The sequence below is a fragment of the Lacrimispora sphenoides genome, assembly GCF_900105215.1.
GTDB lineage: Bacteria > Bacillota > Clostridia > Lachnospirales > Lachnospiraceae > Lacrimispora > Lacrimispora sphenoides_A.
Window position 1 is genome coordinate 230,686 of record NZ_FOIP01000001.1, and the last position, 57,671, is coordinate 288,356.

The window sequence follows — 57,671 nt, forward strand, 5'->3', positions numbered from 1 at the left end:
GGAAAATCCCGAAAATCGTAAAATCAATCAGTCCTGCCTGTACGCCCCCAACGCTGCAATGGAGCAAAGCGGCCGCCATATAGCCGATCCCTGTCATAATTACATGGAACAGGAAAAGCACCGGTGAGATAAACATAAAGGAAAATTCCAGCGGCTCTGTAACACCTGTAAGGATTGAAGCGGTAACACTTGCGGAGAGCAGTGCCTTGACTCTTTTTTTATTTTTATCATCTGCAGACCGGTACATTGCAAAGGCAGCAGCCGGTAGGCCGAAGATAACGATAAGGGAGTGCCCCTGGCCTACGTAGCGGGCGCCCATCTGGAATACATCATTTGGAACCTGACTGTTTGATGCAATGGCAGTATTAAAAATATTTAACGCGCCCATGACAGTCTGGCCATCTATGGTTGCTGTTCCGCCTACCGGTGTAAAGCGTACCACCTGGTTTAGAATATGATGAAGGCCGGTAGGGATCAAAAGCCTGTTGGCAGCACCGTATACAAAAGGTCCGAATACACCAATGGAGTTGATCCAGTTGCCAATCAGTCCGATGAATGTGTTAAAGAACGGCCAGATGAAGTAAGAAGCGATTCCTGCCAGTGGGATGGTGATAATGGTAATCAGCGGGACAAAGCGTTTTCCGCCGAAAAAATTAACGGCGCTTGGAAGTGTGATCGTGTAGAACCGGTTATGTAAAACGTTTACAAGAAGTCCTACCAAAATGCCTCCGAATACATTCATGCGGAGTGTGAAATATCCCAGCATGGTCTCATACTTAGCATTTACAATGGTTGCATCCACCTGTGACATCCCCTGCTCCATAAGCTTGCTGATGCTGGTGGATTCAGCGGTAATACCTTTCAGTCCCAGAATGTAATTTAACGTGTAATGGAATACAAGGAAGCCCAGGACAGCGGAAAATGCCGCGGTCGGTTTTTCATCCTTTGCCATGCCTATAGCGATAGACATACAGAAAAACAAAGGCAGATTTCCGAATACCAGTCCAGCCAGCTTACGGATAAAACCAATAAAATTCTGGACGTAAACAAGATTTGCAAAAGTTTCCCCTACAATTGCGCTGTTTTGCATTGCTGCCGCAAGACCGCTGAATATACCGGCGACTGCTATGGTAGAAATGGGCAGAAGCAGCGATTTTCCAAATTTTTGCCAAAACTCTTTCATTTAAGATCCTCCATCTCCTTAAAGTTATGATTTCAATACCGGTATGAAATTATAACTTTATAATAATGGATTAATTTTAATTTACAAGTGTTTGGAAGTATATTATTATTTATATACGAAAGGTATCAATAAACACAAAATGTGTAATATTTCACATCAAGAAAAGGACTCCGGAGGGTGAAAGATGAATTTTTTTGACCAGCTGTCAAACAGGGGAATAAAGCTGAATCCTACAGAAGAAAGAATTGTCAATTATTTACTGGAACATTACGGCATATTGCAAGATTTAAAGATCGCAAAGGTGGCGGAAGTGTTATATCTGTCGCCAAACTCTATTGTGAGACTTTGTAAAAAACTGGGCTATCACGGGTTCAGTGAGTTGAAATACCAGATCATACATGAACGGAGACAGTATGGAATAGAGGCCGCTGAGCAGCAGACCACTGTTATGGACAGCTTAAAACAGACACTGGCCATTAATTCACGACAGAATATTGAGAAAACGGCAAGGCTGATTTATGAAAGCCGTCAGGTGATATTTTTTGCACTGGGCCTTTCCAGGATCGTAGCTTTGGATCTGGCAAAAAAGCTTGAGCATCTGAATAAGATCATTATTGTCCCCGATGACCGTGATAACTGTATCTTGTATGCCAATAACCTGGCACCAGGACAGATCGCTTTTTTCATCAGTTATTCTGGTAGTACCGATATCATATGCAAGCTTTCTTACATTGCCCAGACCAGGGGAGTTCCTATCGTAACCCTTACAGGAATGAGTCAGAACCCGATTTCCGGCAGCAGTGTGGTTAGCCTGTATGCCTATTTTAGAAAAATGAACTACAGAGATGCCGATATTACATCAAGAATTGGTTTTTATCTGGTGACAGAATTGATTCTGGAAGAATATATGAAGCTTTTTCGTTTGGAACAGCAGTTAGAGGATGAAATTGATTAAGAAATCGAGCTTAAAACAGATATTCTCAATAAGGCTTAATTAAAATAAAAACTGCGGGCTTTAAAAAAGCCCGCATACAATCATATCCCTTCCAAATGCTTTAAAATCTCCCTCTTATATTCCAGAAATTCCTTTGAAATATTAAAATCCTTATCCCGCGGTTTTGGTTCCTTTATGATGATTTCCTTTGTAATCCTGCCGGGAGATCCGGTCAGCATACAGATGCGGTCTGATAAAAGAATGGCTTCGTCAATATCATGGGTGATAAAAAGAGTGGAAAGATGAATGTCATCCATTACCTTTAAATACCATTCATGCACCCCACGCTTGGTCATCATGTCAAGAGCGGAAAAAGGTTCATCAAGAAGAGCGATGCGGTTGGAGAACAGATACGTCCTTAAAAGAGCTGCCCTCTGCCTCATACCGCCGGATAACTGGGAAGGGTACTGTTTCTCCGTCCCTTCCAGCCCAAACTGTTTAAAATATTCTCCCGCCTTTTTCCTGGCCTCTGTTTTCTTCATGCCCTTAATTAAAAGGGGTAGGGCCACATTGTCCACGATGGTACGGTATGGCAGCAAAAGATCCTTTTGCAGCATATAACTGACAGACCCCGGCTTTCCGGTAATTTCTTCTCCATTCAGATAAACATGTCCCTCATCCGGCAGAGAAAGGCCTGCAATGATATGAAACAGTGTAGTCTTTCCTCCTCCGCTGACTCCAAGAAGAGATACCAGCTCTCCTTCCTTAAGCTCTAAGGATACGCCTTTTAAGACCGTCTTTTCATCAAAGGATTTTGTAATGCCTTCCACCTTTAAGTGTGTCATGGTTTCCTCCTTTATGGTTGCAGGCTTTCCTGCATCATGCGAATGATGCAAAGATCAAATCCTCTAAACTTACTGAGGCAGATAATCATTTGAAAACCCGGCATTTTCCGGAATCTCAGGATCGGAAAGGCCATTCTCATTCAGCCAGCCATAAAACCTGTTCCACCGTTCCGGATCTATAGATCCCCACGCTTTCCCATCTGCCTGATATTTATCCGCCAGGTATTTCTGACTTTCCATTACCAGCTTTTCATCAAGCTCCGGCGCCGCCTTAAGTAAGATACGGGCTGCCTCCTCCGGGTCTTTTCCTGCATCCTCATATCCTTTGCTCACAGCCCTTAAAAAGGCTCTGGCTGTCTCAGGCTCCTGCTTTAAGAAATCATTTCCCGCAATAATGACCGGCGTGTAATAATCAAACACTGGATTCAAATCTGCAAATGCAAAGTAATCCGTATCAAGACCTTCCACTTCCATTTTGACACCAGCCCATGCATAAAAGATCCAGATGGCATCCACTGATTTTGATTTTAATGCGGAAACCTCATCCGTAACAGTGCTGGGAATCAGCTGCACTTTGGAAAAGTCTCCTCCACCTTCTTCAACCACATCTTTTACCATGGCCTTTTCCACCGGAATATCCCAGGTGGCATATTTCTTTCCTTCCATTCCCTTTGGAGATGCCATCCCCTCGCCTTTTCTGGAAATAATACCGGAGGTGTTATGCTGGATGACCGCTGCCACTGCCGTTATCGGAAGGGCGTTTTCCCCTGCCAGAGCCGGTGCCATGGAGTCCTGAAAGGACATTCCAAACTGGGCTTTTCCGGAGGCTACCAGAACTGCCGCCCCATCCTCAGGAGGCTGAACGATTTCTACCTCAAGCCCTTCGGCTTTAAAATATCCCTTTTCCTCAGCCACATAAAGTCCGGTATGATTGGTATTGGGAGTCCAGTCCAGGACAAATGTTACTTTTTTTAAATCCGATGAATCCTTATTTGCTGCCTGTTTCCCGGTTCCCCCGCAGGCAGTGAGAATTGCGGCAGCCGCTGCCGCCATTAAGATTACCAAACCTGTTTTTTTCATATATTCCTCCAATTGTATCATATCACTGATTATCCCATGGCATGCATTTCTTAGAAAGCACGTCCACCCCTTTCATAAGAAGAAGGCTGATGGCCGATATGAGAAAAATGACCGCAAACATCTTATCAAAGGCAAAGGATTTTTTCACCCGGGTCATGTATACCCCCAGTCCGCCAAAGCCTCCCAGCCATTCGGAGATGACCGCTCCGACTACGGCATAGGAAACCGAGATCCGAAGACTTGCAAAAAACTGTCCCATAGCTCCGGGAAGCTTGATATAGCGAAATATTTTTACTCTTCCGGCTCCCATGGATTTTAAAAGATTCACCGCATCCGGATTCACTGATTTAAAACCGGTAAGCATGCCCACGGTAATGGGAAAGAAGGTAGTTAAGACAATGAGGATCACCTTAGGAGCCATTCCGTAGCCAAACCACAATACCAAAAGAGGGGCAATGGCTACCGTGGGAACGGTCTGTGTCAGAACGATAAGCGGATAAAAAGCCCGGTAAAGTCCTTCAAAATGATCCATGATCACAGCGATCACAAAACCGGTTGCTACCCCCAGGAAAAGCCCGGTAAACGCCTCGGCAAGGGTGATTCCCGCATTGACTGCCAGTACCGGGAATTCCGTGACGAATGCCCTTCCGACACTGACGGGCGAAGGGAGCAGAAAGCGGTCCACAAGACCGAAAGAACTGGTCCCCTGCCACAAAACCAGAAGCCCAATAACCGCAGAGCAGGACCAAAGCTTACTTGTGATGCTTTGTGACTTTCTTTTCAATGGTAAGAACCTCCCCTTCCGGCCGGTAGGTGACTTTGATATAAGCGGCAACAGAGGGAGCACCTGCCCTTATGGCAATGTGCTGGCATTCCTTAACAATGTCCATCAGTTCATCATAATCCCCTTCAATGGCTGTTTCAAAAGGCCCCACATAATAGTTCAGTCCTGTGCTCTTAATATAATCGATCACCTGGTCAACAATACGGATCAGTTCCTCATCATTCTTTGCCTCAGGCAATGTCTGGATCGCTACACTTGCATTCATGTTATCTCTCTCCTTTTATCATTAATAGAAATCAAAAACCCGCCCGGATATCCGGGCGGGTGAACAGGCTTAGCCTGAAAGCTTCCTACGCTGGCATTATCCAGATCAGGTTACAGGGTTTAAAGCAATGCTGCCTTATCTCAGCCGGACTTTCTCCAGCACCCCTTTTAATTTTCATTGCAAGTATACAACGGTACGGTCAGAAAGTCAAGTGAACCCAATGCTTTAATGCCAGGGCCCCGATCACCGGATCGTACATTACTCCCAAATTCTTTTCAATTTCTTTATAACAGTGCTCCAAAGAATAGGCACTCCGGTACCCCCTGTCTGAGGTCATGGTATCGATGGAATCGCAGATGGCTATGATCCTGGCTCCCAGAGGAATCTCCTCCCCTTTTAAGCCTTCCGGATATCCGTTTCCGTCAAAACGTTCATGATGGTACAGGACAATATCTTTCAGCTCCTTTAAATGACGGGATTTGCTTAAAATATCAGCTCCTATCCTTGGGTGCTTTTTCATACACTCCCACTCATCCTCGGAAAGCTTATCCGGTTTATTTAAAACAGAATCCGGAACTCCGATCTTTCCAATGTCATGAAGGTGGGCAGCTATATGTATTTTTTCTATCTCATCTTTATCAAGTTCCAATAACTCCGAAAGGGTCAGCGCCATATCGCTCACCCTTTGGGAATGCCCTGCGGTATAGGGATCTTTTGCATCCAATGCGCTCACTATGCACTCGATGATTTCATGATAATCAATGCCGCCTGTGCATAACTTTAATTCTGATCCTCTATTCATAGGTTTCTAAACCTGTTCCTTTAGTTGGTTATCGTCAACTTCATATCAGATATCAGATGCAGTCAGCGTTTTCACAATCACAGGGTCTGACAATGATGGAGGATATTTTCTGACCATCCAAGTATCCGCAGGCGGCAAGGCCGGCCTGAACCACTGAGTTCCAGTTCTTTGCAGAAAGCTGATAGGTGGTCTCATCGTCTAAAACTACAGTACATGCCTCCTCCATGGGGCAGGTTTCCGAATAAACCACCTTATACATGTTCTTTCGGCTGATGGCTCCGATCTCCTCCAGGATATTGACCATCCGGTAGACGGTCGCAGCGCCGATTGTCTCATCAACGCCTGATGCCTTATAATAAATTTCCTTGCAGCTGGAGCATTCATGCTCCAGTATGATATCTAACAGCGTACTGCGCTGCTTTGTGATTCTGCAGCCCTTTTCCTTCAGCTTTTCAATGATCAGCTCTTTCTGCATTCTGGTCCTGTGATAGCTTCTGGAATCAGGCGTTTTTCTTTTTTCATTGATGTTCGTTAATTTCTCCATTTGCGCGCCTCCGCTTAATTCTTCCAGCTGCCGCCTCTTTTAATGGCAATGGCCTCCGCAGTGTTTACAATCTCCGCCGCACTGAATGGATTTTCCGTTCTTTTTGTCATTGACCATGCTTCTTACTGCCAATGACACCAGTCCGGCAACAACAATAAAAACAACCAGTGTTCCCATAAAGTACCTCCTTATAGTTTGAGCCTGCAGACAAGGTGCAGGCTCTCATGGGGCAAGCCTATTTCGCTCCTGCCACTTTGTTTAAATGAATGTTTGATACCTTTTGTTCCTTTGACGGCCTTACCAGCAGGTAAATAAATCCTGCGATCAGGGCAAAGGCAACGATAGTAAAGATTCCAAAAGTTCCTGTGTAAATCAGGGACCCGATCTGGAAAACGCACAGGGATACAACATAAGCCAGAAGTGTCTGATATCCGACAGCAAACCAGAACCATCTGATATTGTTCATCTCTCTTTTGATGGCTCCCATAGCAGCAAAGCAAGGGGCACAAAGAAGATTGAATATCAGGAAGGAATATGCTGCCAAAGGAGTCATGCTGCTTGCAAGCGTTCCCCAGATTTCAGATCCGTCTTCTGCAACTTCCGCAAAACCGAACAGGATACCGAACGTACCTACTACGTTTTCTTTTGCAATCAGTCCGGTGATGGCTGCAACCGCAGATTTCCAGTCACCCCAGCCAAGAGGTGCGAAGATCCAGCTAATTGTTCCTCCAACTGCCGCAAGAATGCTGTGATCAAGTTCCAAAGCGTCTAACATCCTGAACTGGCCGTCAACCCAGCCAAAGAAGGAAGTAAACCAAACAAAGATGGTTGCTAAAAGAATGATGGTACCTGCTTTTTTAATAAAGGACCAGCCGCGTTCCCACATACTTCTTAAAATATTTCCAACGGTAGGCATATGGTAAGCCGGAAGTTCCATAACGAAAGGCGCCGGATCTCCTGCAAACATTTTTGTCTTCTTTAAAATAATTCCCGAGCAAACGATGGCTGCTATTCCTACAAAGTAAGCACTTGGAGCCACCCAGGCTGCTCCGCCAAACAATGCACCTGCAATCAAAGCGATGATGGGAAGCTTTGCTCCGCAGGGAATAAAGGTAGTTGTCATAATTGTCATCTTACGGTCACGGTCATTTTCAATGGTACGGGAAGCCATAATTCCAGGCACACCGCAGCCGCTTCCGATTAACATCGGGATAAAAGACTTGCCGGAAAGACCAAACCGCCGAAAAATACGGTCCATGATGAAAGCAACTCTCGCCATGTAGCCGCAGGCCTCCAAAAACGCCAGGAAGATGAAGAGCACCAGCATCTGAGGCACGAAACCAAGAACAGCGCCGACACCGGCTACAATTCCGTCAAGAATCAGTCCCTGCAGCCAATCTGCACAGCCTACAGCAGTTAAAACGCCTTCTACAACAACAGGCACACCAGGAACTTCCAGGCCAAAGAAACTAAAGCCCTCTCCGAATAAGCCGTCATTGGCCCAGTCAGTTGCCCAGGTTCCAACGGTTGTTACAGAAACATAATATACAAGAAACATAACCAGCGCAAAGATAGGCAGAGCCAGGAAGCGGTTCGTTACGATCCTGTCGATCTTATCAGAAACTGTCAGTTTTTCTACTTTATTGCGAGTAAAACACTCATGGATGATGGAGGAAATATAAACATAACGCTCATTGGTGATGATGCTCTCGGTGTCGTCATCCATTTCTTTTTCGATCCGGTTGATTTCTTCCGATACATCCGGCACATGCTTCATCTGGGTCTGGATCTTATTATCTTTTTCTAAAAGCTTGATGGCAAAGAAGCGCTTCTGCTCTTCCGGAATCTCATTCTCCAGCTTATCTTCAATAGAATCCAGAACAGATTCCACTTCCGGTGCGAATTTATGGACTGGAACCGTATTGTTTTTCAGATTAGCCAGGGCTACGGCCTTTTTTGCCGCTTCCTGGATTCCGGTTCCCTTTAATGCGGAAATCTCCACGACGTCACAGCCCAGCTTCTGGCTCAACTTTTGGATATGTATCTTGTCTCCGTTTTTCTCAACAATATCCATCATGTTGACTGCCATGATCACCGGAATCCCCAGTTCCATAAGCTGTGTGGACAAGTATAAGTTACGCTCAATATTGGTTCCGTCTACGATATTTAAAATCGCATCCGGCCGGTCAGTGATCAGATAATTTCTCGCTACCACCTCTTCCAGGGTATAGGGAGAAAGTGAATAAATGCCGGGAAGGTCCATGATGATCACATCCTTATGGCCTTTCAGCTTTCCTTCTTTCTTCTCTACTGTTACGCCCGGCCAGTTCCCCACAAACTGATTGGATCCCGTAAGCGCGTTAAACAGTGTTGTCTTTCCGCAGTTTGGATTACCTGCTAATGCAATCTTAATTGACATACTCTACCTCTTTCTGCCTGTCAGCATCTGATTTATCGGATATTAGTCTAAACTAACTTACTTGCAAAAATTACTCTACAAGAATCATTTCCGCATCCGCTTTCCGCAGGGATAATTCATATCCTCTTACCGTAACTTCAACCGGATCTCCAAGGGGAGCAACCTTTCTCACGTAAATGTCCACACCTTTTGTGATTCCCATGTCCATGATCCGTCTCTTGATTGGTCCTTCCCCGGTAAGCTTTGTTACCTTAACCGTTTTTCCGCATGGAATTTCCTTTAATGTCATTGTCTTCCTCCCTCTCTATTCCACCAGAATCTTATTGGCCATATCTTTGCCAATGGCCACTCTGGAATCCTTAACATTCACAATCATATTACCGCCCATTTCAGAAACAACCGTCACAACTCCTCCGGACACAAAGCCCAGATTCTCTAAAAAACGTCTTGTTTCTTCCTTGCCGCCTACTTTGCGGATCACATTCGGTTCGCCTGTTCTCACCATTGTCAGAGGCATCATCCATCATCTTCTTTCTTTTTCATATTGCCCTTGCATTTGGGACAGGGGCCAGCTCCGCATTGCGGGACGTAAAGGTATACCTATGAAATGTTTATTAATAATATTAATGAGAATCATTCCCATTACGCAATAGTTAGTATACACTAACGCAGGGCAGTTGTCAAGATTTTTGTGAAATCTTTTTGTCCATAACAGAAAAGCTCAGAAAGAAAAGCTGCGGCAAAATAACATAACAATTTTGCCGCAGCCACTCTTATCTTGTTTTACCAGATTTTCACCCGCTTTTGGGGTGCCACGTACATGGCATCTCCCTCCTTTATTTCCGGATAAGCCTTATAGAAAGCGTCGGTAGCGCTAAGCACTGCATTAACCCTCACCTTAGCCGGAGAATGAACATCTGTGTTTAGCCTCCTGATCATGCTTTCCGGTGTATATTTCGCCGCCCATATGGTTGCGAACTGCTCAAAAACCAGCTTCAGGCTCTCTGCATCATCTCCCACAATGGAGGTGATGCAGGCCATGGAACCGAGATCCGCGATATTTTCATTTAAAGTCTGTACTCCGTTTACGTGACGTCCTTTATAACCTTCCTGCCCGTCATAGTAGGCCACCACCTGGTCCGCCAGCTGTTTAAATTTAGCTCTGTCCTCACTGGTCCACCATACATGATAATTTCCATTTTCATCATAAAGAGAACCGGAGGAATCAAAGGCGTGGCTGACTTCATGAGCAATGACCGTTCCGATCCCTCCCAGATTTGATGCATAATCCTTGTCAGCATCATAGAAAGGTGCCTGCAAAATGGCGGCTGGAAATACGATTTCATTTCCAGTGGGATTATAATAGGCATTCACCGTCTGAGGCGTCATGCCCCATTCCGTTTTATCCACCGGTTTACGAACCTTTTCCCTGTTCACAGCATTTTGAGCCTTTGTGAGGGAAATGACATTGTTGATTAAGCTCCCTCCTTTTTCAACCGGTGTAATGGTGGCTTTTGCATAATCGTTGGGCCATTTATCCGGATATCCGATCTTAAGAGTCATGTTGTCCAGCTTTTTAATTGCGGCTGACTTTGTTTCTTCTCCCATCCAGTCCAGACCCAAAATCTGCTTTTTATAATTCTCAAGGATATGGCGGACCATCTCTTCAATGGCCGTCTTATCTTCTTTTGAAAAACGCTTTTCCACATATAGCCTGCCAAATTCAAACCCAAGCATATTCTGGGTCCTTTCACTGGCCAGCTTCTGGTCGGTCTTTCTTTCCTTAATACCGTTCTGGGTATTATTCCAGTCCTGATAATTATCTCTGATTTCAGGGGTAAGATATGGTGCAAAATTATCCACCAGGCAGAATATGGAATAGTTCTTTAAAACAGGGAGATGATCATTTGTCAGATACTTACCGATTTTTACCATCTGTGCCTTCTGGGTTACCACTAAGGTATCAACATCGGTCAGACCGGCCGACGAAAGATAAGAATCGGCAGCACCTTCCGGAAGCAAACCCTTTATATCCTTCATGGAATAGGGGTTGTATATGATATCAGGGTCATTTTGCTGGCTTAAAGGAAGGGCACTTGCAGCTAAATCCTTCTGGAGCGCCATAATATCAGCAGCAGCTTTCTCTGCCTCCTCTCGGCTCATGCCCGTATATTCCAGGGTACTTCTGATGTAATCCTGGTACTGGTCCATCAGCTTTGCCTGGGTCCTATCCTCCAGTGTTTCCTTTCCTGGACCCAGATCCGCCCCATCCACATACAGGGCGTACCGGCTGGAATCCTTCATATCTTCCATCCACTGTACCGTAAGAATGCTGTTTACTCCCAGATCCCCATAGATGTTTCCCACTGCTTTTAAATACCCATCGATGTCTGAGGCATTATTTAACTCATCCAGATAGGGCTTAAGCTGGCCAAATCCCGCTTTTTCCCGCCCTTTCATATCCAGAGCCGATAAATATAAGTCCGCAATTTTCTGCTCCAGGGAACCTGGCTTTGCCTGTTTCCGGTTTTTTACAGCCTCTTCCAATACCCCCTCAAGAACTTCATAGGAGTCCTTTTCCAGCTGATAAAAATAACTCCATCCGCTGGAATCCTTTGGTATTTCCACCTGGTCCAGGATTTGCCGGTCCACATGATCATAATAGTCATCCTCCAGCCGCACGACCGCTGACTCATCCGATGCAGCACTTCCCGCTTCTCCCTGAACGTTGACCGGCTGGGCTGCTGTCTGCTCCGGAGGTGTCTCTATCTTCTTCCTGCACCCGGTCAGGAGAAGAGACAGCATAAGAACGGCTGCCAGACAGAACTTAATCCTGTTTTTCATATTGTACCTCACTTCTTTCTACAGGTTTTTTTGCACTAAAAAGGAAGTGGATCTCTCCACTTCCTTATAGGTTCTATCTTCTATTATGCTTAAACTCCGTCAGAATATACTGCTCCGTCGTCTGCAGCCTCATCCTGTGACTGAAGTGCTTTAATACTTAAACTGATTTTCTTTTCGCCTTCGTTGAAATCAACCACTCTGGCTTCGATTTCCTGGCTGATTGCCAAAACATCAGAAGGTTTATCCACATGCTCCTTGGAGATCTGGGATACGTGAAGCAGTGCATCTACGCCTGGCTCCAGCTCAACAAATGCGCCGAAATCTGTCATACGTGCAACTCTTCCGCTTACTACGTTGCCTACTGCATATTTTGTAGAAGCATCTTTCCACGGATTTGTCTCCGGGAACTTTAAGCTGAGGGCGATCTTATCACCGTTGATATCCTTAACCAGGACTTTGATTTTCTCTCCTGCCTTGAAAGCTTTCTTCGGGCTCTCTACTCTGCCCCAGCTCATCTCGGAAATATGAAGCAGGCCGTCAGCACCGCCAAGATCAATGAATGCACCAAAATCGGTTACATTCTTGATGGTACCTTCTACCACATCACCTGTACGGATTCTATCAAATAATTCCTTCTGCAGCTCGGCTCTTCTTGCTACCATGATCTGCTTTCTGTCGCCGATGATTCTTCTTCTCTTAGGATTGAATTCTGTAATGACAAATTCAATCTCCTTATCTGCATACTTGGATAAATCCTTCTCATAGCTATCGGATACCAGGCTTGCAGGAATGAAGACTCTTGCTCCCTCTACAACCACACTTAAACCACCGTCAAGTACCTGCGCAACTTTTGCAATAAGTACCTCGTGGTTTTCAAATGCTTCTTCTAATCTCTTATTGCCTCTGTCTGCTGCCAATCTCTTGTAAGACAGGGCTACCTGACCTTCGCCATCGTTTACCTTGATGACTTTGGCTTCCATCTCTTCACCAACCTGTACAACAGTTGTAAGATCTAAATTCTGGTCATCCGTGTACTCGCTACGCGGAATGATGCCGTCGGACTTGTAACCTATATTCAAGACGATTTCATCTTCCTTTACGTCGATGACTTTACCAGTGACGATCTCTCCTGTACGTATAGTTTTCAATGATTCTTCTAACATTTGTTCAAAACTTAACTCTGACATTAGTATGAACCTCCTCGATAATATAATTCGGGGTTGAAGCCCCGGCTGTAATACCTACGCTGCGCACAGAATTTCCACAATCAGGATCTAAATCACCTAGTGTCTGGATATAGTAAGTGTTCTTACATTCCCTTCGGCATATGTCGTACAGCTTCTGGGTATTGGAACTACTTTTTCCGCCTATAACAATCATGGCATCCACTTCTGAAGCTATCCGCTTTGCTTCCACCTGTCTTTCCTGTGTTGCATTGCAAATCGTATTTAAAACAAGTATATCATACCGCGTTTCAGAAATTTTTTCAACTAAATCTTGAAATTTATTGTAATTAAATGTCGTCTGTGATACAATACACAGCTTTTCCCCTTCCGATAGAGGTAATATTTCCACTTGCTCGGGTGTTTCCACCACTAAAGTATTGTCATTTCCCCAGCCTTTAATACCTTCCACCTCCGGATGGGATTCATTCCCGATGATAAGAAGCCGCCTTCCCGCCTGATTTTGCTCCTCAGCGATCCTGTGGATCTTCTTCACATAGGGGCAGGTTGCGTCTACAATCTCGATCCCGTTTCGCTCCATGATCTCATAAATCCTCTTCCCTACTCCGTGGGACCTTATAACAACGACTGCGTCCCTGACCTTCTCAAGCTCCTCTTCCGAATGTATGACCTTTACTCCCTTTTCCTCTAAATCACGTACCACTTCCTCGTTATGGATGATGGGGCCATAGGTATAGATGGGTTTGTCATCTCTTTTCAGCTGTTCATAAACCTGTTCCACCGCCCGCTTTACTCCAAAGCAGAACCCGGCGGATTTGGCAACAATCACTTCCATAGGCTTCCTCCTTCTACTTGTCTTTCCTGAAAAAGTGCAAGAATCCGGTCCACTACCTGGGGAATGGTCATGTCGGAAGAATCTAAAAGGACTGCATCCTCTGCCTGCTTAAGGGGAGAATTCTCCCGGTTCATATCCCGGTAATCCCGTTCAATGATATCCTTTTCAATGTCATCAAGGCTGCATTCCTCTCCCTTTGCCTTAAGCTCCTCATACCGCCTTCTTGCCCGGACCAGGCTGCTGGCTGTTAAATAGATCTTTAAATCCGCCTCCGGAAGCACGCAGGTTCCGATATCCCGGCCATCCATGATAACATTTTCTTCTAAAGCCAGATTCTGCTGAAGCTCCACCAGTTTATTGCGCACCGGCATGTAAACGGAAACCGCAGAAGCCATGGCACTGACCTCCTCTGTGCGGATCAGTCCGGAAACATTTTCACCGTTTAAGATCACCTGCTGCATCCCGTTTTCATAGGAGATGGTGACGTTCACCTCTCCGGCCGACTTTGAAATCCTTTCCTCATCATCTGACGGGATCCCATTTCTTAAAAAATGCAGCGCCATAGCGCGGTACATGGCACCCGTATCCACATAAACAAAATGAAGTTTTTCTGCAACAGACCTTGCAATGGTGCTCTTTCCTGCCCCGGCCGGTCCGTCGATGGCTATATTATAAACTTTTTTCATCCTTTGAATTTCTCCTCTCCGGCAGCATTTCCGGCCGCCCACCCCGTAGACCAGGCGATTTGTAAATTAAAGCCTCCGGTCACTGCATCTAAATCCAGCACTTCTCCGGCAAAGTAAAGGCCGGGAAGGAGCTTGGATTCCAGTGTGGAAGGGTTAACCTCCTTAACAGAAACACCGCCCTGGGTGATGATGGCTTCATTGTAGCCCCGAAGTCCTGTAAGCGTCAGAAGAAAGCCTTTGGTTGCGCGGACAAGGCGCTGGCGCTCTTCCCTGGTGATTTCATTGACCTTCTTCTCCGGCGGTATTTTGCTTCTATCCACCATGACCGGCACCAGCTTGGAAGGATACAAATGATCCAGTGAATTCTTAAACTGCTTGTTAGCGGCCTCTTCAAAATCCCGCAGAATCCTGGTGTCAAGCTGTTCTTCGGAAAGAGCCGGCTTTAAGTCAATAGAAAGAGTCAAAGGCCCTTTCTTCAGTTCCTTTACCGCATAGCTGCTGGCGCTTAAAAGTACCGGACCGCTGACCCCGTAATGGGTAAACAGCATTTCCCCGAATTCCTTATAAACCACCTTTTTTCCGTTTAATATGGATGCCTCCACATTGCGAAGGGATAAGCCCTGCAGCTCCTTTACCACCGGCTCCTCTGCCACAAAGGGAACCAGGGCGGGAGAAAGAGTGGTAACCTTATGGCCGGCTTCTTTTGCCATCTCATAACCGTCTCCTGTGGAGCCGGTGGCCTGATAGGACAATCCGCCGCAGGCTACGATCACGGAATCTCCGTACACCTTTGCCTTTTTCCCGACCTCTTTTATCTCCAGCCCCAGAAGGGTGCCATTCTCTATCAAAAGATTCTCCACCTGGGTTCTGTAATGGATGGAGACTCCAAGATCTAAAAGCCTTTTTGTAAGAGCCTTTATTACATCTGAAGACTTATCAGAAGCCGGAAATACCCGGTTGCCCCGCTCTGTCTTTAAGGAACAGCCAAGATCTTCCAACAAGTCCATCATATCAAAATTGGTAAAGCCGTAAAAGCTGCTGTAAAGGAATTTGGCATTGGTCACTACGTTTCCGAACAGCTCCTCTGTATCACAAGCATTGGTCACATTGCAGCGTCCCTTGCCGGTGATATAGACCTTCTTTCCAAGTTTTTCATTTTTCTCAAAAATGTGGACGGTACCGCCCTTCATGGCTGCTGCTATTCCAGCCAGCATCCCTGCAGCGCCACCGCCCACGATTAAAACCGTATTCATGCCTATTCCTCTTTCTAACCCTGGAAGGGATTTCCTCTTTTCCGCCCATGTTATTTGGGCATTAAAGTAGACCCGCAGGATGTTTTCTCCTGCTTTCGTTTACTATTTTTCTACTTTACACGAAAAAGAGCGAAAAAACAAGCGGTCATGAATTTTTCTTACATTTTTTTATCTCTGACTCCATAGCTTCCACAACAGTTTTTAGCACCTTGATCCTGGCATAATACTTACAGTTCGCCTCCACGACCACCCAGGGAGCATAGGTGGTGGAAGTACGTACCAGCATCTCATTGACCGCGGATTCATACTGATCCCATTTTTCCCGGTTTCTCCAGTCTTCCTCCGTGATCTTCCACTGCTTGGACGGATTTTCCTGACGCTCCTTAAAGCGTTTTTCCTGTTCATCCTTATCGATATGAAGCCAGAATTTAATGACAACGGCTCCGGCATTTGCCATGTGGTTCTCCATCTCATTGATTTCCTGATAAGCCTGCTTCCACTCAGCCTCGCTGCAAAAGCCCTCGATCCGCTCCACCATGACCCGGCCGTACCAGGTCCGGTCAAAGATGGCGATATGGCCTGCTTTTGGCACATGATTCCAGAAACGCCACAGGTAATGGTGGACCCGTTCCATATCGTTGGGAGCCGAAGTGGGATATACCTTATAGCCTCTGGGGTCCAGATGGCTGGTCAGGCGCTTGATTGCCCCGCCCTTTCCTGCTGCATCCCAGCCCTCAAAGCCCAGCACTACAGGGATCCTTAACCGGTATATCTGGCTGTGAAGGGATTCCAGCTTTTCCTTTAGCTGTCTCATCTCCTTCTTATATTCTTCCTTTGTCATGGTCTTTGATAAGTCCACCCCGGTTAAGACTCCGCTCTGGTATTTCTCCGAACGCACCGGCACCTCTTTTTCTTTTCTCTCTCCCCTAAGCTTCCTCTGCCTTAGGGCATCCTCTAAGCAGTCCGCCACCTGTGTGATGATTTTTGCGGAGGCATAATCTCTGTCAGTACCTTCAATGATGGTCCATGGGGCGAAGTCCATATCCGTCCTTTGAAGCATTTCCTCGGAAATTTCCAGAAAACGTCCGTATTCCTTATTCCTGCGCCAGTCCTCTTCTGTCACACGCCAGCTGGTTTCCTTGGAAGTTTCCAGCCGGTTAAACCGCTTCTTTTGCTCCTCCTTAGAAATATAGAGGAACAGCTTTATGATAACCATACCGTCATCGGTCAGCTGACGTTCAAAGGACTGAATATCCTGAAAAGCCTCTGGCAGAGCCGTCTCCGGAATCTTGCCTACAAACCGTTCGATGGTCACCTGCCGGTACCAGCTTCTGTCAAAGAGGGCGATTCTGCCCTGGGCCGGAAGCTTGGTCCAAAAGCGCCATAAAAACGGGCGCATCCGTTCCTCTTCCGTTGATTTATCATTGGCATACACATCAAAACCTCTGGGATCCAGCGCCTGAATCAGGCGGTTGATCTGGGTGCCCTTTCCTGATGCTCCCATGCCCTCGAACACGATCATGACAGGAATTCCTGCCTCCTTGCACTCCCGCTGCAAAAGACCCAGCCTTTCGCCTTGCTTAGTTTTAGTGTCTTTATAGGTTTCTTTGTCTATTTTTTTCGATAAATCAAGTTTCTCCAGCATAAACCGTCCCTCCTTTGTTTAAACAGTTAAGCTTAAAGCTTTGCAAACACGTGAGCTACCTCCGGCATAACTTCACTGATCTTTATCATCTGCGGACATTCCTTTTCACAGTGATGACATGCTTTACAGCCTTCCGCCTTTACAAGCATAGCCTCGTATCCGGCCTTTGCCTCGCTTTCTTTATGGGCGGCAGTCATGTTGTAATAAGAAAAAATCTCTGGGATCTCCAGACCAAAGGGACAGGGGAGGCAATAACGGCATCCGGTGCAGCCTACTAGGGCCATGGAATCAAAGATTTCTTTTGCCTCTTTATAGACCTGTTTTTCTTCCGGATTTACCATTCTGATATGGCTGCGGTCTGCATAAACCAGGTTTTCCTCAAGCTGCTTTTCGTCGCTCATTCCGCTTAGAAGAAGGCTCACTTCCTGCTGGTCCCATAAAAAATCAAGGGCATATTCCACAGTAGATTTTCCCTCAGGGAATACCTTTTTTACATGATCCGCAGGATCAGCCAGCTTTCCTCCAAGAAGCGGTTCCATGACAACTACCGCAAGTCCCTTGTCTGCCGCAGCCTTCAGTCCCTTTACTCCGGCCTGATGCTCTAAATCCACGTAGTTATACTGAATCTGGCAGAAATCCCATCCATCATAATAATCTAGGATATCCTGAAATACATCATATGAATCATGGAAGGAAAATCCAAGATATTTTATTTTGCCTTCTTCCCTGGCTTTTTCCATGCGCGATACAAGATCGAATTTTTTGATTTTATCTTCAAAGCGGTCCCTGCTTAAAGCATGAAGCAAATAAAAATCAATGTGGTCGGTCTGAAGCTTTTTAAGCTGCTCATCTAAGACCTCATCAAAATCTTCGGGCTTTTCAAGCTTCCATACAGGACATTTGGTAGCCAGATATGTTTTCTCCCGGTAGCCATCTCTTAAAGCATTTCCTACGATCCTTTCGCTTTCTCCCAAATGGTAAGGATATGCCGTATCAATGTAGTTCACTCCTTCATCAATGGCATGGCGGATCATGGATACGGCTCGTTCTTCATCCACCTGTTCCTCCTGAAGAATCGGAAGTCTCATGGCTCCAAACCCCAGGGCCGATACCTTAATTCCTGTTTTTCCAAAATCACGATATTGCATAATCTTCCTCCGATTTATATGTATTACGGCTTTTTCTGCCCGCCGTTCTTACATTGATTGTACCATAATTCATTCCCGTACCAAAGACTTTTTTCTAAATCCGAAGAATATAACGTCAGGTAAAAAGGATCAGGCAAAAACGCCGCGGCAATACTGAATTTCAGTATACCGCGGCGCAATAAATACTCCCCTGTTATGCAATATCAGAGCCGGATCTGTTCTGATAATAATTTTATTTTAACTCTGGCCAGTAATCCTTGTTTGCCTCAATCATTTCATCCAGAATATGCTTTGCGGCCATTGCTGATGGTATGGTCTTATTTAATGTAAATGCTGCTAATGCTTTGTCATAACTTCCTTCTATTGCCGCCTCTACGATCAATTTTTCGCTGGCCTCCTGCTGCTCGATCATTCCTTTAAAGAAAGTCGGGATTTCCCCTACTCTGGTAGCTTCCGGTCCTTCGTTGGTAATATAGCAAGGAATTTCTACCATGGCGTCGTCTGGTAAATTTTTAACAGCACCATTGTTCATGACCATAACCAGATGACGTTTCTTTAAATTAAATGCCAGGCTCATCGCTACTTCCACGATAAATTCCCCATGAACACCGGTAAAGAATGGAGTCATATCAATTTCTCCGGTTGTTTCATACTGTTCTGCTGCCTGGAAAATCCGCTTTTCCCTTCCATCCATAACTTCATTGGCTCTTGTATAGTTCTTATCGGAATGTTTTACAATCTCATCCCCTAACAAATAGTACTGCATGTAGGTATTGGGCAGATAATCCGGGAACATTCTCATTAAATTCTTTGCATTGTCAAAGGTATGTTTCCAGGATGCATCATTATGCCGTACTTCACTTCTGTCATCCGGAGGCATATAGCCATGTTCTCTTACATAAGCCTTTAATTCTTCCGTCCGGTCTTCTTCCCCAACGCGGATTTTTGTAAACCAGCCAAAATGGTTCAGTCCAAAGTAATCCGGCACAATGTCTTTTCTGTCACAATCCAAAATGTTAGCCATGTTTCTCATGATCGCAACCGGCATATCACAGATATTTAAGATTCTGGCATTTGGCCGGAGTTTATGCATTGCTTTTGCGACAATGGCCGCCGGATTGGAATAATTTACGATCCAGTAGTCCTTGCTTGCATATTTTTCACAATAATCGATGACTTCTACCATCGGATAAATGGTTCTTAAACCATAGGCAAGGCCGCCTGGTCCGCAGGTTTCCTGGCCCACTACACCGTATTTTAAAGGGATCTTCTCATCAAGCTCTCTCATATGATACAATCCGACCCTCATCTGGGCAAATATAAAATCTGCATCCGTAAACGCTTCTTTTGGATCTGTTGTAAGAACCAATTTCACATCCGGATCAAACATCTCAATAACCTTTTTCACCAAAACTCCAACTTTGTCCTGGCGTTCTTTGAAATTATCATAAAGTCTTAATTCGGAAAGTTTAAATTGATCCTTCTGGTCCAGAAGGCTCTTGACTATTCCCGGCGTATAAGTACTTCCGCCGCCTACAATGACTAATTTAAACGTTCTGTTCATAGTGATTCCTCCTATTTCTGTGATTCCATCTTCTCTAACGCATCATCCACCAAGGTTCTCATTTTAGAGACGCTAAGGCCGTAAACTACCTGGACATCATTTCCCTTTTTCATAATACCGGCTGCTCCGGTGCCCTTTAATGCCTCTTCATCAATCCTTGAATTGTCTGCAACTTCTACTCTTAATCTGGAAAAGCAGTTTTCCAGACTTAAAATATTTTCTTTCCCGCCTAATGCTTCTACGATGATCCTGCCCTGGTTCAACCGGTCTTCCTCTGTCTCTCCGGTTTCGGACTGTTTTGCCTTTAATTCTTTTTTTACTGCTGCTGCATTGGCATTTAAATCCAAAGCCATATCCGTATCATCATCCTCGCGTCCCGGAGTCTTTAAGTTCAGCTTTTCAATCATAAACTTAAAGACAACGAAAATCACAACGATCTCAATAAGGCCGACCAGTACATACAAAGGCCATAAGGTTCTGCCGATTCCTGCCGGAAGATTTAATACAAGGAAATCCAGGATTCCATTGGTGGCACAGACACGGACGCCGATCAAATAAACTACCATCTGAAAAAAGCCATCCAGAACGGAATATACCAGCCATAATAATGGAGCTGCAAAAATAAAGGTAAATTCCAGGGGTTCCGTAATTCCGGCGATCACAGCAGTTAAAGTAGCCGGGATCATCTGAGCCTTTAAGTTCGCCTTTTTCGCTTTCCTGGCTGTTACATAGAAAGCCAGTGCCACACCGATGATACCAAATGTCTTCATCAGGCCATAGGTCAGGAAACGGCTGGTATCCGGCATCATTCCGGCTGCTGGATCACTTAACAGTGCCAGGAAGATCGGCTTTGCTCCAATTACGTTTTCTCCACCGATCACCGCCTGCCCGCCAACCGCCGAATAAAGGAACGGTGACCAGATTAAGTGATGCAGACCGGTAGGGATCAGGAACCGGTTTAAGAATCCGTATACAAATACACCTGCTGCTCCCGCAGTACTCATAAATCCGGTTAAAGCGGATATTCCATTTGCAACTCCCGGCCACACATAAGTCACGCCAATGCTTAATACTGCAATCACCGGGATCATGATCATGTAAACAAGCTTGCTGTTGCCATAAGGAGCGAATCCGCCCTTGAACTCGGTATCACAGTGTTTGTTGTGAACCAGGGCCACCAGAACACCGATGATCATACCAAGAAACACGCCCATATCTGTTACATGAAATCCTAACTGAATCGTTTGTCCTGTACCATATAAGGCACCGGCAGTTGCCCCTTCCACCATCTTTCCTGACAACTCCAGCCACTTGCTGTTGGCGCCTAAGAACATGATGTATGACATAAGCGCTACGAATGATGCATCTGCTTTTTTCTTTTTTGCCATACCATTTGCAATTCCCACACAAAATAAAATACTTAAATTCCCCATTATGGAATTCAGCATACTGTTAAAAAATTTGCCTACCGTCCACATCAGTCCACCTTCTGAAACAAATGCAGTATTGGTCATGATCGCTGTTAAAGCAATCATCATACCTACGACAGGCAAAAATAACACTGGTCCAATCATCGCTTTGGAAAAGCTTTGCATGGATTTTACTACTTTATCCCTCATCTCTTATTCCTCCATATATAGTTGTTTACACTGGTAATTACCTTGTGGTGGGATTTTATCATACTTGAATACAAATCAAAATATTTTAATCGTTATTCACAACATGTTGACCATATAGTGAACATATTTACTTATATTCATGATATATTTTGATGCCAGATCGAGTAAAAGGCATAAAAAAAGCGTTAATACTCAAATCCTTTTATGATATGAGTGTCAACGCTATCCTCTTTTATATCTATTATTCCCTGCAAATCACTTATAAAATCAAGGATTCCTTCTCCCAGCCTTCTTGTCTTTTATTTATGAGCATCCCATTTGCATTCGCTTATCTGGATATTGCGGAATGTTGCTCTGAATGAGGAATTTTCAGGACTGCATGCATAGAATCCAAATTGTATTTGTTTAGCTCCCTGAAACAAATGGAGGATTCTCATTTGCTTAAAACAATTGCCATCATAGCTGTATTCCAGACAATAATCCGATTCACGCCGGCTCAGACGATACCACATCGCCTTAATCGATGCATCAATATCAGTTGTCGCCCAGTCTGAATATCCGTGATTGGTTACTACACTGCCCAGCCTCTGATATTGCTCATTCTCATATTCAACAGAAGCTTTTATCCAGTTATCACTGTCTAAATAAACGGCGATGCCGCACTGATCAAATCTGCGTTTGCTTTCAAACTCTGCTTTCACAACTAATGAAAAATAGGGTTCCGTTGTTTTCATCAGAAATACAGGTGCATTATCCACCTGGAAACCATAATAGGTCCGCTGCCAGAGGTCTGTGTTTGGTTCGGTTGTCATGGTGAGAACATCATCAGAGAAATCCCAGAGCTTTGGCTTGCGGATCCAGAAAAAATCTTTTTCATTCATCTGGGTCATAATTACCGCCTTTCTTTTTCACACGTTTTCTGCATTCCATCATAGTTTCTATTAAATTTCCATCACAAGGAACTGCCAGCCCTTTAAATGAATCCTGGTCTCGTCAAAAGATACTTCCTCATAGTTATTGATCAAAACGGTCTTTGGCATCCGGGGAAGAGGTACTTCCTGTGCATCCTTTTGGAAATTTCCAATGATAAGAAGTGTTTCCGGCCCTTTCCGGTAGTAAGCCATAATATTCTTTTCATCTTCAAGCACAGGTTCCAGGGTTCCATAGATTATGGTTTCCTTCCACCTGGGTTGTTTCCTTAACTGGATCAGTTTTTTATAGAACATGAAAACTGAATGACCATCGGTCATCTGGTCAGCCACATTGATATCCCTATAATTAGGATTTACCTTCAGCCAGGGAGTTCCTTCCGAAAATCCTGAATTGGCCGATGCATCCCACTGCATGGGAGTTCTTGCATTATCCCTGCTATAGCGGCTTACAATGTTAAGCGCCTCTTCCGGTGAGTACCCTGCCTCCAGGGCGGTCTTGTACTGGTCAAGGGTGGCAATATCATCCACTTCATCAATGCTGGAAAAAACAGTATTTTCCATACCGATTTCCTGGCCCTGATAAATAAAAGGGATTCCTCGGAGCATAAAGTTTAAGCCGCCAAGCATCTTTTTGGCTTCCAGGCTGCATTCTCCTTCCGGAAGGTAATGGCTGACCCCTCTTGGCTCATCATGGTTTTCAATGATGTTGGATAAAAATCCGGTTGTACCCACATGCCTTTGGGCAGAAAAGCAGCAATGCTTATAATCTTCCGGAGTGATCGCTTTGGCATCATACCAGCCCTTTTCACTTCCTCCGAATATGGTTTCATTAAAATCAAATTTGCTGGAAAAGTAACCATTTTCACCGATAAAGGATTCTAATTCTTCCGGCTTTTCATCAAAGACCTCCCCAACGGTAAAGGCATCATGAGGTTTAAAGCAGCGGTCCCGCATTTCGCCTAAAAACTCACCGACTCCATTGGCGCGGGACAGCATCTCCTGGATGCTGCATAAACCATCCGCCCGGTCCGGTTCATAATCCTGTAAGGGAAGGGCCTTTTTTATATTAATGATTGCATCGATCCGGAAACCGCCCAATCCTTTATCCAGCCACCAATTGATATTTTTATAGACTTCCTCCCGGACTGCTACATTTTCCCAGTTTAAGTCCGGCTGTTTCTTATGGAACGAGTGGAGATACTGCTTAGTGGTACCGGGAATATCGCTCCATACAGAATTCCCAAAGTAGGAACGCCAGTTGGTCGGTGATTTACCATCTTTTTTCTCACGGATATAAAAGTAATTTCCATATTCGCCATCCGGATCGGCACATGCCTTTTTAAACCATTCATGCTCATCGGAGCAATGGTTTACGACCAGATCCATGACGATATACATCTCTCGTTCTTTCGCTTTTTCAATGAGCTCCTCCATATCCTCCATGGTCCCGAACCTAGGGTCTATGTTGTAATAATCGGCAATGTCATATCCCTGATCTGCAAAAGGGGAAACGTAAATCGGGGAAAGCCACAGGATATCCACACCTAAGTCCTTCAAATAATCCAATTTACTGATAACCCCTTTTAAGTCTCCAATGCCATCCCCATTGGTATCCAGAAAGCTCTTTGGATAAATCTGATAAGCTGTTTTATCATGCCACCATTTCTTAGTCATCGTATGTCAACCTCTCTTTTCAGTAGTAGCTTCATTCTACCTCTCAAAATAAGATTTGTCTTACACTTCTATGATTAAAAAATTCACTATTTTGACTTTTCTTTCCGATATTGTAAGGGAGTCGTTCCGGTATACCTCCGGAATATTTTTAAAAAATTTCCAAGGTTAAAAAAACCGGAATCCAGGCATATGTTCATGACCGGCAGGTCGGTTGTCTCCAGCAACGTGATTGCCTTCCGGATCCGGTAATCATTGATGTATTCGGTGGGAGTCCTGCCAAGGGCCTTTTTAAAAAAGCGGCAGAAGTACTGTTCGTTCATATTGGCAAGAGAAGCAAGGTCACGGATATAAATCTTTTCCCTGTAATGGTTCCTGATAAAGGTAATAGAGGCTTTGATCAGTTCTACCCGCGTATCCGTATTGCGGTGGGAATCGGAATACAGGTGGAACTGGAACAAAGTGGCAAGCATTTTAAGGAGGGAAGCTTTGATTTGAAGCTGGGAGATCACAGCTTCAAAAACGTCTTCCTCCTGCTCTAAGCCTTCCTCTCCGCCAAAGGAATCGGTAACATTCTTAAAGCACTCCAGGATAGAAGCATAAGACGGATGATCTGGCTGAAGGCATCTGGGAAAGGAAAGTTTATTGTTTTTTAGGGGATTGATTAAGTACATCTGAGCGGAATCATAAGCGTCGAAGCTTAAAAGACCCGGCTGGAACACGATGGCATGTTCCTCTTTTAAGCTTTTGGATTCACTGATGATTCCATGAAGCTCCCCCGGATTGATAAAATAAATACATTCATCCGTAATTTCATAGGACTCCATGTTGACTAATAAGCGAAAATGTCCCTTAAGGAAGTGGATCATTTCAATTTCCTCGTGCCAGTGGTGCTTTACTAAGATGCCCTTTTGCGCTGATTGTGTCCGGTAGATTCCACATGGAAAAGAACTGGTACCATGGGGACGTCCCTCTTTTAATTTGGATTTTGTCTCTGGATTCATGATTATCCTCATTTCCCGGCCGTTTTTATGCCTTTTCGTCAGGTATATTACGCAATCCGCTTCCCTGCCTGATTCGGTTAAATATACGGTATATTACGTGTATCATAACACAGGGAGGGAAAGGGATTCAAGCAAAAGCATACTGGTCAAGAAGTTATGTTTATAGTACACTTAGTAACATAACCAAGCCAGAATACCAGGAGGAATACTATGCTCAAACGATTCCGAAGATTATCTTTTCAGTCCAAAATACTGCTTACCTATTTGCTCTTACTGCTGTTTACCGTGGTTATTTTTGCCATCTGCTATATTCAGGGGGTCTCTTCTGCCCTTACCTACAACATCGAGTACATGAAACAGTCTAACCAGCAAAAAAACATGAACTTAGATATTGCCATGGGAAATAACAGCTCCTTAAATCTTCTGCATCTCATCGATCCCAAGATCAATGTCATACTCCATGAAAAGTCCAGTAACATGTCCCCCAAAGACCGTTACGAAAGAGACTATTATATGCAGACCGTTCTAAAAATGCTCACGGTCATCAATCCCCATGTACAAAGGACAACCATCCTGACATCTGCAGGAGACACCTATTGCAGCATAAACAATATATCAGAGGATTATATAAAAAATGCATGGAAGGCCATCGAAAGTGTTGATTGGAAATCAAAGAGCCAGAAATACTATACAATCCCTTATCCCCAGAAAATAGGCAATACCGGCTATTCCCTGGTAACGGTATACCACCAGCTTTCGGATATCGGCGAGTATAAAACCTATGGATATCTGCTGGCAGACTTGGATTTTGGATCCATTGCAAAAGATTTTAATTCCACTGATGCAGCTGACGGTCTGGCGTCTTCCTTTGCCATTGTATATAAAAACCAGGTCATCTATAATTCCAGAAACGCCCACATCAATCTGGAGACCGACCTTTCAGAAAAGGAAAAGCTGGAGGCCTTTCCTCATCTGGAGCAGATTGAGGCCTCCGGAAAGGGATCAGGGCAGCTTTCTCTAAATGGTACCCTCTGCATTGCTGCTGTTTTAAAAAATGAATCCACCGGCTGGTATCTGGTGCAGTATATCCCAAAGCACCTGCTGATCAACACCAGCATGGAAAGCATGCTAAATGTCATGGCATGGGTGATGCTTATCCTGACTGCAGCCGGGATCTTAAGCCTCATATTATCCAAGCAGGTCAGCCGGCCGATCAAAGCACTGGCAGAAACCATGAACCAGGCAAGGCAGGGAGAAGTAAAGCTTTTAACAGGATTAGAGCCCAGGGAGGATGAAATCGGAAACTTAATTGAAATCTATAATGAAATGGGAAAGAGGATCAATGACAGCATTACCAAACTGTATATTATGCAGATCAATCAAAAGCAGGCAGAGCTTAAAATGCTTCAGTTCCAGATCAATCCCCATTTTTTGTATAATGCGCTGAACACGGTTACAGCCATTGCCAGGCTGGAAGAAATCGAAGAAATCCCAGCCATTACAGAAAGCCTGTCGGATATGTTCCGCTATAACATAAAAGGGACTGATTTTGTAACCGTAAAGGATGAAGTGATTCAGCTAAAGAACTATATCCGAATCCAGTCCATCCGGTTCCCCGGGCGCTTTGCAGTGGAGTATGATATCCCCGGGGAATACGAGAATAATGGGGTTATTAAATTCATCCTGCAGCCCATTGTGGAAAACTCCATACAACATGCGTTTAAGAGTAAACGGGACCAGGACTTTTTAAAAATCTCCGTATCACCGGACTCGGAAGACTATCTTATGATTTCCGTGTACGATGACGGGTGCGGTATGTCAAAAGAGAAGGTGGATGAATTAAACCATGCATTATGGAATACAAAAGCCAACACCCTGCTGGGAGAGGATGGAACTGGCATCGGATTAGCCAATGTTAATGCAAGGCTTAAAAACTTTTATGGAGAAGATTGCGGAATTGTGGTGGAAAGCCGGTACGGAAGCTTTACCTGCATTCACATGCGGATCAAGAGAACGAAGGAGGGTTAGAATGAAGGTCATCATTGCGGAAGATGAATATTACGCAAAAAAAATGCTCGTTAAACTATTAACTAAGATTGATATGGATATCACCGTATGTCTGGAAGCCGAAACCGGGAAACAGGCGGCAGATTATCTTGCCGGCGAGGACGCAGACCTTGTGATAACCGATATCCGCATGCCGGAAATGGACGGGCTGTCCCTCGCAAAATATGTAGAAGAACACTGCCCGGCAACGGATGTGGTTATCGTAAGCGGCTATTCAGATTTTAACTACGCCAAGGAAGCAATGAAATATGGGGTCCGGTATTACCTTACCAAACCGGTAAAACCCGAGGAACTGGAAAAGGCCATACGGGATATTACAGAAACCAGAGAAGAAAAAAAAAGGCTGCTTGAAAAACAGGTGGACCGGAGGCTTTTGCAGGAATCCCTCCAATATGTGAATATCTCCGGCATTCTGGCAAACCGGGCCCTGATGGATACCTTCCGTAACCTGTGCGGCGGACAGCTAAGGGAACGCTCCTACCAGATGCTCTTATTGCAAGGGAAACAGCGTATGAGCCGGGAGGAGGCAAAGATCTTGGCAGAATTCTTAGAATCCGCATCAGACCACGCCAATATCCAGGTCTTTTATTTTCAGCAGCCGGATGAGGTGATCGCCATGAAGTTTGACGGGCAGGAGGTGCTGTGGGATCAAAAGTTTTTACTCCGTCTGAAGCAGGAACTATCCCATAGGAAAATAGAAATCACCTGTGGCATAAGCAGGGTTTATAAAGGGGAAGAACTGCTGGGAGATGCATACCGGGACTGCGTTTATGCCATCAACGGAAGACTGCTTGATGAAAAAACCAGAGTGTTTGAATATGAACCGGAGCTTTCTATGGAACAGATCCTGACACAGCAGGAGGAGCTGTTGATCTACGAAAGTGTGATGAAGGGAAGCTACCAGCAGGCTGAGGCTGCTCTCCAACAGTTTTTTGTAAAATGCAAGGAGGGAAGCTGGAATGTATATTCCTTATACAGCGGTATCATGCAGATTTTTTCCGTGATCAGCAGAGCCTATTGTAGCAGGGAGGCTTCTTCTGAATCAGAAGAGGTAAACCGGTATCTTTTGTTTTCCTTCAAATCAGATCTTTATCAGTTCCGGACCATGGAAGAGCTTGAGCGGTATATGTTTAAAATTCTGGAAAACACCTGCGGCTCCCAGGTGGAAAAAGGTAGCATCATCGAAGAGATCAAGAATTACGTATCCCTTAACTTCCGGTACGAGATTTCCTTAAATGAACTGGCAGCCCATAAGTATTTTATGAATTCCAGTTATTTAAGCCGTCTGTTTAAATCAGAAACAGGGATGAATTTTTCCAAATACTTAATTACCTACCGCATGGAACGGGCAAAGGAGCTTTTAAAAAATACAGTTTTTAAGATAAACGAAATCGCTGATTATGTAGGCTATAATGATACCTCCTATTTTATCCACACCTTCAAGCGCCTTTATCAGATGACTCCCGAGCAATATCGCGCCCAGGTAGAAAAAAGGTAAAAAATGTTTTACGTAACATCTCAGATACCTTATATAGGTGGCCACAATTTGTTTTGTATAATGGAACCACCAAATAACAGGAAACAGAAAGGGCGAGGATGATTTATATGAAAATGAAAAAAATGTTGGCAGTTGGTTTGACCTGCTCTCTGGCAGCGATGCTTGCTGCGGGATGCAGTGAATCAGGTAAAACCTCAGGCAAGAGTTCCGATTCGGGAGTCACACACCTGGAGTTTTTCTCATCAAAGATGGAAAATGTATCCACCATGCAAAAGCTCGTGGACAAATTCAACAAACAAAATACCGATGTCCAGGTTACCTTAAATTCCCCGGCAGATGCGGGAACTGTATTAAAAACCAGGATGACTAAGGATGATTTGCCGGATATCATTGCCTATGGCGGCGATAACATCTATACGGAACTTACAGAAGCAGGGATCTTATTGGATTTAAGCGATCAGGAGGTTTTAAAGACCATAAACGATTCATATATGCAGATGGTCTATGATATCAATGGGGATAAAGCAGAAAAAGCATACGGCATCCCGTTTGCTGCCAACGCTTCTGGAATTATCTATAATGCAGATCTGTTTAAAAAAGCAGGTGTAACGATTCCGGAGACCTGGGATGAGCTCATTGAGGTATGTGAAAAGCTGTCCGCAGCAGGCATCCAGCCCTTTGAATTAAGCTTTAAGGATAGCTGGACCATCCTACCCTCCTGGAACTCTCTGGCGCCGGCAACACAGCCTGAAGGCTTTTTAGATGCGAAGAAAGAAGGAACCACCACTTTCCTTGGCACCCATGAAGAAGTTTTGGAAAAGTACAGCACTCTGGTGAATTATGCCCAGGCAGATTTTATGGGAACTTCCTATGATGACGGAAACCGCAGCTTTGCAAATGGCGAAGCAGCAATGCTGATTAACGGCGTGTGGACCGTACCTGAAATCAAAAAAACCAATGAATCCATTAATCTTGATATGTTTGCTTATCCGGCAACCAATGATAAGAGTAAAAATAAGGTTGTATCCGGAATCGATGTCATGCTTATGGTGACAAACCAATGCAAAAACCCGGAAGCTGCCAAGCGTTTTGTGTCATTTATGTTGGAACCGGAAAACAGTCAGCTTTACATTAACGAGCAGTTTGCATTTTCTCCGGTGGAAGGCGTTGTACAGGAGGATGCTTCGGTGGCCGGACTGGCAAAGGATATTGCAGATGGAAAGGTTACGGATTTTGTAGACCATTATTATCCCAACGGTTATAATCTGTCTGCTATTTTATCCGAGTTTTTCTTAAACAAGGCAAATGGTATGGATGAAAGCGAAAACATTGCTGCAATACTGAAAAAGTGCGATGAACAATATGATATCCTCAATACCCGTTAAGCCTGGTAAAAGGAGGATAAGGCATTGAATAAACATAGAAGTAACCATATCAGTCCAGCGTTCTATCTTATGGTGGTTCCCGTGGCAGCACTGTTCTTTTTACTCCATACGGTTCCCTTTCTAAAAGGTATCTTTTACAGCTTTACCAACTGGAAGGGCTATGGGAACTGGGAATTTATCGGTTTTAAAAATTTCCTGCAGTTTTTTAAGGATCCTTCCATAAAGCAGGCCTATGGCTTTACCTTTCAGTTTGCACTTTCCGCCACTGTCCTTGTCAACGTATTAAGTCTGGCGCTGGCATGCGGGCTCAATGGGAAAATTCGTGGAAAGAATTTTTTAAAGGCGCTGTATTTCCTGCCATATATGCTGGGTACTCTGATCATCGGTTTTGTATTTAACTTTATCTTTGGAAATATCATTCCGGGATTTGGAAAATTGGCGGGTATCGATGGGCTGAGTGTCAATATCCTTGGTACCAGCAAAGCATGGCTTGGGGTTTTGTTCGTTACCGTCTGGCAATCCATGGCCTTTAACACCATGATCTATCTCTCCGGCCTTCAGACGGTGGATAAGGATATTTATGACGCGGCATCCGTTGACGGTGCCGTAGGCCTCCAGCGGTTTATCAAGATCACCTTCCCGCTGATCGCTCCTTTCTTTACCATCAATATGGTATTAAGTGTTAAGAGTTTTCTTATGGCATTTGACCAGATTATGGCAATGACAGGGGGAGGGCCCGGAACTGCGACCACTACGATCTCCATGTTGATTTATAAGCGGGGATTTGATGGCGGACAGTTTGCTTACCAGTCAGCCAATGCCGTTATTTTATTCTTGGTAGTGTCGTCAATTTCCGTATTCCAGCTAAAGATTTTAGAAAAAAGGGAGGCGAAAATAAACTGATGAAAGAGAAAGAAAAGACCAATTGGCTCCTGACAATCCTTCTGTCGGCAATCGCTGTTTTCGTTATCCTGGGCCCCCTTTATATTACGGTGGTAATAGCATTGAAATCACCGTCAGACATGGAACATGTACTGGCACTTCCCACTTCCCTGCACTTAGAGAATTTTTCCAGGGCATGGGTGCTTACCGACTATCCAAAGAAGTTCTTAAATACATTTTTTATCACAAGCATCAATCTGGTGTTTACCATCCTGACTAATTCCATGGCGGCTTATGCCATTATACGGAATAAGGATAAAAGCAGATTTTTCAATCTCATGTATTATTATTTTATCAGCGCCATGTTTATCCCTTTTAATGTGATTATGCTTCCCCTGGTAAAACAGGCCTCAGCCTTTCACTTGGATAACATCTATGGCATCACATTAATTTATATTATATTCGGACTGCCCATGAATACGTTTCTTTATTCAGGTTACATCAAATCCCTGCCTGTGGCATTAGAGGAGGCGGCGAGGATCGACGGGGCGGATACGTTCCAGACCTTTTGGCGCATTATATTTCCGCTTCTTAAGCCCATGAGCGCTACAGTGGCAATCCTGTCCTTTATGTGGACCTGGAATGACTTCCTGATGCCCCTTGTTTTGCTGAGCGATGCAAGCCAGCAAACCTTACAGTTGGCCCAGTATGTGTTTAAAGGCCAGTTTTCCACGCAGTATAACCTTGCCTTTGCCTCGTATTTGATGGTGCTGCTGCCAGTTTTAGCGGTATATGTTTTTTGTCAGAAATGGATCATCGCAGGAGTGACTAGCGGATCTGTAAAAGCTTAACGGAAGGAAAAAGAATATGGACAGAAAATGGTGGAAACAAGCGGTTATATATCAGATTTACCCCAGAAGCTTTAAGGACAGCAACGGGGATGGGATCGGAGATCTTCAAGGGATTATCTCCAAACTTGATTATTTGAAAGAACTTGGAGCAGATGCTCTCTGGCTCTCCCCGGTCTATTGTTCCCCACAGGATGACAATGGTTATGATATATCCAATTATCAGGATATTGATCCAATGTTCGGGAATTTAGAAGACATGGAAGAGTTGATTGTAAAAGCAGGCAGCCGTGGGATCCGGATTATCATGGACCTTGTTTTAAACCATTCTTCCGATGAGCATCCATGGTTTACAGAGGCGAAAAAAAGTAAGGATAATCCCTATCATGATTATTATGTGTGGAGGGATGGCGTGGAAGGAACTGCTCCAAATGAACTAAGAGCCGCTTTTGGAGGCTCCGCCTGGGAGTGGGTTCCGGAACTTGGGCAATACTATTTCCATCAGTTTTCAGTGAAACAGCCGGATTTAAACTGGGATAACCCAAAAGTACGCCGGGAGATACAGGATATGATCCTTTGGTGGATGGAGAAAGGAGTCGGCGGGTTCCGGCTGGATGTCATCGATTTAATTGCCAAGGAGCCTGACCGGATGATCACAGCGGATGGGCCAAAGCTCCATGAATTTATACAGGAATTAAGCAGGGAGACCTTTCAGAAAGGAGATTTAGTCACCGTGGGTGAAGCATGGAGTGCAAATCCGGAAAATGCCGTTCGTTACAGCAATCCGGATGGCAGTGAGCTTTCCATGGTATTCCAGTTTGAGCATATCTGCCTTGACCAGAAAAAGGGCGGGGAAAAATGGGACATAGCCCCTCTTCCATTCCTGGAATTAAAGCGTGCCTTATCCACCTGGCAGGAATCCCTTTACTGCAAAGGCTGGAACAGCCTGTTCTGGAATAACCATGATCTGCCGAGAATTGTATCCCGCTGGGGAAATGATAAGGAATATCGAATAGAATCTGCCAAAATGTTTGCAATCCTCCTTCATGGAATGCAAGGCACCCCCTATATCTATCAGGGCGAAGAACTTGGAATGACCAATGTAAGATATGATATGGAAGACTACCGGGATATTGAAACGTTAAATATCTATAGGGAAAGAACCGGGGCCGGATATAATGAAGCAGATGTCATGGAGTCTATCTATACAAAAGGCCGGGATAATGCGAGAACACCGATGCAGTGGAATAATGGCAGAGAAGCTGGATTTACAGATGGAACTCCCTGGATCAAGGTGAATCCAAACTATCCCGAAATTAATGCAGAGGCCGCAATGGCAGATGAAAACTCTATTTTTCACCTTTACCAGAAGTTAATTGAATTAAGAAAAACCTACGACGTATTCGTAGATGGGAAATACCGGCTTCTGATGCCGGAGGATCCCGATCTGTTTGCCTATACCCGTACACTGGAAGAAACTACTTTGCTTGTAATTTGTAATTTTTACGATAAAACAGTTCATCTGCAGCTGCCGAAAGAGCTTGACCGTGAGAAAAAACAGTTAATCAGCTCTTATACGGATGAAGGCCTTACAGATGTGCTCAGGCCGTATGAAGCCAGAATGTATCTGATCAGGTAATTGAAAGGAGGAGAGCCGGAAACGGCTCTCTTCCTTCGTTTGTCTGCCATGGGCGTCTTTTACTGGCACTCATTCAGTTCTTCTAACACCTGGCTCATTAAATATTCAAATACCACAATCACCCTTGCATAAAAATAATTGGACTGCAGATTCCGGTCATCCAGCGTCTTATCATCCAAAATCGGAATATTGACGGTAGACGTACGGCCAATATAATTGCTCTGTTCTCCTGTAAAGGATACAATATCCACCTGATTTTCATTTGCGTAGTCAACAAGCTTTGCAATGGTATCTGTTTCCCCGCTCTTGGAAACTACGATAACAAGTGATGCGCCAAGACGGTTTTTATCATATACTGCATAGGCATTGGTCTTAATAACCCGGAAACCGGTTACCAATAGCTTACGCTCTATATATTCCGCCAGTGGTGAGGAAAATCCGGTAGCAGATACTAAAATAATATCATTTCTGTGTTTTTTTAACTGGCCCATAAAATCATTTAGTAATTCATCTGGTATATCGCTTATAAAGCTGGTAATATCCGACAGTCTTTCTCTATTTTTCCTATGACTCGTAATCATAAAATTAAGACGGTATATCATATCAGTATATCCGGTATATCCCATCTTTTTTGATAATTTGATGATCGTTGCAGCAGATACAAAATTTTGGTTTGCAACTTCACGTACTGCCATATGAAGTACCTGTTGATTATTTTCCAGAATATAATTTAATATCTGGGTTTCCGTATCTGTCAGCTTATATTTATCCGCCAGTTTATAAACATCAAATTTCATATCGCCCGCTCACCTTAATCCCTTCCGTTTTTATGATATCCCCTGATGTCAATATCATTCATCCCACTGGTCCATCAATTGGTGACCTCAGACAGCACCCTTGGCTTTAAGCAATGCTCTTAAGGCGCACAAGAAAAAAGACAGGCTGTCAGGTACTTCCTTTAGCCTGTCTTTCTTTCTTAAACCTCAGTCGTGATAAATATATCATAAATTGCCTTGATCGCTTCCTCAAAATCAGCATTTTTTACGCCAATGATGATGTTGAGTTCGCTGGATCCCTGGTCAATCATTTTTACGTTTACCCTGGAATGGGCAAGGGCCGAAAAGATTCTTCCGGCAGTCCCTCTGGTCGCCTTCATGCCACGGCCTACCACAGCCACCAGCGCAAGGTCTGATTCCATCTCAAGGAAATCTGGTTCTACGGCCCTGTGGATCCCTGCAATGACAGACTGCTCATAATCTTCAAATTCTGACTGATGAACAAAAACGGTCATGGTATCGATTCCTGACGGCATATGCTCAAAGGAAATGCCGTACTTTTCAAATACCTCAAGAACCTTTCTCCCAAAACCAACTTCCGCATTCATCATGGCCTTTTCAATGTTGATGGAGCAAAAGCCTTTCTTTCCTGCAATTCCCGTAATGGTATAATGAGGCTTTCTGCAGGTGCTCTCCACAATTAAAGTTCCTTTGTCATCAGGCTTATTGGTGTTCCGGATGTTGATTGGGATTCCTTCTTTTCTCACCGGGAAAATGGCATCCTCATGAAGAACACTGGCTCCCATATAGGCAAGCTCTCTTAACTCCCGGTATGTAATGGTCTCAATGACCTCAGGATTCTTGATGATTCTGGGATCAGCCACCAGGAAACCGGAAACATCCGTCCAGTTTTCATACATATCCGCATGAATGGCTTTTGCAACAATGGAGCCTGTTATATCGGAACCGCCTCTGGAAAAGGTCTTTATGGTCCCATCCTCCTTCGCTCCGTAAAAGCCCGGAATCACAGCTCTCTCCACATGTTCCAGGCGCTCTGAAAGCTCCTTATTGGTAAGCTCTGCATTAAAATTACCGTCTGCATCAAAGAAAATCACTTCAGCTGCGTCAATGAATTCGTAGCCTAAGTATTCCGCCATCACCATTCCATTTAAGTACTCTCCTCTGGAAGCCGCATAATCACGCCCAGCCTTTTTAAGGAAATTTTCTTCAATGGTCACAAACTCATGATCCAGATTCAGATTAATATGAAGTCCGTCAATGATCTCCATATAACGCTCCTTGATTTTTTCCAGAATCTTTTTATAGCTTTTTCCATCTGCTGCCCCATCATAACACTGGTATAACAGATCAGTCACCTTTTCATCCTTGTCATTTCGCTTGCCTGGTGCTGATGGCACCACAAACCGTCTGCTCTTATCCCCGCGGATGATCTCGCCAACTTTCTTAAACTGCTTTGCGCTGGCCAAAGAGCTTCCTCCGAATTTCACAACTTTTTTCATAGGCATATCTCCTCTGATACAGGTTATCATTACATATTTAACGGAAATAATATCCTAATTGGTATCAGCTGTCAAGTATTTTTCGATAATCATGCATAATTTTCCATTTTCATGCATAAACTTACTCTTCCATTTCCTGGTTTACCTTCTCTTCGCAGGAACGCATGGCGAGGATGGTTTTTTCAAACAGCTCATCAAGAGTCCAGCCTAAATTCTCTGCGCCTGACGCGATCACTTCCCTGGAACAGCCTGCCGCAAACTTCTTGTCCTTAAATTTTTTCTTAAGGCTTGAGACTTCTAAGTCCATAACACTTTTTGAAGGGCGCATCCTGGCGGCTGCTCCGATGAGTCCGGTCAGCTCATCCGCTGCAAACATGATCTTTTCCATCATATGCTCCGGCTCTACCTCAGAACATATGCCGTAGCCATGGCTGCATATGGCATGAACGAGTTCTTCTTCCGCACCGATTTCGGATAGAAGCTCCGGGGCCTTTATACAATGTTCCTCGGGAAACTGTTCAAAATCCACATCATGAAGCAGCCCTGCGATTCCCCAGAATTCTTCCTCTGATCCAAAACCCATTTCTCCTGCGTACCAGCGCATTACCCCTTCCACGGTCAGACCGTGAAGGAGGTGAAACGGTTCCTTATTATATTTCTTAAGTAACTCCAGTGCCTGTTGTCTTGTGATTGCTGTATTCATAGCGCCTGCGTCTCCTTATCTATAAAATTTTAGCTTTTTGTTTCCTTTAAAAGGACTCTATGCTGCTTTCTCCCGATACGAGGATTCCGTTTTCTTCCAAAAGCCTTGCGGTCACCCCGTCTCCTGGAACCTTTGTCCCTGAAAACGTCCCGTCATAAATGCAACCATGGCCGCAGGACGGACTCCGTTCCTTCAAAATTGCCCGCTTACAACCATATAGCCTGGCCAGTTTCAAGGTTTCCTCTGCTCCCTTTATAAAGCTGTCTGTCACGTCTTTTCCAGACCGGTCCACCACGCGGATCTCATCGTGATCACCTGTTACGACTTTAACAATCTGCTCCGCTGGCTCTCTTGGCGTCTCTAAACCTCCAAGCTGCTCCGGACAGACCGGTATGAAATTGTATTTCTCTATAAGCCCGATCAGGCTCTCCTGCCTGCCATTTCCGCCGTCATAGCGGCAATTGACTCCCAGCAGGCAGGCACTCACCAGAATGTTTTCTTTTTCTCCGCCCATCTTCCGCCTCCTTTTTCCTTACTTCTTTCACACCTTTTTGTAAAAAAACATCCTCCAGGCAAAAGCCCAGAGGACATCAATTCTTAGTCTCTTTTCATTATAGCACACGGAGTAAAATTTGCAATATTTTTGAAGTTCAAAATATTTTTCCAGTATATAAAAATTTGTTAGATACCCCTTAAAAACACCTTTATTTTCCAGCTCTATTTATAGATTTTATCTATAAATAAAAGCGAGGAAACCTCCTGTTTAAGCGAAAAAACGCATGTTCTAACTTTTTTTGTATGTGACTAAAAATTTTTTATATTTTCGTGGAATATCAATTGTTTTTGTATCATTTATATGTTAAAATGTATGAGAAAGAAGAATCACAACGCCATTTTTAACAAAATTATGCAAGAGAGTATTGTTAAAAACAATGTGCGGAATTATATAATATCAACTAAGAATGAAGAGAGAGAGGTATTGTCATGTATGTAGTAAATGTCAACGGCAAGGATTACCAGTCAGAAGAAGATTTAACATTAATGGATTTTCTCAGAAACAGACTTGGTATTACTTCCGTTAAAAACGGTTGTAAAGAAGGTGCCTGCGGTACATGTACAGTAATTGTGGATGGGAAGACTGTCCGTGCCTGCATTCTGAAATTGTCCAAACTGGAGGGCAAGAAGGTGCAGACCATAGAAGGATTTACACAGAGAGAACGGGATGTCTTTGTCTATGCCTTTGCGGCAGCCGGCGCCGTACAGTGCGGTTTTTGCATTCCGGGCATGGTGATCAGCGGCAAGTGCTTAATTGACCAGAATCCCAATCCAACCAGAGATGATGTAAAACAGGCGATCCGCACAAATATCTGCCGTTGTACAGGCTATACCAAAATAGAAGACGGCATTTTGCTTGCAGCAAAAATGTTCAATGAAAATTTAGAGGTTCCTGAACTTAAGCAGACTGCTGCCATAGGAGAAAGAACCTGCCGTGTGGATGCGGAAGCAAAAACACTGGGTACTGCCAAATATGCGGATGATTATTATCTGGAAGGCATGCTTTACGGAAAGAACGTGTTCACCAAATATGCACGCGCTAAAATAAATGGAATCGATACCAGCAAGGCTCTTGCAATGCCCGGCGTAGTCGCTGTCTATACGGCAAAGGACATTCCTGGAGACAGGTATATCGGACATCTGGCACATGACTGGCCCGGTATGATCGATGTAGGCGAAGAGACAAAATGCATCGGCGACACCCTTGCTATTGTTGTGGCAGAAACGATGGAACAGGCGTTGGCGGCAGTAAAAGCCGTAGAAATAGATTGTGAAGAATTAGAACCAATCCGCTCCCCAAAGGAAGCCATGGTACCAGGCGCTCATCAGGTACATGGCGAAGGCTTTATGCATTTTGGCAAATTCAGAACTCCGGTAAATAACCTTCTTGATCACGAGGAGGTAAAACGGGGTGACGCAGAGACAGCTCTTGCAAATTCCAAGTATGTTGCAGAAGGCACCTTCTTCGTTCCTCCAACAGAGCATGCGTTCATGGAACCGGAAACTGCTGTTGGTATTCCTGATGGCGACGGTGTTAAGGTAATTACCGGAGCACAGGGTATTTATGATGAACATCACGAATTAAGTGCATATCTTGGCCTCCCTCTGGAGAAAGTAAGAATTCAGAGTGCTTTTGTCGGCGGCGGCTTCGGCGGAAAGGAAGATATGAGCGTTCAGCATCAGGCTGCTCTTTGTGCTTATTTATCAAAGAGACCTGTAAAAGTATCCTTCTCCCGTCAGGAAAGCATTAATTATCATCCAAAGCGTCACGCCATGGAAATATACTGCAAGATCGGCTGTGATGAAAACGGTATTATCCAGGGTATGAAGGCAAGGCTTCTCTCTGATACGGGAGCTTATGCATCTTTAGGCGGTCCGGTACTTCAAAGAGCCTGTACCCATGCAGGTGGACCATATAATTACCAGAACGTGGACATCGAAGGGGATGCTTACTATACCAACAATCCGCCTGCAGGTGCATTTCGCGGGTTCGGCGTAACACAGTCCTGTATGTCAACGGAAGCTTTAATCAACCAGTTAGCAGATCAGATGGGAATATCCGGCTGGGAGATCCGTTACCGCAATGCCATCAGACCAGGCCAGTCCCTTCCTAACGGGCAGATCGCCGATGAAGGCACCGGTATGTTGGAAACCCTGGAAGCAGTAAAAGAAGATTTTGAAAAATATGAGGCAGACCCAAATTATTTCGTAGGAATTGCATCTGCCATGAAGAACGCAGGAATCGGTGTCGGTCTTGCAGACGTAGGCCGCTGTATCTTAAGAGTACGTGACGGAAAAGTTGTTACAGGCTCTTCTGCTGCTGCTATCGGCCAGGGACTTCAGACCATAACCTTACAGATGGTCTGTCAGACCACAGGTCTTGCACCGGAACAGGTAATCGTTGGACATCCGGATACAAAATACACACCAGACTCCGGAACCACAACCGCCTCCCGCCAGACCGTATTTACAGGCGAAGCAATCCACATTGCCGCAATGAAACTGAAAGAGGATTTGGATGCAGGACATTCCTTAAGTGATCTGGAAGGCAAAGAATATTATGGCGAATTTGATTTTAAGACAGATCCTATCGGCAGCGACAAACCAAACCCCGTAAGCCATATTGCTTATGGTTATGCAACTCAGCTTTATGTTCTTGACACTGAAGGAAAAGTTGTCAATATAATTGCAGCCCATGACATAGGCAAAGCCATCAATCCTCTTGCCGCAGAAGGCCAGGTAGAAGGCGGCGTTGCAATGGGTCTTGGTTATGGACTGACAGAGGACTTCCCATTAAAGGACGGCATTCCACAGGCTAAATTAGGTACTTTAGGCCTCTTTAAAGCACCTCAGATGCCTCCTGTTGACGTACGGTTCATTGAAAAGAATCCATCTGATGTAGCATTTGGAGCAAAAGGCGTAGGCGAGATCGTATGTGTTATGGGAGCACCTGCTTTGCAGAATGCTTATTTCAAGAAGGATGGTGTATTCCGTTACAAACTTCCTTTGGACAATACGTTCTACCGTAAACCAAAGCCAGCAAAATAAATAGTTACCAGAATACCCAAAAAAGGGCGGAATGTATACCGCCCTTTTTTATTACAAAAGCGCGAGGCAGCAAAAGGAGTACTCATATGACAGCAGGTTTTTATGAAGAATTAAAAAATGCCGATAAAAACACGAACTTAATCAGCCTGACAATCGTTGAAGGACAGGGGCTTGGAGCCAAAGCCCTGTGGTCGAATGGAGAAATCATCTGCAGGCAGGGAGACGAAAAAGCGTTTGATGCTTTTTCAGAGGATTTAAAAAGCATAGACAAAACCCAGACCATAAAATCTCAGGACAGCACTCTGTTCTGCGAATTTGTGACAGGAGAAAAGTATATGGTTGTATGCGGAGCCGGCCATATTTCCATCCCAATCATCAGAATCGGAAAGATGCTGGGATTCCATGTTACAGTGATTGATGACCGGTTATCTTTTGCCAATACCGCAAGAAAAGAAGGGGCTGACACCGTTATCTGCAAGCCTTTTAGGGAAGCCTTAGAAGAGATCAAGGGAAGCACCGGCCATTACTTTATCATCGTCACCAGAGGACACCGGTATGACCAGGACTGTTTATCTCAGATCATCGGCAAAAAAAATGCCTACATCGGTATGATCGGCAGCAAAGTCAGGGTAAGGCTTGTAAAGGATTTTTTAGCAGACGAAGGAATCAGCAGAGAGCTGCTTGACCAGGTTTACACACCCATCGGACTAAAGATCAACGCCCAGACCCCGGAGGAAATCGCCGTGGCAATTATGGCGGAGATCATTCAGGTAAAGAACGGAAGTAAAAAAAGCTTTGGCTACCCAAAGGAAATCCTTGACGGTCTCACTTCCCAGGAGTTATCTGACATGCCAAAATCCCTTGTCACCATTGTTTCCAGAAAAGGCTCCGCTCCCAGGGATGTAGGCTCAAAGATGGTTGTGATGCTTGACGGGAGCACCATTGGGACCATCGGAGGCGGCTGTGTGGAATCTGAGGTGTGTACCGCAGCGAGAGAAGTTGCCAGAGATAAAAAGCCGGTATTAATGAAGGTTGACATGACTCCGGGCAACGCAGAGGACGAAGGCATGGTATGCGGAGGCGTTGTAGAAGTATATATTGAGCCGGTCTTAAGCTGAACACACAAATTGGCCTTTAAAAAACACAATGACATTTTCCGAAATTTATAGTATACTTCTATAGATGGATTAGTATGAACGAAAGAAAGGAAGGCTGCACCATGTATTGTGTAAAAACTATTAAAGATGATTTGTTCTGGGTTGGGGGAAGTGACCGCCGTCTTGCCCTGTTCGAAAACGCCTACCCCATTCCGAAAGGGATTTCCTATAACTCCTATGTCCTGCTAGATGAAAAAACCATTCTTTTTGATACTGTTGACCGGGCTATCACCGGACAGTTTTTGGAAAATGTGGAAGCAGTCCTTGGAGGGCGGAATCTGGATTATATCATTGTAAATCATATGGAGCCGGACCACTGTGCCACTTTGGGTGAAATGGTCAGAAGATATCCGGATGTAAAGGTGATCTGCAATGCCAAGACTATCCCGATTATCAACCAGTTTTACGAATTCGGCGTTGATTCCAGAGCTGTCATTGTGAAGGAGGGGGACACGTTCTGCTCCGGCAAACATACCTTTACATTTTATATGGCTCCCATGGTTCACTGGCCGGAAGTAATGGTCACCTACGATACCATGGACAAGGTTCTATTTTCAGCCGACGCCTTTGGAACCTTTGGCGCAATGAACGGAAACTTATTTGCAGATGAAGTAAATTTTGAACGGGAATGGCTTGATGAAGCCAGAAGATACTATTCCAATATTGTAGGAAAATACGGCCCGTCTACCCAGACTCTTTTAAAGAAAATCTCTGATCTGGACATTCAGTTTCTTTGTCCTCTTCATGGACCTGTATGGCGTTCCGACATTTGCTGGTATATGGATAAGTATCTTAAATGGAGCAGCTATACTCCGGAAGAGAATGCTGTGATGATCGCCTATGGCTCCATTTACGGAAATACGGAGAATGCCGCCAACATCCTGGCATGCCGTCTGGCAGAACGCGGCATCCGCAACATTGTCATGTATGATGTATCCAATACCCATCCGTCTGTGCTCATTTCAGAAGCATTCCGCTGCAGCCATCTGGTATTTGCATCAGCCACCTATAACGGAGGTATTTTCAGCAGCATGGAACACCTGCTTCTGGATATGAAAGCCCATAACGTACAAAACCGCACCGTTGCCCTTATGGAAAATGGTTCCTGGGGTATCATGGCAGGCAAGAAAATGACTGAGATTATTTCTGAAATGAAAAATATGACCATACTGGATCAGACCATTACCATCAAATCTTCTGTAAAAGAGGATCAGCTGGCTGATATCGGTGCTTTGGCCAATACCATCGCAGAATCCATAAAGTAATTTTCTCAAGAAAATACCGGGGAAACAGCCTGAAGCAGCCGTTTCCCCGGTATTCCTCATTTACCTGTTCCTACTGATATCGATTCGGGATATTCCTTCAGTTTTGGTGCAGATCTCTTCTAATAATCACCGTCCCATAAGATTCTATTTCACCCTTCCCTGAAATCTCCCCAAGAAGAACCGCTCCTTCTGAAAGGCAGTCCAAAAGCTTCTGTTCCAGCGCAACCGGTTTTTGGCTGAAATTCTGAAAAAACAGATACTCATACTGATCCGATTCCCTTGAAGTCACTTCAACCTCTTCCGGTATCCTCCCTTCCACAAGAGGTTTAATTCCGGCTTCACAAGTCACATTCCAAAATAAATCATCATAAAAATCCTGCCCGGCATCTGCGCATACATAAAAGGCAGTTCCACTTCCATAGTGATTTTTCGTAAGGGCCGGATATCCCTTATAAAAATCATTTTCATATACCATAAGGACTTCTGCTCCTACTAGCCTTACCAGATCGCAGAGATTACGGCACTCATACCGGTCTCCTTTTTCTCCGGAGGCAGGAACCATATAATTGCTCTCCCAGTCATAAAGTCCGTCGATTTCCGTGCTGCGAAGCCCTACCACTTCCCGGAGCCCATGGGGAACACCTTCAAGAAAGCACCTGTCTGATTCATCCACAATTCCGGACCAGTAGGTCGTTACCAGCTGACCACCATTACGGACAAACCATTCGATTTTTTCTTCAATCCTGCTGCGGTATAAGTAAAGCATAGGAGCGGCCACAAGCTGGTAATCCTCCAGGCCGTCATCCATGGTAATCACATCCACATTAAATCCCAGCTTTTTTATAGCGCTGTAGACCTTTACACAGGTCTCATGATAATAAAGCCCTTTATTTCTTGGACCTTGTGCATCTTCCATTGCCCAGCGGTTTTCCATATCATAGATCAGGGCTGCTTTGGGCCGCACTCCTGTCCCGTACAATTCCCCTAAAAGGGCAAGCTCTTTTCCTATGGAGCTGACCTCCTCAAATACTCTGGTGTCTGTCTTTCCATAATGGTCAATGACTGCTCCGTGGAATTTTTCAGAGCTTCCCGGGCTTTGGCGGATCTGAAAATACAAGACGCTGTCCGACCCGTGGGCAACTGCCTGCCAGGAAGCCAGCCTTAAAAGGCCGGGTTTTTTAAGCTTACTGACTCCCTGCCAGTTTGTACTGCTTGGACAGGATTCCATGAGCAGAAACGGTTTCTTCTTTAAGCTTCTCATGAAATCATGCTGCATGCCGTTGTCCCTGGCCGTAAGAATCTCCTTTTCTTTGTGCCACAAAGGATAGGTGTCCCAGGAAACCACATCCACTGCTTGAGAAAGCTTCCGGTAATTAAGTCCCTGATAGTCATACATAAAATTGGTGGTAACAGGTTGTTTTGCTCCCGCTTCCCGTAAAGAGGCAGCCTCCCACCGGACAAAATCCATGGTCTGATCCGTCACAAACCGTTTCCAGTCCAGGTTTAATCCATGTACCATGCTCTCTCCTATGGCGGAGGGGCTTTCCACCTGGTCAAAGGACTGATAGCCGTGGCTCCAGAATGCTGTGCACCAGCTCCTGTTTAAGCGGTCGATGGAACCATACCTCTGTTCCAGCCATTTCCGGAACGCATCCTGGCACAATGGACAGTGACACTCACCGCCGTATTCATTGGAAAGATGCCAAAGAAGAACTCCTGGATGAGAGCCAAACTCCTTTACCAGCCTTTCATTGATACGTTTTACCTTTTCCCTGTATACAGGAGAGGTGTAACAATGATTGTGACGTCCCCCAAAACGCTGGCGCCTCCCTGTATCATCCACCCGGAGTACCTCCGGATATTTGTCTGCCAGCCATTTGGGACGGGCACCGGATGGGGTACCCAAGATGGTGTATATTCCATTTTCATAGAGCTGATCCAGCCGTTCCTTTAACCAGGAAAACTCAAATTTTCCTTCCTCCGGCTCCAGGAAGGACCAGGCAAACATCCCCATGGTAGCCGTATTGATCCCGGCCTTTTTCATATATTCCAAATCCTTTTCAAGAATCTCAGGCTCTTGAAGCCATTGTTCCGGGCTGTAATCCCCTCCGTGCCATATGCCAAGATTTTTCATATTTTCTTGCTCCTTTTCTTCATAAAAATACCGCAGCCGATTCCATATCCGGAAGCCGGCCGCGGCATCTGATTTGATTTCTTTTTATTTTACTGCTCCTGTGATACCTTCTGCAAAGCTTCTTTGCAGCAGGAAGAAAACGATTACTGTAGGAATGGTGCAGACTAATACTGCCAGCATAAGGATTCCATAATCGGTCACATATCCTTCCGTTAAATTGGCCACAAGCATTGGCATGGTAATGCTGCTTGCATCGGACATGATCACCTTAGGCCAAAGGTAACTGTTCCAGGCGCTCATAAAGGTAATGGTCATAGCTGCCGCATAAGTGGAGCGCATGGTAGGCAGAAACATCCGGTAGAAAATCTGGAACTCACTTAACCCGTCAAGCCTTGCCGCCTCCATGATATCCGACGGAAAGGATCTTGCACTCTGGCGGAACATCATAATCAGAAACGGGGTGGATATGGTGGGAAGGATAAATCCCAGGGTACTGTTTAACAGCCTTGCACTTGAAAACATCCGGTAAAGGGGAATCATGGTTGCTGCAAAGGGAACCATCATGGCCAGCAGGATCACGCTCATAACCCGGTCCTTTGCCTTGTCATGAAAGACTTCAAACCCATATCCTGCGATGGAACAGACCAGCAGGGAGAAAAACGTCATGATAATGGAATATTTAAAGGAATTCCCAAGGGCTGTGGCAACATTCTGGGAAGCGAACAGCTTCTTCACATTGTCAAAAAGTGCTGTTCCGAATATCAGGGTCCCTCTGGTCACATCCACGCTTTTATTGGTAGCCGCAACCATCATCCAGTACAGGGGAAACACTGAGATGACAGAGACAATGGTTAAAAATGCATATGCAAAAAACTTTTTTCCCTTAGTCACGCTTATCACCTACCTTCAGCTGTATAAATGCAAGAACTGCCACCAGAATCAGGATCAGGTAAGACATAGAAGCTGCATACCCGAAGTTTGGCACATACTTGAATGATACATTATAAATATAGTGAGACATGGTAATGGTGGAATTAGCCGGTCCGCCGTTTGTTAAGTTCACGGACTCATCAAACAGCTGCAGGGTACCGTTGGTGGACATGATGGCCGTCAGCAGAATGGTGGGCCTTAAAAGCGGAATCGTAATCCGGAAGAAGGACTGAAACGGAGAGGCTCCGTCAATTTTTGCCGCTTCATACACGGAATACTCAATATTCTGTAAGCCGGATAGATAGAACACCATATTATAGCCTGTCCACCTCCAGATGAGGGCAAGGATAATTACGATCCTTGCAGAATTTGGATGACCCAGGAAGTTGTATCCTGTGGTCAATATTCCAAGCTTCATCAGAACGATATTGACCAGCCCATCCACTGCAAACAGGGAACGGAAAATTACTGCATAGGATACGAGGGAGGTTGCACAGGGCAGAAAAATCGCAGTACGGAAAAGCCCCTTGAACCGCAGGTCTTTATTGTTCAGCAGAGAAGCCAGGACCAGAGCCGATACAAGCATGATCGGAACCTGTATGATCAGGTAAATAAAATTGTTTTTTAGAGCCTGCATAAAAACAGGATCCTTGAACATTCTTACATAATTGGTCCCGCCTGTCCACTTCATTGCCGCGCCGATTCCTGTCTGAAAGGAAAGGAACAGTGCCTGGATCATGGGCAGAAAGCTCATAACCGCAATCAGGATGACTGCAGGCGTTAAAAATGTCCAGCCCGCAAGGCTCTGCTTCTGGCCTAAGGACAGCTTTTTCTTTGAATTTCCCACTGAAATGCCTCCTCCCTCTTATTTTTATTTACCCATTGCAAACTTAACTGTATCTTCTGCTGTTTTAATTTCTGAATCTATGTCAGCTCCTGAGACTACATGAGTAATGGCAGTTGCAACCGCATCACGGGCCTCATAATAATAAACGCCTGTATTATTGGAAGGAACCTTTGATGCAAACTCTGTGATCTGTGCATATACCGGCTTTCCTCCGAAGAATGTCTGAGGTTCTCCATAAACCTTACTGTCCGCTGCCGGAAGATACGTTGCCAGTGCTCCGGACTTTGGAAGAATGGTCTCATAGAAAGGAATGCTTCCTGCAAAGGTCTTTGACAGGAAATCTGCGGCCAGTTCCGAATTCTTGCTTCCGGCAGTTACTGCCCAGCTGGAACCACCGTTATTGGAATAATTGGTTGCATCGTTTACTCCCTCAAGCTTCGGGATATTGGTAATCGCCCAATTGCCGGACTGGTCTTCTGCTGTCTGGATGCTCGCCATAATCCAGCAGCCGTTGATCGTTCCTGCCACAGTGCTGTTTGTCATAGTTCCAACATACTGATCCCAGTCATTGACTTCCACAAGCACGCCGCTCTTAACTAGGGAAACATAGGTTTCAATAACCTTTTTCAGCTTATCATTTCCAACCATGCTTGGGTTCCCGTCCTTATCAAAGAGGCTTCCTCCTGCGGACTGGAGCATGATCATGATCAGATCAGACTCTCCTGCTGTACAGGATAACAGAGGTTTTCCTGTCTTTGCTAAAATCTCCTCACCCATGGACTGATACTTGCTCCAGGTAATATCTGTAAAGTCTGCTTCCGTATATCCGGCTTCTTTTAAAACATCGGTACGATAGGCTGCAATCGCAGCTCCGTTATCAAAGGGAACTCCGTAGTTTTTCCCATCTACAACAGAGTAGGCAGTTTTAGCATTTGGGAACTTTGAAAAATCAACTCCGCTTCCGGTTAAATCCTTAAAGGCGTCAGGGTAACTGATTACATTCTTCTGAAATGCATTATCCTGCATTAACAGGATATCAGGAAGAGTATCCAGGTTTTTAGAAGTAGCCGCCGTCGTCAGCTTGGTCTGCACGTCAGCCCAGGGCGTCTCCACTACATTCAGCTTGAAATCCGGATGATCTTTCTGGTACACCTTTGCCGCTTCTTCCATTGCATAAATGTTAAATGCAGGATCCCAGCACCAGACAGTCAGTTCGTTTGCGGCCTTAGCCCCATCTCCTGTCTTTCCTCCTGCATTCTGTCCTGCACCGCCAGAACTCCCGCAGGCTGTCAGGGAAGCCATCATGGCTCCGGCCAATAATATGGATGCAAATCTTCTCTTCATATCAAAACTCCTCCTCTTTCATAAAAAATTTGGCTTGTATGATAAATTCATTATACCAATGTTTTTTGATTTAAAGTCTTTAGATTCAATTAAAAAATGCGCATATTCGATCATTATTCCCTTAATCCCAGCCTTTTTGAGCGCTGATTCTGTAGTGGAGCAGCTTTCCTTCATAATTTTCTTTTGATTTTTTCCATTGATAAGGGGAAACATTTAATATTTTTCTAAAATTCCGGTTAAATGCAGAAATTGAAGCAAATCCCGACTCCTCCCCAACCTCTTCCATGGATTTCCCTGTCTTTTTCAGCAGTTCACAGGCACTCTGAACCCGGATTAAGTTGATATAGTCCAAAGGCTTCATATTCATTCCCTCTTCAAAAACACGGCGGAAATGGCTTTCACTCATGTTGCAGGCCTCTGCCAGACTGCTGACCTTGATTTCCTGGTGATAATGCGTGGCAACATAATCCAGGGCTCCTGCTAAAACGGCGTCACTGCCCCTGCCTCCTACGATCCGCTCCTCATCATCGGAAAGCCGCAGAAGTTCCACCACAAAAGCATTAAGATAGCCCCGTATGCTGTCTTTGTAATAAGGCTTTTTATGCCGCGCTTCTTCCATAATCCCTAAAGTCAGTCTGGACAGGCCGGGATTGTCCTCTCCTGACAGAAGGTATCCGGTTCGATGGAGCCTTTTTAATATGGTGCTTTGGTGCACCGGGTCATGGCCGTACACTTCAGATACTGTTTTTTCCAGGTCAATGTACATCCACTCCCAATACCCCTTTGTCCCCTCCACAGTGTTCGTGGTATGAGGAAGCCTTGGCGGTACGATCATCATGGAATGGCTGGAAAAAGGAAGGCGTTCCTGCCCCAGGACCACTTCTCCGTCCCCCCAGTGGCAATATCCGATTTCCATGAGGTCGTGAAAATGAAGGTATTTGATATCTTTCCCATATTCCCGGATCCAATCCTCCCCCAATAGAGCCAGAACCACTTCCGTCTCCGGAATCACATAGTAGCGCAATTCCACCTTCTCCCTTTGTTTTGCCACAAACATCTTTCCCCCTTTGTCCAGATTGTTTCTAAAGCAGCGGCAGCTTTTTGCGGTAAAAACAGAAAAAGCATCCCCTGCCATGAAATATTGCTTCTATCATGGCAGAGACTGCTCTTCTTTTGTTTATGGTTATGATACCGTGTAGAGTCAATCGGATATTCACAATCCGCTACCCTGCTTGCTGAGGTTAAATTACAAGAGAAGGCGGCGTATAAACCCTTGCCGTCAACTCCGAATCCAGCAAATACAATCCCTTGGGATCATTTCCAAATAAGTCATATCTCTTTATAATCTCGTCCGTATTTTTTTCCTCTTCATTCTGTTCTTTTACGAACCAGTCAAGGAACTGCATGGTACGGAAATCTTTTAATTCGTAAGCTGCTCCGTAAATATCATGAATGGAGGCCGTTACCTTCACCTCATGTTCATAGGCAGCCATGGCCGGCTGGCGGAAATCCGTGTAAACAAAATCAGGAGCCTTAATATCTTCCAGTACAACCTTTTCGCCGTTGTTAAGTAAATAATTCATAAAGAGCATGGCATGATCCCGCTCTTCCTGGGTCTGGATCTTAAACCAGTTAGCAAAACCGTTTAAATTACTGTCCGCATAATAGTTTGCTATATCCAGATAGATGTATGCCGAATACAGTTCAAAATTGATCTGTTTGTTAATTTTTGCAACAATTTCTTTATTTAACAAAATCTACGCCTCCTTTTTCCTTGTTTTTTCTATTGATTCATTTCTATCAGATTGAATTGACATTCAAAATGATATGTTATATTCTAACATTTATTACCAAATTATTCAATGGTGTAATAAAAATTATTTATTTTAAATAGCGTCTGATAATATCCCGATCTGGCATTATTTATAAACATCTTCACAAAAAAGGCCGCTGCTTTGTCCCCGATTCCTCATTGACAAAGCAGCGGCCCTTACAGGCTTATAAATCGCTTTTTACTTTTTAACCTTTACTTTTCTCTTCTCCCACATAGCCCAAAGCGTACCTGCCACGCAAATGGAGGAATAGCATCCGGTCAGGATACCAAAGAACATTGGAAGTGAGAACTCCAAAATAGACCCGATCTGGAAGTAAACGGAAGCTGCCAGAATGATAAGCACGCAGATTCCCGTGGTACAGGATGTATTGATGGACCTTCCAAGGGTCTGGGTGGTACTGATATTTACCAGCTCATCGACCGGCATTTTGGTATCCTTCTTTCTGTTTTCACGGATTCGGTCATAGATAACGATGGTATCGTTAATGGAATAGCCGATTATCGTTAGGACGACCGCCACAAAAGCATCGTTTAACGGAATCCGGAACAACACGAATACAAAGAACACCACAATTACATCATGGAGCAGCGCAATCATTGCAGTAACTCCTGCAGGAAGGCCGGATATTGCTGAAAACCGGATCCAAACATAAACAACAATGAAGAGCAGAGAAAGTACAATAGCAACCGCTGCGTTCTTCATCGCCTTTGCTCCGATATAAGGCTCAACAACATAGGTCTCTGACAGCTTTGCATCTGCATTGTCGGAGGTACTGTTGATGGCATCCGTTACCTTTTTCTGATCTTCCGGAGACATACCCGAATTTCCTGCAAGTGTGACGGAAAGTCTCTTAAGTCCGGTCATGTTATCTTCCTTGATCTGAACGGTAACCGGCCGGTTTGTCTCTTTCTCAATGGCAGCCTGGATCTTACCTGTATCTGCTTCGTCTGATACGGAATAGCTTAATACTGCACCTCCGGTAAACTGGGTATCCAGCTTTACTCCAAAGATGAAGCAGCCTATAATTCCAAAAAGTATAACCGCTCCGGAGATGATTCCAAAAATATATTTCTTCTGATAGAACGGTATGATTTTTTTATCTTTTCTAATACGGAACCATTTTTCATCATTCCATGGTGCATTCTGGATCATGGATAATAAAAGCTGCTTGGAAACAGAAACACCTACCAGGAGGTTCACGATCATACCGATCAGTAAAGTATAACCAAAACTCAGCATGGTGCCTGAACCTAAGAACATCAGGATTATTGCAACAATGGCTGTAGTCACATTTCCGTCTAAAACTGATGAGAATGCATTTTTATATCCGGTCAATACTGCACCCTTTACGGAAATCCCCTTTTTCAGTTCATCCGAGATACGTTCTGAGATAATAATATTCGTATCCACCGCCATACCTATAGTTAGGATAATACCGGCGATACCTGGAAGGGTTAATGTATACTGGGGAATAGAAACGGCAAGCATCTGCAGAACCGTCTGCAGTACCAGAGTGACACATGCAACTGCGCCTGGCAGCTTATAAAATACCAGCATAAATAAACAGATCACTAAAAATGCAGCCAATCCTGCATAAATCATAATCGATAAAGCATTGTTACCAAGAGAAGGGCTTATGGTGGAGAAATTGGTGGTCTTAAGGGAAAATGGAAGAGAGCCTGCATTGATCTTCTCAGCCAGATTCTTTGCATCATCATAATCCTGCATTCCTGTAATAACTGCCTGTCCGCCTGATATCTTAGTCTGCACTGTTGGACTGGAAATCAGATCCTGATCCATGTAAATGCTCATCCGTTTTCCGATCAGCTTTCCTGTCGCATCTTCAAACAGCTTAGAGCCTTCTGCATTAAAGCTAAGAGCTACCTGATAGCTCTTGATCCCGTTGTTATTTGCGGTCTCAGGGGCTGCGTTCTGTACATCTTTTCCCTGGATCAGAACATTACCATCAGGATCCCGGAATGTAAGCTCAGCCATCTCACCTAACTCCGCAATGGCCTCTTCCGGGTTAAAATTGGTCTCCCCGGATTTCCATGGGAACCGGACGATGATATATCCTCCGTTTTTATCCACGGTCACCTCACGGTCAACGATATTCTGGTTATCCATACGAGTCTCTATGACCTGTCTGGCTGTATCAAGTTCCTTTTCTGATGGGGTGCGGTCAAGTCCCTGGGGTTCAAATACTGCCTCTACTCCTCCGCGGATGTCGATGCCGTAACGCATTTCACGTACGCCCTTAATACCGCTTCCGGCCCCAAATGCCGCAACACAAATGAGAGCCGCAATTACTATTAAAATTGCAGCAAGCATTTTCTTTCCTGGCTTCATTGGTTATCCTCTTTTCTTATTATTATTTTAAATACTTTTTTAAATTCCAACCCTTGCTCCTTTCTCACCATCCGAATCATGGATGTACCTGATCAGATACTCCCTGCCGGCATACCCCTCCTTCATCAACATGGTTCGTCCCGACCATAATATAAGCGGGGCAGGCAGGAATAATTCTTTGACCGCCAGATACTTTAATGGTAAGATTCCGATTAAGTACCTGCTCCAGGCATCAACCAGAGTTTCACCCGCAGCCTCTTCCTCTAAGGCTCCCGGAAATTCAGCAACCGCGTCATTTTTTTTCGAATGAGTATATCCCTTTGGCAGGACCTGCGTTATAATTAAAAGGGCCTGTCCAGGTATCCAGTCCATGCCCAGCGCATTCAGTTCTCCAATAAGTAAGGCAATACAACATAACAGTGCCAGTATCCGGCTAACAGATCTGGTTTTCTTTACCTGGCATTTCAATGGTACTCCTCCTGCGGCAGCCGCATCATAAAACATAATAATCGGATGATATCCTGTTGCATTGTACTACAATTTTTAACGAAACACAACCCTGGTCTTATGGAAAATGCCATATTCATGACGTAGTTTATTCAGGGCTTAATTTTTTTCAGAATTTGTTCCAGCGAACCTTTTTCTTCCTCCGTAAGCAGGGAAAAAATACTGTCATTCTCCCTCTTCCACTCCCTCATATGTACTTTGGCCGACTCGTATCCCTTACCGGTCAGTGAGATCTTTATGTCTTTTCCTCCATCCTGCTTCCGGCTGATATAGCCCTTTTTCTCCAGCTTTTGCAAAGCCTCCTCCAGCTCTTTAAAAAGCGGCCCTGCATTTTCCTTAAGCTCCTTTTGTGTCAGGTCACCTTTTTCAGCCAATTCTGCCATTATATAAAGCCTGACCCCTTTCCCGCCCTGCTTCCCGGCTTTCCGCTCAGGCAGCAGACGGCTGACATTATTAAAAAGTTGCATAAGTCTGATTTCGGACTGAATATCTTTCCATTCATCCGTTTCAGGATTCATGGCTGGTTCCTTTTTTTCTTCTTTTACCTTCTTCTCTTCCTTTTTTCTCTTTTCCGCCAATGCTCTTCCTTTTCCGCAGTGGGGATCTATTAAAGAACAATTTCTTTTGCAGTATGGGCAGTGTTCTTTAGCAAGTATTTCATTTTTCATTCCGGTTCCTCCGTTCGTGCATTTTAAAACTTATATTCCAACATTGCAAAGCTTGCCATTCTCCTTAAATTTCCAGTAATGGCTATGATCCGTTACAAAATCTTATAACCATTTTATTACTACTTTTTTAATTATGCAAGAGTAAGATCCCCAGGCTTCTGTTCCGGGGAATCCATTGGTGAAATTGTACAACGTTTAAAATTTCAGTTGCATTTCATTTTATATCATTGTACTGTGAAAAAGGACCGGTCCTAATACAAGGAAAGAAGGAAATACAATGACTTTAAAAATAGAACATATAGCTCCCTGCTCCATGGCCTATATCAGGCATACCGGCCCTTATGGTCCGGGCAATACAGAGACCATGGAACGCTTAAAGCACTGGGCAAAGTCCAGGGATTTAATGAACAGCCATTCCGTCATTCTGGGTATCGCCCAGGATAATCCACAGATGATACCGCCTGAAGCATGCCGGTATGATGCCTGCATCCTTCTGCTTGACGGATACCCTGGCGGTAGTTCTGTTGGTGGTTCTGGTGATAGTTCTGGCGATGGCTCTGTTGGGGGCTCTGTTGATGTCTATTCCACTGAAAAAGAGGTTCACATTGGCAGCATCACCGGGGGCAAGTATGGAGTCTTTACCATCGATCACACAGCCGAGGCAGTTAAGCGGGCCTGGGAAGAAGTTTTCCCCCATCTTTTTGCAGAAAGCTATATTCCTGATTCTTCACGTCCGATTTTAGAACGTTATAAGGCAGAGCTTATAGAACGGCACCTTTGTGAAATCTGTATCCCTATTCAATAAATCCTGGTTGAATGTCCGGCATGATAAGGGCTTAAGGAATCAAAAAATAGAAAGAAAAAAGGGCGAAGCCTGAAAAGGCTCCGCCCTAAATTACTCTACTGTTTATTCACCAAATACTGCTTTATAATCCGCCTTGAATTTCTCAATTCCCTGATCGGTCAGCGGGTGCTTTACCATCTGTACCAGTACACTATAAGGTACCGTAGCAATGTCGGCTCCTGCCTTTGCACAGTCGATGACATGGATCGGGTTGCGGACGCTGGCTGCAATGATTTCTGTCTCGATTCCGTGTTCCCTGAAAATATCCATGATGTCACAGATCAAATCAATACCTGGCATAGAAATATCATCCAGACGGCCTAAGAACGGTGAAACGTAGGTTGCGCCTGCACGGGCAGCTAAAAGTGCCTGAGCGGAAGAAAACACCAGTGTCACATTGGTCTTGATTCCTTCAGCAGTCAATACCTTAACGGCTTTCAGTCCTTCCACGGTCATAGGGATCTTTACAACCATATTGGGATGGATCGCTGCGATTTCACGACCCTCTGCGATCATGCCCTCTGCATCCTCAGTTGTTGCTTTCACTTCTCCGCTGATGGGTCCGTCCACAATAGAAGTGATTTCTTTGATGACTTCAACGAAATCCCGGCCTTCTTTGGCGATCAGGGACGGATTCGTGGTAACACCGCAGATGATGCCCATATCGTTTGCTTTCTTTACGTCTTCCGTATTTGCTGTATCGATAAAAAATCTCATGGCAATTCTCCTTAAATGTTATATTTATTCATAACTAGCCAACTTTGCAAAATTCAATCTTCTCACCATTCGGTCCCTGAAAAAGAAAGAAACGATTGGGGAGAGGTGCAAACATCTGGTTGGATTCTATTCCGTCGGATAAAAGTTTATGTCCCAGGGCCACGATTTCCTCATATGCTTCATCCAGGTTTTCGCAAGTTAGGGCAATGTGATCGATGTTACCGATGGGCTTTATCTCCTGGCGTCTGGGATAGTATTCAATGACACAGGTCCCGCATTGCAGCATTCCCCGGATTCCTCCATCCACCAGTCTGGTAAATCCCAGATTCTCGTAGAAAGATACGGTTGCTTCCGGTTCATCCGTGGGAATCGCCACATGGGCAACTCCCGATGGTTTGTTTTTCAGCATTAGGAACCTCCTATGCCAGCAGGCTCTTTACATATTCTGCAATTGCTTCATCCTTGCAGTTTGCGAAGAACAGCTCGCCGAATTTCTCGCCGCCAACGGCTCCCTTTACCAGTTCCTGGTCAAGTCCCTTTAAGCAGGTCAGGATATCCTTTAAGTTATTTTCTCTTACCACATCTAAGATTTTCTTATTTCTCTGCTCCGGAATGGCTCTCTCTCTTGGATAGCCCTGTCCGCTTTCTTCAGAGAATAATTTTTCAAATGTATACTCCAGATTCAGTTCTGCACCCCAGCCAAAGCCCTTTGCAAATGGCATTGCGATCGCATTGCCGTCGTTGATCTGTGCAAACATGTAGCCGTCGCTTGGGTCACACACATGACCGCAGATCACGCCCGGGAAGCTGTTTAAAGCCAGCATGGCACCTTCGCCGGTTCCGCATCCGGTAATTACATAATCCGCTGCTCCGGAGTTTAAAAGAATGGCTGCCAGGATTCCGTTCTGTACATAAGTCAGGGAATTGCTGTCCTCTGCAGAATACATGCCATAGTTATCCACTGTATAGCCCTTTGTATCTGCAACCTTCTTTAAGCTGTTGTAAATCATTTCGTTTTTAGCCGCCTGGCTGTTCTCATTAATTAATGCGATTCTCATGCTTCCAACACTCCTTTTATCTGATTATATACTTGTTTCTCACTCAGCCCGTATTCCTCCAGAAGCTCTTCCGGCTTTCCGGACTGACCGAATCGGTCCTGTACACCGATCTTTTTAAATGTGACATTACACTTGTTTTCCAGAAGAACATCGCCTACTGCATCTCCAAGACCGCCGATGATGCTGTGTTCTTCCACGGTTATAACATTCTTACACTTCTCAGCATATTTCAAAATGCACTCCCTGTCAATAGGCTTAATGGTATGCATATTGACAACAGTGACGGATTTTCCTTCTGCCTCAAGCTTCTTTGCGCATTCCAGTACGGTAGATACCATGATGCCGCAGGCAAATACCACTGCATCCGTACCTTCTTTTAATACGTTTGCCTTTCCGATTACAAAGGGCATATCCTCTTCAAACACCGGGCTTGGAAGTCTTGCAAGGCGAAGATAAGCAGGACCCTGCATATCTGCAACTGCCTTTACGGCACGGTGGGTTTCGCTGGCATCACAGGGAACGATCACGGTCATGCCGGGGATTACCCGCATAAGAGCCATATCTTCAATGGCCTGGTGGCTTCCGCCGTCTTCGCCAAGTGTGATTCCGGAATGGGTCATACCCAGCTTTACATTGAAATTAGGGTAAGCGACACCATTTCTTACCTGCTCATAAGCCCGTCCTGCACCAAATATGGCAAAGGTGCTGCAGAAAGGTATGTATCCCATGGTAGAAAGGCCTGCACTCATATCAACCATGTTTGCTTCTGCAATGCCTGCATTAAAAAACCGTTCCGGGAACTTTTCTGCAAAGGTCGCAGTCATGGTAGCATGTGCCAGATCCGCATCCATTACAACAACTTTTTCATTTGTCTCGCCAAGTTCAGCAAGTGCCTCACCATATGCCACTCGAATTGCTTTCATTTCACTCATGTCATTAACCCTCCAGTTCCTTTAATGCCTGCTGTCTTTCTGCTTCACTTGGTGCCTTACCGTGCCAGCCTACCTGGTTTTCCATAAAGGAAACGCCTTTTCCTTTTACGGTGTGTGCCAGGATGCATTTTGGCCTTCCTTCCATGGTGCTGATGGAGTATGCTGCCAGAACTTCTTCCAGATTGTTGCCGTCCGGAAGCTCCAGTACATTAAATCCAAAAGCTTTGAATTTGGAAGATAAATCACCGAGGGACATAACCTGTTCATTGCTTCCGTCGATCTGAAGACCGTTGTTATCAATGATGATCGTGAGATTGTCCAGATGGTAGTTGGCTGCTGCCATGCATGCCTCCCAAACCTGTCCTTCCTGAAGCTCTCCATCTCCAAGCAGGGTATATACTTTTGTATCCTTATTCTGAGCCTTTGCTCCAAGTGCCATTCCTACCGCAATGGAGATTCCCTGTCCCAGAGAGCCGGTGGAAGCATCGATTCCGGGAACCTTTTTTGCATCCGGATGTCCCTGAAGAATGCTGTGGAGCTGTCGGAAGTTCTTGAATTCCGCTTTGTCAAAAAAGCCCATTTCACCTAATACCGCATAATAGCAGGGAGCTGCATGTCCCTTGCTCAGTACAAAGCGGTCCCGGTCCTCATTGTCCGGGTCCTTTGGATCTACCCGCATCTGTGTATAAAACAGTGCTGCCATCAGCTCTACCGCTGATAAAGAACCGCCTGGATGGCCGCTGGCTGCATCAGCTGTCATATTAATAATATCCTTGCGGATATCCTTGCATTTCCCTTTTAATTCCACAATGTCCATCATGTTCTTATGCCTCCGTCTAAATTATGTAATATTACTTTTTGAGGGAACCTCTCTTTTTTAAGTAATCCACGTATACCGCTCCAAGGATTACGCATCCCTTTA

53 protein-coding genes and 1 riboswitch (2 of these 54 only partly in view) are annotated in these 57,671 nt (G+C 44.7%); of the genes, 11 read left to right on the forward strand and 42 right to left on the reverse strand.

All coding sequences use genetic code 11. The features are described 5' to 3' along the window. A protein-coding gene (locus BMW45_RS01035; RefSeq protein WP_092240170.1) for a PTS transporter subunit EIIC crosses the window boundary here: on the reverse strand, positions 1–1,183 show its 5' portion. Its footprint begins 431 nt before the window's first position; the window shows 1,183 of its 1,614 coding nt (coding positions 1–1,183); it begins with the start codon at positions 1,181–1,183; its stop codon lies off the left edge, out of view. 184 nt (positions 1,184–1,367) lie between these two features. Here BMW45_RS01035 and BMW45_RS01040 point away from each other — a divergent pair, with 184 nt between their 5' ends. After that, entirely contained in the window at positions 1,368–2,138 is a 771-nt protein-coding gene (locus tag BMW45_RS01040) for a MurR/RpiR family transcriptional regulator (RefSeq protein ID WP_092240171.1), read from the forward strand. Positions 2,139–2,218: 80 nt separating this feature from the next. On the opposite strand, the gene BMW45_RS01045 is transcribed toward BMW45_RS01040, so the two are convergent. The 22 genes from BMW45_RS01045 to BMW45_RS01150 form a co-directional block, all read right to left on the reverse strand. Continuing rightward, positions 2,219–2,962 (reverse strand): ABC transporter ATP-binding protein, encoded by a 744-nt coding sequence (locus BMW45_RS01045; RefSeq protein WP_025231672.1) that lies wholly within the window; start codon positions 2,960–2,962, stop codon positions 2,219–2,221. Positions 2,963–3,031: 69 nt separating this feature from the next. After that, positions 3,032–4,042, reverse strand: a complete 1,011-nt coding sequence (locus tag BMW45_RS01050; protein ID WP_092240172.1) for an ABC transporter substrate-binding protein — start codon at positions 4,040–4,042, stop codon at positions 3,032–3,034. Between the two features lie 22 nt (positions 4,043–4,064). Then, positions 4,065–4,826 (reverse strand): ABC transporter permease, encoded by a 762-nt coding sequence (locus BMW45_RS01055; RefSeq protein ID WP_092240173.1) that lies wholly within the window; start codon positions 4,824–4,826, stop codon positions 4,065–4,067. Continuing rightward, positions 4,795–5,091, reverse strand: coding sequence for a thiamine-binding protein (locus BMW45_RS01060; RefSeq protein ID WP_025231669.1), 297 nt, complete (start codon positions 5,089–5,091; stop codon positions 4,795–4,797). The genes BMW45_RS01055 and BMW45_RS01060 overlap by 32 nt, the downstream gene beginning before the upstream one ends. Positions 5,092–5,154: 63 nt before the next feature. Then, positions 5,155–5,267, reverse strand: a riboswitch (TPP riboswitch). Between the two features lie 23 nt (positions 5,268–5,290). Beyond that, positions 5,291–5,893 carry an HD-GYP domain-containing protein gene (locus tag BMW45_RS01065; protein ID WP_092240174.1) on the reverse strand — a complete coding sequence of 201 codons (603 nt, stop codon included), beginning with the start codon at positions 5,891–5,893 and terminating at the stop codon, positions 5,291–5,293. Between the two features lie 52 nt (positions 5,894–5,945). After that, positions 5,946–6,437: a transcriptional repressor gene (locus tag BMW45_RS01070; RefSeq protein ID WP_025231668.1), complete on the reverse strand. Its 492-nt coding sequence runs from the start codon at positions 6,435–6,437 to the stop codon at positions 5,946–5,948. A 39-nt stretch (positions 6,438–6,476) separates the two neighbouring features. Next, positions 6,477–6,614 (reverse strand): FeoB-associated Cys-rich membrane protein, encoded by a 138-nt coding sequence (locus BMW45_RS01075; RefSeq protein WP_035286472.1) that lies wholly within the window; start codon positions 6,612–6,614, stop codon positions 6,477–6,479. A gap of 58 nt (positions 6,615–6,672) precedes the next feature. Continuing rightward, positions 6,673–8,856 carry a ferrous iron transport protein B gene (gene feoB / locus BMW45_RS01080; protein WP_092240175.1) on the reverse strand — a complete coding sequence of 728 codons (2,184 nt, stop codon included), beginning with the start codon at positions 8,854–8,856 and terminating at the stop codon, positions 6,673–6,675. A gap of 70 nt (positions 8,857–8,926) precedes the next feature. Beyond that, positions 8,927–9,145 (reverse strand): FeoA family protein, encoded by a 219-nt coding sequence (locus tag BMW45_RS01085; RefSeq protein WP_025231666.1) that lies wholly within the window; start codon positions 9,143–9,145, stop codon positions 8,927–8,929. 15 nt (positions 9,146–9,160) lie between these two features. Further along, a complete protein-coding gene (locus BMW45_RS01090; RefSeq protein ID WP_025231665.1) occupies positions 9,161–9,376 on the reverse strand; it encodes a FeoA family protein in 216 nt (71 codons plus the stop codon). Positions 9,377–9,639: 263 nt separating this feature from the next. Then, complete coding sequence (locus BMW45_RS01095; protein WP_092240176.1) at positions 9,640–11,700, reverse strand: M13 family metallopeptidase; 2,061 nt, start codon at positions 11,698–11,700, stop codon at positions 9,640–9,642. A gap of 89 nt (positions 11,701–11,789) precedes the next feature. After that, a complete protein-coding gene (rpsA, locus tag BMW45_RS01100) occupies positions 11,790–12,887 on the reverse strand; it encodes a 30S ribosomal protein S1 (protein WP_092240177.1) in 1,098 nt (365 codons plus the stop codon). Continuing rightward, a complete protein-coding gene (ispH, locus tag BMW45_RS01105; protein ID WP_092240178.1) occupies positions 12,868–13,719 on the reverse strand; it encodes a 4-hydroxy-3-methylbut-2-enyl diphosphate reductase in 852 nt (283 codons plus the stop codon). Before ispH ends, rpsA begins: the two co-directional genes overlap by 20 nt. Next, entirely contained in the window at positions 13,710–14,405 is a 696-nt protein-coding gene (cmk, locus tag BMW45_RS01110; protein ID WP_092240179.1) for a (d)CMP kinase, read from the reverse strand. The genes ispH and cmk overlap by 10 nt, the downstream gene beginning before the upstream one ends. Continuing rightward, complete coding sequence (locus BMW45_RS01115) at positions 14,402–15,658, reverse strand: BaiN/RdsA family NAD(P)/FAD-dependent oxidoreductase (RefSeq protein WP_092240180.1); 1,257 nt, start codon at positions 15,656–15,658, stop codon at positions 14,402–14,404. The genes cmk and BMW45_RS01115 overlap by 4 nt, the downstream gene beginning before the upstream one ends. A gap of 145 nt (positions 15,659–15,803) precedes the next feature. Continuing rightward, the gene (pap, locus tag BMW45_RS01120; protein WP_092240181.1) at positions 15,804–17,303 is read right to left on the reverse strand and encodes a polyphosphate:AMP phosphotransferase; all 1,500 of its coding nucleotides are present in this window, start codon (positions 17,301–17,303) and stop codon (positions 15,804–15,806) included. Between the two features lie 32 nt (positions 17,304–17,335). Continuing rightward, on the reverse strand, positions 17,336–18,451 hold the full coding sequence (locus BMW45_RS01125) for an aldo/keto reductase (RefSeq protein WP_092240182.1): 1,116 nt from the start codon (positions 18,449–18,451) through the stop codon (positions 17,336–17,338). A 232-nt stretch (positions 18,452–18,683) separates the two neighbouring features. Beyond that, a complete protein-coding gene (locus BMW45_RS01130) occupies positions 18,684–20,015 on the reverse strand; it encodes a 6-phospho-alpha-glucosidase (protein WP_092240183.1) in 1,332 nt (443 codons plus the stop codon). 11 nt (positions 20,016–20,026) lie between these two features. Then, positions 20,027–21,634 carry a PTS transporter subunit EIIC gene (locus BMW45_RS01135; protein ID WP_025231656.1) on the reverse strand — a complete coding sequence of 536 codons (1,608 nt, stop codon included), beginning with the start codon at positions 21,632–21,634 and terminating at the stop codon, positions 20,027–20,029. 299 nt (positions 21,635–21,933) lie between these two features. Continuing rightward, positions 21,934–22,515: a DUF1349 domain-containing protein gene (locus BMW45_RS01140; RefSeq protein WP_092246059.1), complete on the reverse strand. Its 582-nt coding sequence runs from the start codon at positions 22,513–22,515 to the stop codon at positions 21,934–21,936. Between the two features lie 60 nt (positions 22,516–22,575). Beyond that, a complete protein-coding gene (locus BMW45_RS01145) occupies positions 22,576–24,240 on the reverse strand; it encodes a glycoside hydrolase family 13 protein (protein ID WP_092240184.1) in 1,665 nt (554 codons plus the stop codon). Between the two features lie 86 nt (positions 24,241–24,326). Then, the gene (locus BMW45_RS01150; protein ID WP_092240185.1) at positions 24,327–25,241 is read right to left on the reverse strand and encodes an AraC family transcriptional regulator; all 915 of its coding nucleotides are present in this window, start codon (positions 25,239–25,241) and stop codon (positions 24,327–24,329) included. 210 nt (positions 25,242–25,451) lie between these two features. Here BMW45_RS01150 and BMW45_RS01155 point away from each other — a divergent pair, with 210 nt between their 5' ends. From BMW45_RS01155 to BMW45_RS01180, 6 genes are all read left to right on the forward strand, one after another. Then, positions 25,452–27,269 (forward strand): sensor histidine kinase, encoded by a 1,818-nt coding sequence (locus BMW45_RS01155; protein ID WP_092240186.1) that lies wholly within the window; start codon positions 25,452–25,454, stop codon positions 27,267–27,269. Between the two features lies 1 nt (position 27,270). Further along, positions 27,271–28,806: a response regulator gene (locus BMW45_RS01160; protein ID WP_166433256.1), complete on the forward strand. Its 1,536-nt coding sequence runs from the start codon at positions 27,271–27,273 to the stop codon at positions 28,804–28,806. Between the two features lie 107 nt (positions 28,807–28,913). Next, a complete protein-coding gene (locus tag BMW45_RS01165) occupies positions 28,914–30,191 on the forward strand; it encodes an ABC transporter substrate-binding protein (RefSeq protein ID WP_242882853.1) in 1,278 nt (425 codons plus the stop codon). 24 nt (positions 30,192–30,215) lie between these two features. After that, the gene (locus tag BMW45_RS01170) at positions 30,216–31,094 is read left to right on the forward strand and encodes a carbohydrate ABC transporter permease (protein ID WP_330390638.1); all 879 of its coding nucleotides are present in this window, start codon (positions 30,216–30,218) and stop codon (positions 31,092–31,094) included. After that, a complete protein-coding gene (locus tag BMW45_RS01175) occupies positions 31,094–31,924 on the forward strand; it encodes a carbohydrate ABC transporter permease (protein WP_025231648.1) in 831 nt (276 codons plus the stop codon). The genes BMW45_RS01170 and BMW45_RS01175 overlap by 1 nt, the downstream gene beginning before the upstream one ends. Positions 31,925–31,940: 16 nt before the next feature. Next, on the forward strand, positions 31,941–33,560 hold the full coding sequence (locus BMW45_RS01180) for a glycoside hydrolase family 13 protein (RefSeq protein ID WP_092240188.1): 1,620 nt from the start codon (positions 31,941–31,943) through the stop codon (positions 33,558–33,560). A gap of 59 nt (positions 33,561–33,619) precedes the next feature. Here BMW45_RS01180 and BMW45_RS01185 read toward each other — a convergent pair whose 3' ends face one another. The 4 genes from BMW45_RS01185 to BMW45_RS01200 all read right to left on the reverse strand — a co-directional run bounded on the left by BMW45_RS01185 (position 33,620) and on the right by BMW45_RS01200 (position 37,073). Further along, the gene (locus tag BMW45_RS01185) at positions 33,620–34,357 is read right to left on the reverse strand and encodes a MurR/RpiR family transcriptional regulator (protein ID WP_025231646.1); all 738 of its coding nucleotides are present in this window, start codon (positions 34,355–34,357) and stop codon (positions 33,620–33,622) included. A 179-nt stretch (positions 34,358–34,536) separates the two neighbouring features. After that, positions 34,537–35,856 carry an aspartate kinase gene (locus tag BMW45_RS01190; RefSeq protein ID WP_092240189.1) on the reverse strand — a complete coding sequence of 440 codons (1,320 nt, stop codon included), beginning with the start codon at positions 35,854–35,856 and terminating at the stop codon, positions 34,537–34,539. 121 nt (positions 35,857–35,977) lie between these two features. Further along, positions 35,978–36,559, reverse strand: a complete 582-nt coding sequence (locus tag BMW45_RS01195) for a hydrolase (protein ID WP_092240190.1) — start codon at positions 36,557–36,559, stop codon at positions 35,978–35,980. A gap of 46 nt (positions 36,560–36,605) precedes the next feature. Continuing rightward, on the reverse strand, positions 36,606–37,073 hold the full coding sequence (locus BMW45_RS01200) for a 2-thiouracil desulfurase family protein (protein WP_092240191.1): 468 nt from the start codon (positions 37,071–37,073) through the stop codon (positions 36,606–36,608). A gap of 470 nt (positions 37,074–37,543) precedes the next feature. Here BMW45_RS01200 and xdh point away from each other — a divergent pair, with 470 nt between their 5' ends. From xdh to BMW45_RS01215, 3 genes are all read left to right on the forward strand, one after another. Then, positions 37,544–40,162 carry a selenium-dependent xanthine dehydrogenase gene (gene xdh, locus BMW45_RS01205; protein WP_092240192.1) on the forward strand — a complete coding sequence of 873 codons (2,619 nt, stop codon included), beginning with the start codon at positions 37,544–37,546 and terminating at the stop codon, positions 40,160–40,162. Between the two features lie 86 nt (positions 40,163–40,248). Continuing rightward, complete coding sequence (locus tag BMW45_RS01210; RefSeq protein ID WP_092240193.1) at positions 40,249–41,280, forward strand: XdhC family protein; 1,032 nt, start codon at positions 40,249–40,251, stop codon at positions 41,278–41,280. 101 nt (positions 41,281–41,381) lie between these two features. Continuing rightward, positions 41,382–42,584, forward strand: coding sequence for an FprA family A-type flavoprotein (locus BMW45_RS01215; RefSeq protein WP_092240194.1), 1,203 nt, complete (start codon positions 41,382–41,384; stop codon positions 42,582–42,584). 97 nt (positions 42,585–42,681) lie between these two features. Here BMW45_RS01215 and BMW45_RS01220 read toward each other — a convergent pair whose 3' ends face one another. From BMW45_RS01220 to BMW45_RS01260, 9 genes are all read right to left on the reverse strand, one after another. Next, the gene (locus tag BMW45_RS01220) at positions 42,682–44,718 is read right to left on the reverse strand and encodes a beta-galactosidase (protein WP_092240195.1); all 2,037 of its coding nucleotides are present in this window, start codon (positions 44,716–44,718) and stop codon (positions 42,682–42,684) included. An 84-nt stretch (positions 44,719–44,802) separates the two neighbouring features. After that, entirely contained in the window at positions 44,803–45,609 is an 807-nt protein-coding gene (locus BMW45_RS01225; protein ID WP_025231634.1) for a carbohydrate ABC transporter permease, read from the reverse strand. Beyond that, positions 45,602–46,495 (reverse strand): carbohydrate ABC transporter permease, encoded by an 894-nt coding sequence (locus BMW45_RS01230; RefSeq protein ID WP_025231633.1) that lies wholly within the window; start codon positions 46,493–46,495, stop codon positions 45,602–45,604. Before BMW45_RS01230 ends, BMW45_RS01225 begins: the two co-directional genes overlap by 8 nt. A gap of 24 nt (positions 46,496–46,519) precedes the next feature. Beyond that, complete coding sequence (locus tag BMW45_RS01235; protein ID WP_092240196.1) at positions 46,520–47,839, reverse strand: ABC transporter substrate-binding protein; 1,320 nt, start codon at positions 47,837–47,839, stop codon at positions 46,520–46,522. Positions 47,840–47,960: 121 nt separating this feature from the next. Further along, on the reverse strand, positions 47,961–48,890 hold the full coding sequence (locus tag BMW45_RS01240; RefSeq protein WP_166433257.1) for an AraC family transcriptional regulator: 930 nt from the start codon (positions 48,888–48,890) through the stop codon (positions 47,961–47,963). A 190-nt stretch (positions 48,891–49,080) separates the two neighbouring features. Continuing rightward, on the reverse strand, positions 49,081–49,593 hold the full coding sequence (locus BMW45_RS01245; protein WP_054790660.1) for a ferritin: 513 nt from the start codon (positions 49,591–49,593) through the stop codon (positions 49,081–49,083). A gap of 258 nt (positions 49,594–49,851) precedes the next feature. Beyond that, positions 49,852–52,023: a protein translocase subunit SecF gene (gene secF / locus BMW45_RS01250; protein WP_092240198.1), complete on the reverse strand. Its 2,172-nt coding sequence runs from the start codon at positions 52,021–52,023 to the stop codon at positions 49,852–49,854. A gap of 39 nt (positions 52,024–52,062) precedes the next feature. Beyond that, on the reverse strand, positions 52,063–52,491 hold the full coding sequence (locus BMW45_RS01255; protein WP_092240199.1) for a hypothetical protein: 429 nt from the start codon (positions 52,489–52,491) through the stop codon (positions 52,063–52,065). 131 nt (positions 52,492–52,622) lie between these two features. Then, entirely contained in the window at positions 52,623–53,198 is a 576-nt protein-coding gene (locus BMW45_RS01260; RefSeq protein ID WP_092240200.1) for a MarR family winged helix-turn-helix transcriptional regulator, read from the reverse strand. Positions 53,199–53,475: 277 nt separating this feature from the next. Here BMW45_RS01260 and BMW45_RS01265 point away from each other — a divergent pair, with 277 nt between their 5' ends. After that, complete coding sequence (locus BMW45_RS01265; RefSeq protein ID WP_092240201.1) at positions 53,476–54,003, forward strand: AraC family transcriptional regulator; 528 nt, start codon at positions 53,476–53,478, stop codon at positions 54,001–54,003. 102 nt (positions 54,004–54,105) lie between these two features. On the opposite strand, the gene fsa is transcribed toward BMW45_RS01265, so the two are convergent. The 6 genes in view from fsa to BMW45_RS01295 are tightly spaced (at most 34 nt apart) and all read right to left on the reverse strand, a layout consistent with a single transcriptional unit that may run on beyond the window. After that, the gene (fsa, locus tag BMW45_RS01270) at positions 54,106–54,759 is read right to left on the reverse strand and encodes a fructose-6-phosphate aldolase (RefSeq protein WP_092240202.1); all 654 of its coding nucleotides are present in this window, start codon (positions 54,757–54,759) and stop codon (positions 54,106–54,108) included. A gap of 34 nt (positions 54,760–54,793) precedes the next feature. Further along, entirely contained in the window at positions 54,794–55,168 is a 375-nt protein-coding gene (locus tag BMW45_RS01275) for a VOC family protein (RefSeq protein ID WP_092240203.1), read from the reverse strand. A gap of 10 nt (positions 55,169–55,178) precedes the next feature. Further along, a complete protein-coding gene (locus BMW45_RS01280; RefSeq protein WP_092240204.1) occupies positions 55,179–55,817 on the reverse strand; it encodes an RpiB/LacA/LacB family sugar-phosphate isomerase in 639 nt (212 codons plus the stop codon). After that, positions 55,814–56,749, reverse strand: coding sequence for a transketolase family protein (locus BMW45_RS01285; protein WP_092240205.1), 936 nt, complete (start codon positions 56,747–56,749; stop codon positions 55,814–55,816). Before BMW45_RS01285 ends, BMW45_RS01280 begins: the two co-directional genes overlap by 4 nt. 4 nt (positions 56,750–56,753) lie before the next feature. Then, positions 56,754–57,566, reverse strand: coding sequence for a transketolase (locus tag BMW45_RS01290; RefSeq protein WP_334292939.1), 813 nt, complete (start codon positions 57,564–57,566; stop codon positions 56,754–56,756). Positions 57,567–57,600: 34 nt separating this feature from the next. Further along, a protein-coding gene (locus BMW45_RS01295) for an ABC transporter permease (protein WP_242882854.1) crosses the window boundary here: on the reverse strand, positions 57,601–57,671 show its 3' portion. Its footprint extends 937 nt past the window's final position; 71 of the gene's 1,008 nt are visible here — the last part of the coding sequence; the start codon falls outside the window, past its right edge; its stop codon occupies positions 57,601–57,603.

Excerpts from the sequence above, each read along its gene's own strand:
- BMW45_RS01290 (WP_334292939.1), bottom strand. The coding sequence starts at position 57,566 with ATGGACATTGTGGAATTAAAAGGGAAATGCAAGGATATCCGCAAGGAT.
- BMW45_RS01130 (WP_092240183.1), bottom strand. The coding sequence starts at position 20,015 with ATGAACAGAACGTTTAAATTAGTCATTGTAGGCGGCGGAAGTACTTAT.
- xdh (WP_092240192.1), top strand. The coding sequence starts at position 37,544 with ATGTATGTAGTAAATGTCAACGGCAAGGATTACCAGTCAGAAGAAGAT.
- BMW45_RS01200 (WP_092240191.1), bottom strand. The coding sequence starts at position 37,073 with ATGGGCGGAGAAAAAGAAAACATTCTGGTGAGTGCCTGCCTGCTGGGA.
- BMW45_RS01125 (WP_092240182.1), bottom strand. The coding sequence starts at position 18,451 with ATGCAATATCGTGATTTTGGAAAAACAGGAATTAAGGTATCGGCCCTG.
- BMW45_RS01165 (WP_242882853.1), top strand. The coding sequence starts at position 28,914 with ATGAAAATGAAAAAAATGTTGGCAGTTGGTTTGACCTGCTCTCTGGCA.
- BMW45_RS01040 (WP_092240171.1), top strand. The coding sequence starts at position 1,368 with ATGAATTTTTTTGACCAGCTGTCAAACAGGGGAATAAAGCTGAATCCT.
- BMW45_RS01210 (WP_092240193.1), top strand. The coding sequence starts at position 40,249 with ATGACAGCAGGTTTTTATGAAGAATTAAAAAATGCCGATAAAAACACG.
- BMW45_RS01140 (WP_092246059.1), bottom strand. The coding sequence starts at position 22,515 with ATGAATGAAAAAGATTTTTTCTGGATCCGCAAGCCAAAGCTCTGGGAT.
- BMW45_RS01135 (WP_025231656.1), bottom strand. The coding sequence starts at position 21,634 with ATGAGGGATAAAGTAGTAAAATCCATGCAAAGCTTTTCCAAAGCGATG.
- BMW45_RS01085 (WP_025231666.1), bottom strand. The coding sequence starts at position 9,145 with ATGACATTAAAGGAAATTCCATGCGGAAAAACGGTTAAGGTAACAAAG.
- BMW45_RS01215 (WP_092240194.1), top strand. The coding sequence starts at position 41,382 with ATGTATTGTGTAAAAACTATTAAAGATGATTTGTTCTGGGTTGGGGGA.
- BMW45_RS01190 (WP_092240189.1), bottom strand. The coding sequence starts at position 35,856 with ATGAAAAAAGTTGTGAAATTCGGAGGAAGCTCTTTGGCCAGCGCAAAG.
- BMW45_RS01155 (WP_092240186.1), top strand. The coding sequence starts at position 25,452 with ATGCTCAAACGATTCCGAAGATTATCTTTTCAGTCCAAAATACTGCTT.
- BMW45_RS01050 (WP_092240172.1), bottom strand. The coding sequence starts at position 4,042 with ATGAAAAAAACAGGTTTGGTAATCTTAATGGCGGCAGCGGCTGCCGCA.
- pap (WP_092240181.1), bottom strand. The coding sequence starts at position 17,303 with ATGCTGGAGAAACTTGATTTATCGAAAAAAATAGACAAAGAAACCTAT.
- BMW45_RS01115 (WP_092240180.1), bottom strand. The coding sequence starts at position 15,658 with ATGAATACGGTTTTAATCGTGGGCGGTGGCGCTGCAGGGATGCTGGCT.
- rpsA (WP_092240177.1), bottom strand. The coding sequence starts at position 12,887 with ATGTCAGAGTTAAGTTTTGAACAAATGTTAGAAGAATCATTGAAAACT.
- BMW45_RS01060 (WP_025231669.1), bottom strand. The coding sequence starts at position 5,091 with ATGAATGCAAGTGTAGCGATCCAGACATTGCCTGAGGCAAAGAATGAT.
- cmk (WP_092240179.1), bottom strand. The coding sequence starts at position 14,405 with ATGAAAAAAGTTTATAATATAGCCATCGACGGACCGGCCGGGGCAGGA.
- BMW45_RS01185 (WP_025231646.1), bottom strand. The coding sequence starts at position 34,357 with ATGAAATTTGATGTTTATAAACTGGCGGATAAATATAAGCTGACAGAT.
- BMW45_RS01235 (WP_092240196.1), bottom strand. The coding sequence starts at position 47,839 with ATGAAGAGAAGATTTGCATCCATATTATTGGCCGGAGCCATGATGGCT.
- BMW45_RS01090 (WP_025231665.1), bottom strand. The coding sequence starts at position 9,376 with ATGATGCCTCTGACAATGGTGAGAACAGGCGAACCGAATGTGATCCGC.
- BMW45_RS01260 (WP_092240200.1), bottom strand. The coding sequence starts at position 53,198 with ATGAAAAATGAAATACTTGCTAAAGAACACTGCCCATACTGCAAAAGA.
- secF (WP_092240198.1), bottom strand. The coding sequence starts at position 52,023 with ATGAAGCCAGGAAAGAAAATGCTTGCTGCAATTTTAATAGTAATTGCG.
- BMW45_RS01145 (WP_092240184.1), bottom strand. The coding sequence starts at position 24,240 with ATGACTAAGAAATGGTGGCATGATAAAACAGCTTATCAGATTTATCCA.
- fsa (WP_092240202.1), bottom strand. The coding sequence starts at position 54,759 with ATGAGATTTTTTATCGATACAGCAAATACGGAAGACGTAAAGAAAGCA.
- BMW45_RS01095 (WP_092240176.1), bottom strand. The coding sequence starts at position 11,700 with ATGAAAAACAGGATTAAGTTCTGTCTGGCAGCCGTTCTTATGCTGTCT.
- BMW45_RS01075 (WP_035286472.1), bottom strand. The coding sequence starts at position 6,614 with ATGGGAACACTGGTTGTTTTTATTGTTGTTGCCGGACTGGTGTCATTG.
- feoB (WP_092240175.1), bottom strand. The coding sequence starts at position 8,856 with ATGTCAATTAAGATTGCATTAGCAGGTAATCCAAACTGCGGAAAGACA.
- BMW45_RS01180 (WP_092240188.1), top strand. The coding sequence starts at position 31,941 with ATGGACAGAAAATGGTGGAAACAAGCGGTTATATATCAGATTTACCCC.
- BMW45_RS01160 (WP_166433256.1), top strand. The coding sequence starts at position 27,271 with ATGAAGGTCATCATTGCGGAAGATGAATATTACGCAAAAAAAATGCTC.
- BMW45_RS01275 (WP_092240203.1), bottom strand. The coding sequence starts at position 55,168 with ATGCTGAAAAACAAACCATCGGGAGTTGCCCATGTGGCGATTCCCACG.
- BMW45_RS01285 (WP_092240205.1), bottom strand. The coding sequence starts at position 56,749 with ATGAGTGAAATGAAAGCAATTCGAGTGGCATATGGTGAGGCACTTGCT.
- BMW45_RS01150 (WP_092240185.1), bottom strand. The coding sequence starts at position 25,241 with ATGAATCCAGAGACAAAATCCAAATTAAAAGAGGGACGTCCCCATGGT.
- BMW45_RS01195 (WP_092240190.1), bottom strand. The coding sequence starts at position 36,559 with ATGAATACAGCAATCACAAGACAACAGGCACTGGAGTTACTTAAGAAA.
- BMW45_RS01175 (WP_025231648.1), top strand. The coding sequence starts at position 31,094 with ATGAAAGAGAAAGAAAAGACCAATTGGCTCCTGACAATCCTTCTGTCG.
- BMW45_RS01280 (WP_092240204.1), bottom strand. The coding sequence starts at position 55,817 with ATGAGAATCGCATTAATTAATGAGAACAGCCAGGCGGCTAAAAACGAA.
- BMW45_RS01220 (WP_092240195.1), bottom strand. The coding sequence starts at position 44,718 with ATGAAAAATCTTGGCATATGGCACGGAGGGGATTACAGCCCGGAACAA.
- BMW45_RS01065 (WP_092240174.1), bottom strand. The coding sequence starts at position 5,893 with ATGAATAGAGGATCAGAATTAAAGTTATGCACAGGCGGCATTGATTAT.
- ispH (WP_092240178.1), bottom strand. The coding sequence starts at position 13,719 with ATGGAAGTGATTGTTGCCAAATCCGCCGGGTTCTGCTTTGGAGTAAAG.
- BMW45_RS01265 (WP_092240201.1), top strand. The coding sequence starts at position 53,476 with ATGACTTTAAAAATAGAACATATAGCTCCCTGCTCCATGGCCTATATC.
- BMW45_RS01070 (WP_025231668.1), bottom strand. The coding sequence starts at position 6,437 with ATGGAGAAATTAACGAACATCAATGAAAAAAGAAAAACGCCTGATTCC.
- BMW45_RS01045 (WP_025231672.1), bottom strand. The coding sequence starts at position 2,962 with ATGACACACTTAAAGGTGGAAGGCATTACAAAATCCTTTGATGAAAAG.